The sequence below is a fragment of the Paenibacillus sp. Marseille-Q9583 genome, assembly GCF_976954365.1.
In genome coordinates this window covers 1-57671 of record NZ_CDRJTB010000034.1, presented here as the reverse complement: position 1 = coordinate 57671, position 57671 = coordinate 1, and the positions used below count along the sequence as shown (strand labels likewise).

The 57671-nt window shown below is 43.2% G+C and carries 54 protein-coding genes and 1 tRNA gene (1 of these 55 running past the window's edge); 11 read left to right on the top strand and 44 right to left on the bottom strand.

Features of this window, described 5'->3' with window-relative positions; genetic code table 11:
• The 6 genes from cydD to ACWNM1_RS16745 all read right to left on the bottom strand — a co-directional run.
• Positions 1-1642, bottom strand: the 5' portion of a protein-coding gene (gene cydD, locus ACWNM1_RS16770) for a thiol reductant ABC exporter subunit CydD (protein ID WP_449601803.1). 125 nt of this gene lie to the left of the window's left edge; only the first 1642 of its 1767 coding nucleotides appear in the window; its start codon is at positions 1640-1642; its stop codon lies off the left edge, out of view.
• Positions 1642-2658: a cytochrome d ubiquinol oxidase subunit II gene (cydB, locus tag ACWNM1_RS16765; RefSeq protein WP_076285053.1), complete on the bottom strand. Its 1017-nt coding sequence runs from the start codon at positions 2656-2658 to the stop codon at positions 1642-1644. The genes cydD and cydB overlap by 1 nt, the downstream gene beginning before the upstream one ends.
• The gene (locus ACWNM1_RS16760; protein WP_449601802.1) at positions 2655-4049 is read right to left on the bottom strand and encodes a cytochrome ubiquinol oxidase subunit I; all 1395 of its coding nucleotides are present in this window, start codon (positions 4047-4049) and stop codon (positions 2655-2657) included. The genes cydB and ACWNM1_RS16760 overlap by 4 nt, the downstream gene beginning before the upstream one ends.
• 223 nt (positions 4050-4272) lie before the next feature.
• Positions 4273-4503, bottom strand: a complete 231-nt coding sequence (locus ACWNM1_RS16755) for a cold-shock protein (RefSeq protein WP_042131698.1) — start codon at positions 4501-4503, stop codon at positions 4273-4275.
• Positions 4504-4595: 92 nt separating this feature from the next.
• Complete coding sequence (locus ACWNM1_RS16750) at positions 4596-4796, bottom strand: cold-shock protein (protein WP_019914582.1); 201 nt, start codon at positions 4794-4796, stop codon at positions 4596-4598.
• Positions 4797-5215: 419 nt separating this feature from the next.
• Positions 5216-6460 carry a S1C family serine protease gene (locus ACWNM1_RS16745; protein ID WP_042193026.1) on the bottom strand — a complete coding sequence of 415 codons (1245 nt, stop codon included), beginning with the start codon at positions 6458-6460 and terminating at the stop codon, positions 5216-5218.
• 374 nt (positions 6461-6834) lie between these two features.
• On the opposite strand from ACWNM1_RS16745, the gene ACWNM1_RS16740 reads away from it, so the two are divergent.
• Complete coding sequence (locus ACWNM1_RS16740; RefSeq protein WP_042193027.1) at positions 6835-7044, top strand: hypothetical protein; 210 nt, start codon at positions 6835-6837, stop codon at positions 7042-7044.
• On the opposite strand, the gene ACWNM1_RS16735 is transcribed toward ACWNM1_RS16740, so the two are convergent.
• From ACWNM1_RS16735 to rpsF, 21 genes are all read right to left on the bottom strand, one after another.
• On the bottom strand, positions 7010-7819 hold the full coding sequence (locus ACWNM1_RS16735; RefSeq protein ID WP_449601801.1) for an MBL fold metallo-hydrolase: 810 nt from the start codon (positions 7817-7819) through the stop codon (positions 7010-7012). The two genes, ACWNM1_RS16740 and ACWNM1_RS16735, sit on opposite strands and share 35 nt — an antisense overlap.
• Positions 7820-7833: 14 nt before the next feature.
• Positions 7834-8574: a two-component system regulatory protein YycI gene (yycI, locus tag ACWNM1_RS16730; RefSeq protein WP_449601800.1), complete on the bottom strand. Its 741-nt coding sequence runs from the start codon at positions 8572-8574 to the stop codon at positions 7834-7836.
• Between the two features lie 38 nt (positions 8575-8612).
• Entirely contained in the window at positions 8613-9905 is a 1293-nt protein-coding gene (locus ACWNM1_RS16725; protein WP_042193030.1) for a YycH family regulatory protein, read from the bottom strand.
• A complete protein-coding gene (gene walK / locus ACWNM1_RS16720) occupies positions 9902-11731 on the bottom strand; it encodes a cell wall metabolism sensor histidine kinase WalK (protein WP_042193031.1) in 1830 nt (609 codons plus the stop codon). Before walK ends, ACWNM1_RS16725 begins: the two co-directional genes overlap by 4 nt.
• Positions 11731-12462 carry a response regulator YycF gene (yycF, locus tag ACWNM1_RS16715; RefSeq protein ID WP_042193032.1) on the bottom strand — a complete coding sequence of 244 codons (732 nt, stop codon included), beginning with the start codon at positions 12460-12462 and terminating at the stop codon, positions 11731-11733. The genes walK and yycF overlap by 1 nt, the downstream gene beginning before the upstream one ends.
• A 191-nt stretch (positions 12463-12653) precedes the next feature.
• Complete coding sequence (locus ACWNM1_RS16710; protein WP_449601799.1) at positions 12654-14198, bottom strand: peptidoglycan DD-metalloendopeptidase family protein; 1545 nt, start codon at positions 14196-14198, stop codon at positions 12654-12656.
• Positions 14199-14507: 309 nt separating this feature from the next.
• Positions 14508-15158, bottom strand: coding sequence for a hypothetical protein (locus ACWNM1_RS16705; protein WP_449601798.1), 651 nt, complete (start codon positions 15156-15158; stop codon positions 14508-14510).
• 162 nt (positions 15159-15320) lie between these two features.
• Complete coding sequence (locus ACWNM1_RS16700) at positions 15321-16607, bottom strand: adenylosuccinate synthase (RefSeq protein ID WP_042193035.1); 1287 nt, start codon at positions 16605-16607, stop codon at positions 15321-15323.
• Between the two features lie 209 nt (positions 16608-16816).
• A complete protein-coding gene (gene dnaB / locus ACWNM1_RS16695) occupies positions 16817-18184 on the bottom strand; it encodes a replicative DNA helicase (RefSeq protein ID WP_042131710.1) in 1368 nt (455 codons plus the stop codon).
• A 1-nt stretch (position 18185) separates the two neighbouring features.
• Positions 18186-18632 (bottom strand): 50S ribosomal protein L9, encoded by a 447-nt coding sequence (rplI, locus tag ACWNM1_RS16690; RefSeq protein ID WP_042193036.1) that lies wholly within the window; start codon positions 18630-18632, stop codon positions 18186-18188.
• Complete coding sequence (locus ACWNM1_RS16685; RefSeq protein ID WP_449601797.1) at positions 18629-20635, bottom strand: DHH family phosphoesterase; 2007 nt, start codon at positions 20633-20635, stop codon at positions 18629-18631. Before ACWNM1_RS16685 ends, rplI begins: the two co-directional genes overlap by 4 nt.
• Before the next feature lie 11 nt (positions 20636-20646).
• The gene (locus ACWNM1_RS16680) at positions 20647-21564 is read right to left on the bottom strand and encodes a DUF2232 domain-containing protein (RefSeq protein WP_449601796.1); all 918 of its coding nucleotides are present in this window, start codon (positions 21562-21564) and stop codon (positions 20647-20649) included.
• Positions 21565-21570: 6 nt separating this feature from the next.
• Positions 21571-21873, bottom strand: coding sequence for a MazG-like family protein (locus ACWNM1_RS16675; RefSeq protein ID WP_170880353.1), 303 nt, complete (start codon positions 21871-21873; stop codon positions 21571-21573).
• Positions 21874-22086: 213 nt separating this feature from the next.
• Positions 22087-22512, bottom strand: coding sequence for a CBS domain-containing protein (locus tag ACWNM1_RS16670; RefSeq protein ID WP_042193039.1), 426 nt, complete (start codon positions 22510-22512; stop codon positions 22087-22089).
• A gap of 193 nt (positions 22513-22705) precedes the next feature.
• Positions 22706-23746, bottom strand: a complete 1041-nt coding sequence (locus tag ACWNM1_RS16665; RefSeq protein ID WP_449601795.1) for an LCP family protein — start codon at positions 23744-23746, stop codon at positions 22706-22708.
• A gap of 315 nt (positions 23747-24061) precedes the next feature.
• Entirely contained in the window at positions 24062-25006 is a 945-nt protein-coding gene (locus ACWNM1_RS16660; protein ID WP_449601794.1) for a D-alanyl-D-alanine carboxypeptidase family protein, read from the bottom strand.
• Between the two features lie 74 nt (positions 25007-25080).
• A complete protein-coding gene (gene opp4A / locus ACWNM1_RS16655; protein ID WP_449601793.1) occupies positions 25081-26811 on the bottom strand; it encodes an oligopeptide ABC transporter substrate-binding protein in 1731 nt (576 codons plus the stop codon).
• A gap of 191 nt (positions 26812-27002) precedes the next feature.
• Complete coding sequence (locus tag ACWNM1_RS16650) at positions 27003-28958, bottom strand: endonuclease MutS2 (protein ID WP_449601792.1); 1956 nt, start codon at positions 28956-28958, stop codon at positions 27003-27005.
• Between the two features lie 550 nt (positions 28959-29508).
• Entirely contained in the window at positions 29509-29781 is a 273-nt protein-coding gene (gene rpsR / locus ACWNM1_RS16645) for a 30S ribosomal protein S18 (protein WP_036651767.1), read from the bottom strand.
• Positions 29782-29802: 21 nt separating this feature from the next.
• A complete protein-coding gene (gene ssb / locus ACWNM1_RS16640) occupies positions 29803-30309 on the bottom strand; it encodes a single-stranded DNA-binding protein (protein WP_036677780.1) in 507 nt (168 codons plus the stop codon).
• 48 nt (positions 30310-30357) lie between these two features.
• On the bottom strand, positions 30358-30642 hold the full coding sequence (gene rpsF, locus ACWNM1_RS16635; RefSeq protein ID WP_036677776.1) for a 30S ribosomal protein S6: 285 nt from the start codon (positions 30640-30642) through the stop codon (positions 30358-30360).
• Positions 30643-30857: 215 nt separating this feature from the next.
• Between rpsF and ACWNM1_RS16630 the strand changes: the two genes are divergently transcribed.
• Positions 30858-31055, top strand: a complete 198-nt coding sequence (locus tag ACWNM1_RS16630) for a YjzC family protein (protein ID WP_042131720.1) — start codon at positions 30858-30860, stop codon at positions 31053-31055.
• Positions 31056-31437: 382 nt separating this feature from the next.
• Here ACWNM1_RS16630 and ACWNM1_RS16625 read toward each other — a convergent pair.
• From ACWNM1_RS16625 to ACWNM1_RS16610, 4 genes are all read right to left on the bottom strand, one after another.
• Positions 31438-31528 (bottom strand) — tRNA-Ser (locus ACWNM1_RS16625).
• Positions 31529-31571: 43 nt separating this feature from the next.
• Positions 31572-31784, bottom strand: a complete 213-nt coding sequence (locus ACWNM1_RS16620) for a DUF951 domain-containing protein (protein ID WP_036677772.1) — start codon at positions 31782-31784, stop codon at positions 31572-31574.
• On the bottom strand, positions 31784-32812 hold the full coding sequence (locus ACWNM1_RS16615; RefSeq protein ID WP_449601790.1) for a mechanosensitive ion channel family protein: 1029 nt from the start codon (positions 32810-32812) through the stop codon (positions 31784-31786). The genes ACWNM1_RS16620 and ACWNM1_RS16615 overlap by 1 nt, the downstream gene beginning before the upstream one ends.
• Before the next feature lie 15 nt (positions 32813-32827).
• On the bottom strand, positions 32828-33079 hold the full coding sequence (locus ACWNM1_RS16610; protein ID WP_042193047.1) for a DUF3343 domain-containing protein: 252 nt from the start codon (positions 33077-33079) through the stop codon (positions 32828-32830).
• Between the two features lie 118 nt (positions 33080-33197).
• Between ACWNM1_RS16610 and yyaC the strand changes: the two genes are divergently transcribed.
• Positions 33198-33803 carry a spore protease YyaC gene (yyaC, locus tag ACWNM1_RS16605; RefSeq protein ID WP_042131724.1) on the top strand — a complete coding sequence of 202 codons (606 nt, stop codon included), beginning with the start codon at positions 33198-33200 and terminating at the stop codon, positions 33801-33803.
• Here the strand turns inward: yyaC and ACWNM1_RS16600 are convergent.
• The 12 genes from ACWNM1_RS16600 to rpmH form a co-directional block, all read right to left on the bottom strand.
• Positions 33778-34278 (bottom strand): DUF4446 family protein, encoded by a 501-nt coding sequence (locus ACWNM1_RS16600; protein WP_042193049.1) that lies wholly within the window; start codon positions 34276-34278, stop codon positions 33778-33780. The genes yyaC and ACWNM1_RS16600 overlap by 26 nt on opposite strands.
• Positions 34279-34298: 20 nt before the next feature.
• Positions 34299-35459, bottom strand: a complete 1161-nt coding sequence (locus ACWNM1_RS16595) for an aminotransferase class V-fold PLP-dependent enzyme (protein WP_449601788.1) — start codon at positions 35457-35459, stop codon at positions 34299-34301.
• 111 nt (positions 35460-35570) lie between these two features.
• Positions 35571-36413, bottom strand: coding sequence for a ParB/RepB/Spo0J family partition protein (locus ACWNM1_RS16590; protein ID WP_149644927.1), 843 nt, complete (start codon positions 36411-36413; stop codon positions 35571-35573).
• A complete protein-coding gene (locus ACWNM1_RS16585; protein ID WP_042131728.1) occupies positions 36406-37167 on the bottom strand; it encodes a ParA family protein in 762 nt (253 codons plus the stop codon). The genes ACWNM1_RS16590 and ACWNM1_RS16585 overlap by 8 nt, the downstream gene beginning before the upstream one ends.
• 209 nt (positions 37168-37376) lie before the next feature.
• Positions 37377-38192: a nucleoid occlusion protein gene (gene noc / locus ACWNM1_RS16580; RefSeq protein ID WP_076285062.1), complete on the bottom strand. Its 816-nt coding sequence runs from the start codon at positions 38190-38192 to the stop codon at positions 37377-37379.
• 411 nt (positions 38193-38603) lie between these two features.
• Complete coding sequence (gene rsmG / locus ACWNM1_RS16575; RefSeq protein ID WP_449601786.1) at positions 38604-39329, bottom strand: 16S rRNA (guanine(527)-N(7))-methyltransferase RsmG; 726 nt, start codon at positions 39327-39329, stop codon at positions 38604-38606.
• 3 nt (positions 39330-39332) lie between these two features.
• Positions 39333-41219: a tRNA uridine-5-carboxymethylaminomethyl(34) synthesis enzyme MnmG gene (gene mnmG, locus ACWNM1_RS16570; protein WP_042193060.1), complete on the bottom strand. Its 1887-nt coding sequence runs from the start codon at positions 41217-41219 to the stop codon at positions 39333-39335.
• 38 nt (positions 41220-41257) lie between these two features.
• Positions 41258-42634, bottom strand: coding sequence for a tRNA uridine-5-carboxymethylaminomethyl(34) synthesis GTPase MnmE (gene mnmE / locus ACWNM1_RS16565; RefSeq protein WP_042193063.1), 1377 nt, complete (start codon positions 42632-42634; stop codon positions 41258-41260).
• Positions 42635-42743: 109 nt separating this feature from the next.
• Positions 42744-43478: an RNA-binding cell elongation regulator Jag/EloR gene (gene jag, locus ACWNM1_RS16560; RefSeq protein WP_042193066.1), complete on the bottom strand. Its 735-nt coding sequence runs from the start codon at positions 43476-43478 to the stop codon at positions 42744-42746.
• A complete protein-coding gene (locus tag ACWNM1_RS16555; protein WP_042193068.1) occupies positions 43475-44341 on the bottom strand; it encodes a YidC/Oxa1 family membrane protein insertase in 867 nt (288 codons plus the stop codon). The genes jag and ACWNM1_RS16555 overlap by 4 nt, the downstream gene beginning before the upstream one ends.
• A gap of 86 nt (positions 44342-44427) precedes the next feature.
• Positions 44428-44778: a ribonuclease P protein component gene (gene rnpA / locus ACWNM1_RS16550; protein ID WP_042193070.1), complete on the bottom strand. Its 351-nt coding sequence runs from the start codon at positions 44776-44778 to the stop codon at positions 44428-44430.
• A gap of 290 nt (positions 44779-45068) precedes the next feature.
• Positions 45069-45203, bottom strand: coding sequence for a 50S ribosomal protein L34 (gene rpmH, locus ACWNM1_RS16545; protein ID WP_039295761.1), 135 nt, complete (start codon positions 45201-45203; stop codon positions 45069-45071).
• Positions 45204-45876: 673 nt separating this feature from the next.
• Between rpmH and dnaA the strand changes: the two genes are divergently transcribed.
• The 6 genes from dnaA to gyrB all read left to right on the top strand — a co-directional run bounded on the left by dnaA (position 45877) and on the right by gyrB (position 52204).
• Positions 45877-47223, top strand: a complete 1347-nt coding sequence (gene dnaA, locus ACWNM1_RS16540) for a chromosomal replication initiator protein DnaA (RefSeq protein WP_042183777.1) — start codon at positions 45877-45879, stop codon at positions 47221-47223.
• 197 nt (positions 47224-47420) lie between these two features.
• A complete protein-coding gene (gene dnaN, locus ACWNM1_RS16535) occupies positions 47421-48563 on the top strand; it encodes a DNA polymerase III subunit beta (protein WP_042123045.1) in 1143 nt (380 codons plus the stop codon).
• A gap of 48 nt (positions 48564-48611) precedes the next feature.
• Positions 48612-48842 carry a S4 domain-containing protein YaaA gene (yaaA, locus tag ACWNM1_RS16530; RefSeq protein WP_449601785.1) on the top strand — a complete coding sequence of 77 codons (231 nt, stop codon included), beginning with the start codon at positions 48612-48614 and terminating at the stop codon, positions 48840-48842.
• Positions 48843-48862: 20 nt separating this feature from the next.
• Positions 48863-49981 carry a DNA replication/repair protein RecF gene (gene recF, locus ACWNM1_RS16525; RefSeq protein ID WP_042123050.1) on the top strand — a complete coding sequence of 373 codons (1119 nt, stop codon included), beginning with the start codon at positions 48863-48865 and terminating at the stop codon, positions 49979-49981.
• A 16-nt stretch (positions 49982-49997) separates the two neighbouring features.
• Positions 49998-50246 carry an extracellular matrix regulator RemB gene (remB, locus tag ACWNM1_RS16520; RefSeq protein ID WP_036677731.1) on the top strand — a complete coding sequence of 83 codons (249 nt, stop codon included), beginning with the start codon at positions 49998-50000 and terminating at the stop codon, positions 50244-50246.
• A gap of 47 nt (positions 50247-50293) precedes the next feature.
• Complete coding sequence (gyrB, locus tag ACWNM1_RS16515; protein WP_042183779.1) at positions 50294-52204, top strand: DNA topoisomerase (ATP-hydrolyzing) subunit B; 1911 nt, start codon at positions 50294-50296, stop codon at positions 52202-52204.
• Between the two features lie 139 nt (positions 52205-52343).
• Here gyrB and ACWNM1_RS16510 read toward each other — a convergent pair whose 3' ends face one another.
• A complete protein-coding gene (locus ACWNM1_RS16510; protein ID WP_449601784.1) occupies positions 52344-53219 on the bottom strand; it encodes a YheC/YheD family protein in 876 nt (291 codons plus the stop codon).
• Between the two features lie 354 nt (positions 53220-53573).
• On the opposite strand from ACWNM1_RS16510, the gene gyrA reads away from it, so the two are divergent.
• Positions 53574-56114, top strand: coding sequence for a DNA gyrase subunit A (gene gyrA, locus ACWNM1_RS16505; RefSeq protein WP_042183783.1), 2541 nt, complete (start codon positions 53574-53576; stop codon positions 56112-56114).
• Positions 56115-56382: 268 nt separating this feature from the next.
• Complete coding sequence (locus tag ACWNM1_RS16500) at positions 56383-57480, top strand: HD-GYP domain-containing protein (protein WP_449601783.1); 1098 nt, start codon at positions 56383-56385, stop codon at positions 57478-57480.
• The last annotated feature ends 191 nt before the right edge of the window (positions 57481-57671 follow it).

The window sequence follows — 57671 nt, the reverse complement described above, 5'->3', positions numbered from 1 at the left end:
CAAGCATCCAGTGCAGGCGATGTGTAGCCAGAAAGACCAGCTTTCCTTCAAAAAGAGGCACCATCGTCTCCTTCAGCTCATATTCCGTCTCAATATCCAGATGTGCCGTCGGCTCATCCAATAACATGATCGGACGACTGCTGAGTAAAGCTCGAGCCAGCGCAACCCGCTGCTCCTGCCCGCCACTGAACGAACGACCTCCCCCGCCGATCATCTCATCCAAGCCATTCGGAAGGGTTGCCGCCAGCTCTGATAATCCGGTAGCTTTCACAGCTGCAGCCACAGCTTCTATAGAAGCCTCAGGGTAATAGAAGCGAATATTATCAGCCAATGTACCACTAAAAATATAAGGGCGCTGCGGGATATACGAGGTCTGCTTTCGCCAAGCCTCATCCGTTAATGCGCTAACCGTTGTACCGTTAACCGTGATACTTCCTGAAGTAGGGTGCAAAAAGCCCCCTAGTATATCCACTAACGTAGATTTACCGGCCCCACTCTCTCCGATAATCCCAATTTTGCTTGCTCCTTTAAATTGCAGGTTCACCGCTTCCAGTGAAGAAAGACCAGCTTCCTCGTATTTCACACTGACATCATTTACTGTAAGTACGCTATTTTTATGCCAAGTGAATATCTCTTCTGGTGTTTTCGATGCTGATTTCAATGCTTGGTCACCATTAGAACCTACTACTTCAGCCTTCACTTCATCCTGATCTATAATGCTCTTCATTGCCTCAGCGGCTTCCTTCCCATCGAGAGTAGCATGGAAATCCGAACCTACCAATCGTACAGGCAAAAAATATTCCGGTGCCAAGATCAGAATAGTTAAACCCGTAACAAGGGTCATCTGATCGTTGACCAGACGCAGGCCAAGACTTACCGCTACCGAAGCAACGGATAACATCGTAAAGAAGTCCAGCGCGAACGAAGACAAAAAGGCTACTCGCAGTGTACGCATCGTCGCCGAGCGGTATCGATCGCTGACGGTGGCAATACTCGTGCTATGACTACGACTGCGGCCCAGAAATTTCAGCGTTTCTAGCCCACGGAGGGAGTCTACGAAATGATTAGATAAGGTGCGATAAGATTTCAGCTGACGGTCCATCTGCTTGCGAGCCGTCATCCCGATCAAGATCATAAAAACAATAATAATCGGCATGGTGATCGTTAGAATTATCCCACTCGCGGTATCCATCTTGTAGATATAAATAAGCACCAAAATCGGTGTAATTGACATCCCTACCATTCTAGGGATAATCGCTTCTAAATATGTGCGGAACTTTGTTACGCCTTCCAACACTAGTGTGACAAGATCCCCGGTTCCACGCCCGCCCACCATTCTGGGTCCAAGCTGGAAGAGCTTATCCATCATTTCCCTCCGCATATTGCTGCCCGTTGCTTCCGCAAAGCGGTAAGAGATACGGCTCATCAGCATGGCGCAAGCATGGCGCACTAGAAATGCAAGAAGGAACAATAGCGAAGTAGCCCATTGTTCCTTCAGAGGTTCTCCCGCAAATAGCGCAGAGATGACTTCTGCCAGCCATTTGGCCAGCAGAAGTATGGACATGCTTTGCACCAGGGTAAGGAGGCCAACGATCAGAAAGACCGGCTTAACTCCTTTATACCCAAGCAAATTTTTATCCATTAGTATTCAAGATGCTCCTTCTCATGAACGCGTTTATGAAAGACAAAGTAACTCCAAATTTGATATCCCAATACGAATGGAAGGATGGTCAGTGCCACAATCGTCATTACCTTTAAAGAGTAATGTCCCGAGGCCGCATTGGTGATGGTCAAATTAAAGGCTTGATCGATTGAACTAATCATAACACGTGGGAACAATCCTACAAAGATAGAAGTTACGGACAATGCTATTACCGCTCCTGTCATACCAAAAGCATAGCCATCCTTCTTCTTCGTCATGAAATAACCCGATAATATGAACGCGATAATTCCCAGCGCTACTATAATCATAAGAACTAAACCACGTTGTTCGAAAATATCAGTCATATAATAAGTCATTACCACGAAAGCAAGCAATAAGGCCCCAAGTGGCAAAAGCAATCTTTGCGCCATTTTTCGAGCGCGAGCCTGTAGATCTCCCACTGTACGCAACGTTGTGAACATTAGACCATGTACCAAACAAAGAAGGACAACAGTCACACCAGCTACTACGGTATACACATTTACGATATCTGTAAAACTTGCGTACATTTGCATATCCCCATCAATCGGCAAACCTTTGATGAAGCTGGCGAACACCACAGCAAGGAGGAACGGTGGGAGGAAGCTGCCGAAAAAGATACACACATCCCAAGTTTTTTTCCAAGCTACGGAATCCCGTTTACCTCTAAATTCAAAAGCAACACCACGTGCAATCAAAGCTAATAAAGCAAAGACAAAGGGAATGTAAAATCCACTAAATAATGTTGCATACCACTCAGGGAAAGCCGCAAACATTGCACCCGCGGCTGTGATTAGCCATACCTCATTTCCATCCCAGAAGGGTCCGATCGAGTTAATCAGAATCCGGCGCTCTGTATCATTCTTAGCGAGAATTTGTGTTTCCATCCCTACGCCGAAATCGAAACCCTCCAGGAAGAAGAACCCTATAAACAGAACTGCAATGAGCACAAACCACAATTCATTAAGAGACATCATTGGGCGCCCTCCTCGTTATATGGATCATGCGAATCCCCGTGATCGTTATCCATCGCATAAGGACCTTTTTTAATCACTTTCATAAACAAACCAATTAGAACTAATCCGAGAATGGCGTAAATCGCTGTAAAAGAAATAACAGAGAATAGAACCTGACCACTCGTAATATTAGGCGACACGCTGTCTTCCGTTGTCATCAGTCCGAATACCGTCCATGGCTGACGCCCGAATTCGGTCATAACCCAACCCGCTGTATTCGCGATTGGAGGAAGCAATAGTCCCCATAACATAAACCGCATAAACCAAGTGTTTGGACGGTCCATCTTTTTGCGCCACATTAAATACATTGCGTACATACCCAGTACAATCATCAATGTTCCTGCTAGAACCATGATCCGGAAACTCCAGAATGTCGTACGTACAGGCGGGATATAGTCACCGGGGCCATAGGTTTGCTCATACTCAGCTTGCAGCTCAAGCATACCTTTAACTTCACCGGAAAATTTACTGTATGAAAGGAAGCTCAGCATATACGGAATTTGAAATTCCCCAGTACTTTCTTGCTTCTCAGGATCAATATTTGCCCATACGGTCCAAGGTGCCGGGTCACCACTCTTACCCCACAGTCCTTCGGAAGCCGCCATCTTCATAGGTTGAGTCTCAACCAAATACTGTGCTTGCGCATGGCCTGCCACAGCTACACCAATAGAAGAAATAATACCTACGATTGCTGCAATTTGAAAAGATTTCTTAAAGAAAGATACATCTTGTTTCTTCAATATCTTATACGCACTAATACCCGTTACGAGGAAGGCGCCTGTTGCATACGCAGCAAGAACCGTGTGCGGGAATTCAACCAGCAATTGTCCGTTCGTAATGAGCGCGAAGAAATCATTCATTTCTGCCCGTCCATTACTTATCTCAAATCCTACAGGATGCTGCATAAAAGAGTTCGCTGCTAGAATCCAGAAAGCGGATAACATCGTACCGAAAGCTACCAGCCAGATGGATAACAAGTGCACTCTTTTGGACACTTTGTCCCAGCCGAATATCCAGATGCCAATAAAAGTAGACTCCAGAAAAAAGGCTGCCAATGCTTCAACTGCAAGCGGAGCCCCGAAGACATCACCCACAAAACGTGAATAATCAGACCAGTTCATCCCGAACTGAAATTCCTGCAAAATACCTGTAACTACCCCTACTGCAAAGTTGATGAGAAACAGCTTTCCCCAGAACTGTGCCATTCTTTTGTACTCTTCATTGCCTTTTCTAACGTACATGGTCTCCATGATCGCAATCAAGAGCGCTAGTCCGATTGATACCGGTACAAAGAAATAGTGGAATATTGTCGTCGACGCAAATTGTATACGCGACAGCATTACTGTATCCATATTTTTCCCTTCCTTCTCCCCTTTTCGTTAATTATATTGTGTCAAAAATTTAGACGTCATTTTGTGATAAATGTCACACAAAGGGGTGATTTTAACGGTGAAATTCAAATGATTTGTGACAAAAATCACAATTTACCTTAAAAAAAGCAAAAAAAATAAGACGGTTTGACCGTCTTGAAGTTGTTCACTGCTCTATAACAAGCTTGACTCATAAAGACATTGGTTAGGTAATGGAAATACCCTTCTTCAGCGATTTGAGATCGCCATTCGAATTAAGCAATTGTGGTAGCATCTTCGTGCTGCGAACCATTGGAGAGTCACATAGACGGCAAGAAGGCGCATGTTCAAATGCGAAATTATCCCTCATCCATCCGTTGCATCCATCATTGGTACACGCCCAAATCGCGGTATTTTCTTCCGGTATTTCTTCCAAAGGTTTCTTCCGGTAGTTCATTGCCGTTCCTCCCATCCTGTAAGTCAATAGTGACTAACTAGATATAAAAAGACCGTCCCAACTTTCACAAGCTGGGACGGTTTCTTCTATTATTACAGTTTTACAACGTTTTCGGCTTGTGGTCCACGGTTGCCTTGAACAACGTTGAATTCAACGCGTTGGCCTTCGTCCAAAGTTTTGAAGCCGTCGCCAGTGATTGCGCTGAAGTGAACGAATACGTCGCTTCCGCCTTCAACTTCGATAAATCCGAATCCTTTTTCTGCGTTGAACCATTTAACTGTACCTGTTTGCATGTGTGTTACCTCCACAAATTTAAATTAATATGTTCTTTTTATCTTCAAACAAAGAAAAAATTCACACATTGAAAAAGGTTGTATTACCGAATATAACAGCCCTTTTCAATGCGAAAATTAGGGACTAAATGTATGATTGATATCATATTACCACACCTGATTAGCAAAGGCAAGCTGGCATCCGTATATATCCGTTTCTACCCTAATAAGTATTACCTTCCAATGTAAGGGTTGCCAGTCAGCCCAAAATTGATTAAATCAGCTTATAATTGCCATATTTATCAAAACTTTAGAAGAAATAGATCCCCGATAGCGATACAGAGCATCGCTATTTCAGGAAGCTCTACCTTCTCAACCGAAGGGGTAGTCCGCTCTACTTGTCATTACTGCTATATCATTATATGCCGACTTCCAGCATATTATTCCTCTGGTTTTTCAAGAAGTTTTACTGTGGTCTGATTGACTTTCCCATTTCGATAATAGGTAATCTTCAGATCCTCACCAATCTTCGTCTGATTATATAAATACTTGCGAAGAGAAAGCGTGGATGTAATAGGTTCATCATTAAATTTCGTAATTACATCATTAAACTGTATTCCCGCTTCCTGTGCAGGTCCAACAGCATCCAGAACGACAACCCCATCCTTAACATTGTTCGGTAGGTTCAGTTCCTTGCGTTGGTCCTCTGCGAGAGGAATGTAAGGATTGTTTAAATCTACCGAATATACGCCTAAGTAGGAACGGGCAATCCGCCCTTTCTCAGCCAGTTCATTAGCGGTATCTATCACATGGTTAGCTGGAATAGCAAAACCCAGCCCTTCTACACCTGCATCGGAGATTTTCATCGTGTTAATACCGATGACTTTACCATCCAGATCCACAAGCGCCCCGCCGCTATTGCCTTCATTAATTGCCGCATCGGTCTGAATGACCTCTTGCTCCCAATCATATACGCCGTCCTGATTCAAGGATACGGGAACCTTCCGTTCAGTATAGCTGACAATACCTGAAGTCAATGTGTCACCAAGTCCCAACGGGTTTCCGATGGCAATGACCGTTTCACCTAGACGAAGCTTCGAGGAATCCCCGAGCTCTGCGATTGTATTGATACCCTTGGCATCAATAGAAAGTACCGCAATGTCACTCACTTTATCCGTTCCAACAAGTGTAGCTTTACGTGTCTCGCCATCTACTGTTACGACTTCAAGATTGCTAGAGTCTTCGATGACATGGTTATTAGTAATGATAAATGCTTTATTATCTACCTTTTTATAAATCACTCCAGAGCCTAATGCTGACTCGTCCAGAATGTTCAATTCTTTATTATCTTCTTTATGATTGATAATACTTACTACTGCAGGACGAACCGTAGCAGCGGCTTGAATGATACGGTCAAACGGATCTCTGCTTGGGGCAACCTCCCCAGTTGTTACTACCGACTTCGGGGCAGTTTCGTGACTCATTTGTCCAGTAAGCATACTGAATAAAAACACTGCCACCACAGCACTGATTAAGGAGCAGACGGCGGATATTTGCCAAGTGGATAAGCCCTTGCGCGATCTTCGCACAGAATGCTTGCGGTTAGCAAATGATCCCTTTGATGCTTCATCCCCTCTGGACCGTGATACTTTAGTTGAATAGAAATCGTCATCAAACAATCCCACCGAAAATCTCCCCCTTCTATTGCCAACCGTTCACAGTATCTAAAACCTGAACCTCTAGCAATCACGTGCCAAGCATATACCTCTGCATCCTTTAGACTCCAGCAATCACTAAAAAGTTTCACTTTATCCATTAACCACACAATAGTTTCAGTTAATCGAAAGAATTTTAGAATCTTTCAATATATCTTCTCTACTAGGAATATTTTGTAACTTAAAAGACTACACTAATAGAAAGGTCCCATAAATTTAGAGTTTGCTTATCACGTCTATAATTGTATCACAGGCAACCCTCAATTCGTGATTTTCCGGAGGTAAAAAGCCTGCGAATTTTTTACAACTCCAGTTCTGCTTTTACTACATAAGGAGGTATAATTATGAATTCTTTTTCCACAAGTATGGATCTGGTGGAGTTTATCGGTAAGCTTGGCGATTTGAAGGATGAACACTACCATATGACCCTTGCCTTCAGTGCTATGATCGAATTGATGATCGATAAAGGCCTGATCTCCCGCCAAGAATTAGAACGAAAGACTGCTGAGCTTGATCAGCTTATGACAACTGGCTCAACTTATCCCATGGCGTAGGTTGGTCATAATACGTATCGCAAAGCTTAAACTCACTATCTTTAAAGAAACAGCCCCGATCCTCCATTGCGCAACGTACCGACATTTTAGCCAAATCCATCATATTATGATCCCGGCTTAAATGCGCTAAATAGGTACGTTTAGTCCGTCCTGTGAGTATTTCACTAAGTGCTGCTCCGGCAGCTTCATTAGAAAGATGACCCATATCGCCAAGTATGCGTCGTTTCGTATTCCACGGGTAACGTCCCATCCTCAGCATTTCAATATCATGATTTGCTTCCAGCACCATTACGTCCGCATCTGAAATCGCATCTCTTACCTTGTCGCTAACATACCCCAGGTCTGTAGCTACACACAGCTTTTCTTTTCCATCATAAAAGTTGTAACCCACCGGCTCCGCCGCATCATGAGAAATTGCAAACGATTCTACACGCAGACTACCAAAATCCCTATGCTGTCCCGACTCCATAATGATTCGGTTATAGTCGGGTATTTTTCCAATGCCTTTTTCAATGGCTCCCCAGGTATTGGTGTTAGCATAAATCGGAAGATCGTATTTACGGGCCATTGCCCCGAGTCCTTTAATATGATCGGAATGCTCGTGTGTGACTAGAATCCCGTCAATATCATTACCCGTTAGCTCGCGCATGGCCAACAGCTCATCGATCCGCTTGGCACTTAGTCCCGCGTCAATCATAAGTGTTGTCTCCCCGTTCCGAACCACCGTTACATTTCCGGTAGAACCACTGGACAGTACTGTAAATGAAATCCCCATTTTCCTTACTCCTTCTAATCTGTTGTCTTCGGACTGATGATGTCCGCACTTATAGCATCCACATAATAGGCATTGCCGTTCTCCAGCATGAACCGCCACATTGGCGACGCTACCTGACTTTCGGAGTTGAACAACTCACCATAATAACCAAGCTCAATCTCCTTTACTACGGAGTCTGCCGGAAAATATTTTTCAATCAAACTGCTAAGCGCTTGCGATGCCGGCAGTACCTTCTGTTCCTTATCGCTACTGCTTGCCCCTATCTCAATCTTAGGTGAGCGGAAAGCTACAATCTTCTGATCACTATTAATCAACTCTAACCTAACTCGGAATAGCGACCACTGATTCTGAACTAGCGGGTGAAGCACGAACTTCCCAACTTCACTTTCTTGAGAATCAAAACGATAATTTGCGATATCCGGTATTTGACTCTCAAGCGCCTTGCTAAGGTCAGTGAAGGAAGAATAGATCAGCTTGCTGTCTATAGGAGCATCTAATTTAATCGGTGGTTCATTCTGCTCTTCAGCAGAATATCGATAAGTTATATTAGGAAGCTGCGGGGTAGAAGCCGGAATGGGACACAACACACGAATCCCTTTCTGCTCCATGACCGCCTGGGTTTCTTCGGACAGGGAAGTGAAATCGAGATTGGCACTAACCTGATCGCGCAAATCAATCCACAGCTGATAACATAGCAGCAGATTTAGACCTAAAAAGGCGCAAATTAGTACATTTTTGGCTCTTCCCCAATCCATACCCTTACCTCCTAAATGTTATATGAACAACTTGTACATTAATTTAATGTAAGAACGCTGCCGTCAATAAGCGTAACCTTCCAGACTGGAAGTAGTTGCAGCTTCTCTTCTTTCACTACGGGTACATACGCAGGCGTTAAATCCTTCACTGCCGAAGTTTTGCTAACCGCAGACAATTGATTCTCTAGCTCCACGCCTCCAGATAGCTCTACGATTTTCTTCTCTGCCTTACTCTCATCAATATAGATTAACGAGCGTTCATAAGAGGATACGGTGCCTTGCTGCAATTCCAGATTAATTACACCATACTGCAGCTGCGAGTTACTCATGATCGGATAGGAGCCATATGGATAGGAGCCATAATATTGTTGAAAAGAGACCTTTCTCTCCTGTCTCCCCTCCTCGGTGGCTTCAAGACGATAGGTTCCATTCCATCCACCATGTTGGTTCACAAATTCTACAGCTTCAAGCGCATCCTTGGCAGGTGTACTGTCTCCGGCTGGAAGTGCGGCAGGATCGCTATAGCTCATCCAATTCCGTTCCTTATCGACCTGAAGACTCCTTTTGCTATCCGTATAAATCTCCGAGCCATTTTTCTCGCGAATATATCTAGTGCTTCCAACATCGAAGAAAAGATTGTTCTGCATTTGTTCTATGGTATACATGCCTGAAGGCATCTCAACCTGAACCAGAGAAATTTTGCTGTCTGGCACATAATAATCACCATCTACGGACTTGTAAGGCGTCCAGTTCTTGCCGAAATCCACATGCTGCTGCACGTCTTGCACAGTTAAATCCGCTTTTGCCGCTTCATATATAATGTCGCCTCTCGTACTGAAGAAAATGGCATGCGCTTTGGAGTCATTCTTAATGTTATAGATCCAAATGCGATCAATGCTTTCTCCTTCAAATAGGGAATCTGGTGACAACTGCATAACCCGCTGAAGTAACGTTACCGGAATGCCGGATCCGAACGAAAGCTCAATCCCCGGATTCTCATTTCGAATCTTATCCCAATCATAATCCTGTACCGAGTGCCGCTGGAAGCTTTCAAATCCACGCCCTTTTAACCGATTCATAATCAAGCTATAGAACGTTGAGTCTGGATAAAAAAGCGTATGTTTGTTATCGCCCATATGGATGATCATTTTATCAGGGTACAGCAGGTTCTCAACCTTTTCCTCCGGTCCCATATTGTCTGTCTTCACATATAGATTCTCGGAGAGTACCGCTGAGTCTGCACCAGGCAAGCGATAAATCAAATAGTAACTCTCAACAAGACTTCCCAGCACGAGCAAGGCTAGAATCCATGACTTCAATCTCTCCTTCATGCCTCACTCCCCCTTTGCGCATTCAGAGGTAGCGTAAAGGTTACCTTAGAGCCTTCATTAAGCTCGGATTGCAGGGAAATAGAGCCTCCATGGGCTTTCACAATTTCCCGGGCAATGGAAAGGCCAAGTCCGGTGCCTCCCATATTCCGTGAACGCGCCTTATCCACCCGATAAAAACGTTCAAAGATCCGCTCGATGTCTTTCTTCGGAATACCAATCCCGGAATCCCGTACAGAAATGGAGAGCATTCCATCCTCACTTTTCAAGGCTTCCAATTCAATCGTACCGCCTTCTGGCGTATATTTTAATGCATTGGAGACCAAATTCCCCAAGACCTGATCGATTTGATCACGATCGAGCCATGCTGTGCTTACATCCCTACGGACCCTTGTACTAATGTCGATCCGCTTCTGCCGAATCTGAAAAGAAAAGCGGTCTGCTACATCCTCTAGCATTTCAGTAATATCCGTCTGCTGAATTCTGAGAAGTGCCTCCTTGGAATCCAGACGCGACAGATGCAGTAGATCCGTAACCAGACGAATCATACGCTCGGTTTCGTTACGAATAACCCCAACAAAACGAACCGCTAACTGCGGATCCTCAAGCGCTCCATCATCAAGTGCCTCCACATAGCTTTTAATCGTTGTAAGTGGTGTTCTTAGCTCATGCGAAACGTTCGCGACGAACTCTCGGCGTGATTCCTCCAGGTTCTCTTGCTCAGTTACATCCTGCAGCACGGCAATAGTACCGGCAATGCCGCCTTCACGGCGATGAATCGGAGTAAATGTAACTCTCACGATATTAGAATCTTCTCCACCCATATGTGTCAGATGAAGCATTGCAGACTGGGCATTTCCTTTAGCCAAGGAACCACTCTGCTCATAATCAAGACCTAGCAATTTATCCAGTGGGGCACCTTCCGGCAACGGACCTTCTGTTCCCAGCATAAGTGCTGCTCGAAGGTTCATAAGAATGACTACACCATTCTCATCCGTGGCTACCACACCGTCACTCATATTCGTCAGAATAGAGGTGAGCTTCTCTTTCTCTTCCTCATTCTGAGAGAGCGCCTCACGCAATCTGCCGGTCATATAATTGAATGCCTGACTGAGTTGTCCAATTTCATCGTTGCCGAGTACGGGCATTTTTCGATTGAACCGACCTTCAGCAACAGCTGTTGCATGCCTAGTCATTTCTTTAATCGGCTGCGTAATGGTGTGTGCAAGAATAACACATAGGACAACTGTCAGTCCCAAGGCTAACAGCAAACCAGAGATAAATACACTGTTGATCCTGCCCATAGTCGCATATAAATCTTTCATGTCAGCAGCAATATAGATTGCACCTACTACCTTGTCACCGGAAAGTACCGGCTTGGCCACAACCTTTTTCCGCACATTATCATCGGCAATAATATATTCTTCATTATCGCTGATCCCCTGCAAGGCGCGATTGACTACGGTCTGAGTGTTGCGCTGTCCGACATAGTCATTCTGCGAGGGCACGGAGGTGGTAATGATTTTGCCGCTGGCATCAAGTACCTGAATCTCCGCCCCGTTAATGTAAAGATTATTAACCATACCACGTAGACTTTCTACAGCCGTTTCCTCGTCAACGGTACCAGCCTCACTACCAAATTTATCAGCAGTCAGGATGGATAGCATCTCCGCACGTGCTTTAAGATCCTTCGTGAAGTTATCCGTTAACGAGTTTTTCATCGAGCTGACAAAATAGACTCCAATTAACTGCATAGCTATCAGAATCAGCAGCACATAAATAATAATAAGCTTGGCCTGAATTGTCCGGAAAAAGGACCACCACTTCATCACAGTCCTCCGCTTTTAGGGCTATGCATCAAATAGCCAAGTCCGCGCCGAGTATAAATATATTCCGGCTTGCTGGGATTCTCCTCAATTTTCTCTCTTAGACGACGGATCGTCACGTCTACGGTCCGCACATCGCCGAAATACTCGAATCCCCACACGGCCTGCAGTAAATGCTCCCGGGTCATCACCTTACCCGCATGTTTAATCATATAGTAGAGCAGCTCATATTCACGATGGGTCAAATCAAGCGGCTCCCCACCCTTATATACCAGATACATATCTGTATCAATAAATAGATCAAAATGGTAAATACCCTGTCTGGTCTCTGCAGGTTCATTCGCCATTCCCGGCGGTGACGGTTTGTGCTGTCTCCGCATTTGGGCTTTCACTCTGGCGAGTAGCTCACGTGTACTAAAAGGTTTGGTCACATAATCATCCGCACCAAGCTCTAGACCAAGCACCTTATCAATCTCTCCGTCTTTGGCAGTAAGCATAATGATAGGAATGTCCAAATGTGCAGAACGAACCTCACGACAAACATCCATCCCGTCCTTACCAGGCAGCATAAGATCAAGCAGCATAAGATCAGGTTTTTTGGACAATGCCAATTCTACTGCACTGTTACCATCAAAAGCACAAATAACCTCGTAGCCTTCTTTTTCTAGATTAAACTTCAATATATCAGCAATAGGCTGTTCATCGTCTACTACCAGAATCGTTCCCATCTGCATGTCTCAGCTTCACCTTCCTATCCTTACTTAAAGATCATTCCTTTATTTTAACATACCTGTCTTACCGTCACATCCTACGAAATAAGGAATCGGCTTTCCCAGCAAAAAGAAACAGCTATATCGTCATTCCTATATTTTAAAAAAAATAAAACCGCTCGAGTTTAATCGAGCAGTTGAGGTTAACGTATGAATTATCGCAAATACTTCATTGGATTTACTGCAGTGCCATTCTTCCGAATCTCAAAATGCAGATGTGTTCCCGTCGAGCGTCCAGTATTGCCCATTACGCCAATTTTGGCGCCTTGTTCCAAACGCTGTCCCGTAGAAACGGAGATGCTGTTTAAGTGGCCATAATAGGTTTCGTATCCGTTACGGTGATCCACGATAACCACATTTCCATATCCGCTCTTCACACCAGCAAAGATTACAGTTCCGGCATCAGAGGCTTTAATGCTCCGGTTGCCAGATACCATATCTAGACCCTTATGAGCACGACTCCAGCGCTCACCGAAACTACTAGTAAGGGTTGCTCCGCTTACTGGCCAACTGAACATGCCTGTTCCTTCACCAACTACCTTCGTACCCCGATAAACCACTTCAGGGAGAGAAGATTTAATAACGGTCTGACCCAACCACTCTTCTTGTACGACCATTCCGTTTTTCTTTGTTAACCGATACTGCATTTCTTTAAGGCCCGTTTGTCCTGGACGAACGACCTTACTTTTGCCTGCTGGTAACTGGTCGCTTTTCCGCACGATCACTTCAGGCTCAGTAACCACCTGCTCTGACACTTGCTCTACAGTAACAACTGTAACATCTGGCTGTGGTACCTTCAGCTTCAGTGTATCTCCAATCTTCAAGGTTAGCTCTTTCACATCCGGGTTGTTACTATAGATCTCTTTTTGTGTAATTTCAAACCGTTTGGCAATCCCCGAAATCGTATCGCCCTCTTGAACGGTATAAAGAAGTGGTGCTTCTTTACCCTCGGTAAGAGTTTTGACCGCTTCCTGCACATCCAACACTTTGTTAGGATCTGTCTTCACTGGAACAATAGCAACTTCTTCACTAATTTTGACTGACTCCACTTGGTTAGGAGCTTTTGCTTTCGCAGCACTTGAACTTGAGGCTGCTGTTCTTGTGAGCTTACTAGCCGTTGCTACTTTAATTTGCGGAACATAATGATTCTTTACCCCTTCAAGCACCGCATTTGCGGTCTCTTGATCCTTAACAATACCAACCACCTTGCCATCTACCAATAATTGTACACCTACGGCATAGGCCTTCAGCATTCCATCTAGTTTATTAAGCGTTGCTTCACTATCAACTTCCGGCTTGTACGCTTTCTCCTGTTTAATTGTAATGCCTTCTGTCTGAAGCACCATCGTTGAATCCGGATACTTATCCTGATATTCCTGTTGCTTCTTATCATACAGCTGGTTAAGCTGTGCCTGATCGTTGAGCTTCCCGATCTCCTTACCCTTCACCAACACTTGATAGTAGGTTTCGGTATTAGCTGCTACATACTTTTTCTCTGCACCGATCAACACAGTGGTTAGAAGTACTAGGCCAACAGCTCCCAAAATCCAAGAGCGCCCGAATCTACGAGTCCCTTTTTCTTGATGAAAGTGTGTGGAGTCGTGACCGAAATTGTGGCTCTGCTGAACATCTGCTCCGGATTCTGCTGTGTCACTATCCTGCAGTTTCTCCATCCGGCGCATGAACTTAAATCCCTTCATGAAACTCTCCCTTTCAGTCCGCTCTGTCATCTGATATGAACGGCCAAGCTAGTTGTACGATCTCGATTATATAGATTACGACCATGAATGTTTCTGCTTAGTCTAGTTCTAAATTCCTGCTTCTAATGGACCCTCAAAAAGGTTACAATTGGTTACAAAAAATTAACCCTTTGAGCATCCTTGTCTAATGTACCATAGCTGATCGGAAAATTTCAACTTTGTACACATAAAAAAACCCACGAAATACGCGGGTTTTTTGCGCAAATATGAAAATTTAGCCTTTTTCTTGTGTCTAGAAATTGACAATTACTATGGTTGCTGTAGAGTTTCTGTAGTTGGTGTAAGCATTTTCATTATACTCTCGTATTCATCGGGATCAACATATTTGGCAATGACTTGTTGCAGCTCCTTAACCTCATCCTCCGTTAGACCATCCTCCATCGCCGTGGAGATTTTCTGCATCTCATCCTGCGGTAGTTTGGACATCAAGATATTGAATATATTTACCTTCTCCGCTGAAGGGAGATTATCTTTTAAGTCACCTATTGCCTCAGGTGTCATTACTAATTTCTGATCCTCTGAACTTCCACTCTGGCTTTCGTTAGTAGAAGACTCATTTGAGGCTTGGCCCATAACCGGTAAAGCATCCTCGGGTGCTTTTTCATCCACCGGCTCCCCTTTTTCAGGTGTATCCTTACTGTTATCTTTATCCTTGTTTACCGCGCTGCCTGTTGTCGTTGCTTCTTTATTCACATTATTGGAGTCCGATTGGCTATCCATGCCAATAATGCTCTTGACCATCCCACCTAAGCCTGGGCCTGGACTATCTACTTTAATATCGAAGCTCGCCAGCACCGACTGAATATAAGCATTTACAACCACGCCCGTAGTTAGAATTGAAAGTGTACTTGCGAGTACTACAATTAGACATACTCCCAGTGCACGCTTCACGATCTTCATTTCTTCTCTCCTCTCACCTATGTTCAAGTCTATCCGGTATATTTTTTCCATGTTTTTCTATACTCCCAGTATTGACTAGAACCGGCTTCGGGAAACATACGCATAAAAGTAAACATAAAAAAGAGACCTCTCGCGAGGTCTCTTATAAATGACTAAATTTATTTAGATATAAATTGGCATTACTTGATTCGTCTGCTCACGGTTACGGCCTACTGAGAAGATGGCGATCGGAATCCCTGTAAGCTCAGATACACGTTCAACATATCTGCGTGTATTTGCTGGCAGATCGTCCAATGTTTTTGCGGAAGTAATATCTTCGCTCCAACCTGGAAGCTCCTCATATACCGCTTCACACTCTGCCAGCATCTTAAGGCTAGCTGGGTAATGCGTGATTACTTCACCACGGTATTTGTAGCCTGTGCAGATCTTCACAGTCTCAAGTCCGCTCAGCACATCCAGCGAGTTAAGAGACAAGCCAGTGATTCCACTTACACGACGAGCGTGACTTACAACAACACTGTCAAACCAACCTACACGGCGAGCACGTCCTGTAACTGTGCCATATTCATGACCTGTTTCACGGATATAATCACCAGTGGCATCATTCAGTTCTGTAGGGAACGGGCCATCTCCAACACGAGTAGTGTAGGCTTTAGCAACCCCGATAACCTGTTTAATCTTAGAAGGTCCAACACCAGAACCTATGCATACGCCACCTGCAGAAGGGTTAGAAGAAGTAACAAACGGATACGTACCTTGATCGATATCAAGCATTACCCCTTGTGCACCCTCAAACAATACTTTGCGGTCTGCATCAATAGCTTCATTAAGAATGACCGACGTATCTGTCACATAATTACGTAGTACTTCCGCATATTCCAGGTACTGAGTCAGAATCTCTTCAACATCAAGAGCTTCCGCGCCATATACTTGAGTAATCACTTGGTTCTTCTCTTCCATCAAGTGACGAAGTCTCAATTCGAATTCCTCAGCGTCCATCAGGTCAGCAATACGGATACCGTTACGTGCAGCCTTATCCATGTAACATGGACCGATGCCTTTGCGTGTTGTACCAATCTTATTCGGACCCTTGCGGTCTTCTTCTAGAGCATCCAGTACCATGTGATAAGGCATAATAACATGAGCCCGGTCGCTGATCACTAAGTTTTTAGTGTCAAAGCCGTTCTCATGAATATAATTAATTTCTTGGATCAAGGCAGCTGGATTAATAACCATCCCGTTACCAATTACACAAGTCTTTTCTTTATAAAATACACCAGAAGGGATTAAGCTGAGCTTAAACTTCTCACCGTCAATCAGAATCGTGTGACCGGCATTATTGCCCCCTTGATAACGGGCAACCACATCTGCACTTTCCGCTAGAAAGTCAGTGATTTTCCCTTTACCTTCGTCTCCCCATTGTGTTCCCACGACGACTACCGTTGACATGTTCATTCCTCCGTAGGTGCTAGCAAGCACCATTATTTTTCATAATATGGGCCCTGTACGTCATTCTTATGTACGTAGCCCTCCGGACTCCAAGCGGATTTACCCACTAAAGGACAATACTCAGTGTAACAGCCGTTTTTTTCAAAGTCAAATAAAACGAACGATTACACAAAGAAATGTGCAATCGTTCGGATATCATACATGACAGGTTACCCAGCAAATGGTTCTGCATGTGCTCGCTCGTAGTTAACGAACTTGTTGAAGTTTTTAAGGAAGACAAGCTCTACTGTCCCAACGGGACCATTACGCTGTTTAGCTATAATAATTTCAATAATATTTTTCTTCTCAGTGTCCTGATTGTAATAGTCGTCACGATACAAGAACGCAACAATGTCGGCATCCTGCTCGATAGAACCGGATTCACGCAAGTCACTCATCATCGGTCGTTTATCCTGACGTTGTTCCACACCCCGGCTAAGCTGCGACAGGGCGATAACCGGCACGTCCAATTCACGAGCGATCTGCTTCAGTGTACGGGATATATCCGATACTTCCTGTTGACGGTTTTCCCCGCCTTTACCGCGGCCCTGAATGAGCTGCAAGTAGTCAATGACGATCATCCCCAGGCCCTTTTCCTTCTTGAGCCTACGGCATTTCGCACGAATATCCGTTACAGTAATCCCTGCTGTATCATCGATATAAATCTCCGCCTCCGATAGGGACTGAATGCCCATAGTCAGCTTCGACCAATCATCATCACTCTTGAAGTCACCGGTACGCATAGTATTCGCATCCAGATTAGCTTCGGCACAAATCATCCGCTGTACTAGCTGCGGCGCAGACATTTCCAGACTAAATATGGCAACCGTCTCTTTGGCACGTACGGCCACATTCTGAGCAATATTTAGTGCGAATGCTGTCTTACCTACAGAAGGACGGGCTGCAACAATAATCAAATCATTGCGCTGGAATCCATTAGTCATATGGTCTAAATCCACAAATCCCGTTGGAATACCTGACATGCCGCCCTTATCTTTATTCTGATGGAGGAGTTCAACCTTATCAAATACTTCCATCAAAACATCGCGGATTGCGATAAATCCACTGCCGCTGCGCCGGTTAGAGATTTCAAGAATTCGCCGTTCTGCATCACTCAGCATATCGGCTACATCTTCGCCGCCGGTGTAACCCTCGCTTACGATTTGCGTCGCTGTACGAATCAAACGCCGTAACATAGCCTTTTCTTCAATAATCTGCGCGTAGTATTCTACGTTAGCCGCAGTAGGCACAGCATGCGCCAGCTTAGCTAGGTAGCTAACACCACCAATATCTTCGAGCTCTCCCTTGTCCTGCAGTCTAGAAGTAAGCGTAACAAGATCAATCGGCTGGCTCTCTTCTCCGAGCTGCACCATCGCCTCAAAAATCATTTGATGCGCTTTATCGTAGAAGTCTTCGGTATTCACCCGTTCCATTGCAGTAATGAGCGCTTCATCCTGCAACAGAACAGCACCAATTACCGCTTGCTCCGCCTCAAGATTCTGCGGGGGAACCCGATCGAAAAAGAGATCTCCACCCATGTTACTCCTCCGTTACCTGAACCTTAAGGGTAGCCTTTACTTCAGTGTGTAGTTTTATACTTACTTGAAACACTCCCAAATGACGAATCGGCTCTCCTAGCTCAATCTTGCGCTTATCGATGGAAATGCTTTGAGTGGAAGCTAGCGTTTCAGCAATTTGTTTGCTGGTGATTGCGCCGAATAGGCGGCCGCCTTCACCTGCTTTTGCTTTCATAGTAAGGGTAAGCTCATCTATCTTCTTGCCCAGTTGCTGAGCTTCTTCTTTTTCGTTATCTTTACGACGTTGTTCAGCAGCTGCTTGATTCTCAAGCGTCTTCACGTTGCCTTCCGTTGCCGGACGAACTAATCCACGTGGTAATAGGAAGTTCGAAGCATAACCTTCGGATACCTCTTTAACCTGACCTTTTTTACCTTGACCCTTAACATCTTTTATGAAAATGACCTTCATTCGAATAAACCCTCTTTCGATTCGATTTCAGCCAGCACTTGCAGCAGTCTGGCTTCTGCTTCTTTACATGTTCCTTCTAGCTGTACCGCGGCGTTCGATAGATGCCCACCGCCCCCCATTTTTTCCATCACGACCTGTACATTCATACGCCCAAGTGATCGAGCACTAATGCTTATCAGGCCGTCTGGTCGCTCACTAATGACAAATGAAGCGACTACGTTCGTCATCCCAAGTAATGTATCCGCAGTCTGAGCGATAAGTAGCTGTGGAATCTTCATACCTGGTGCCGTAACGACCAATGCGATTTGATCATAAATCATACGCGCATGTTTGATAATTTCGGCTTTTGAAATATACTCCTGTAAATCCTCCTTCAACATACGCTGAATAAGAACGGTATCCGCACCATTTCGGCGCAGAAACCCTGCAGCTTCAAATGTACGTGACCCTGTATGCAGTGCAAAGTGCTTCGTATCTACAGTAATTCCCGCTAAAAGCATTGTAGCATCCAATGGACTAATCTTTACTTTCTCATGGATATATTGAAGCAACTCTGTCACCAGCTCACAGGTTGATGAAGCATAAGGCTCTAAATAGACAAGTACAGCATCGTTGATGAACTCTTCGCCTCTACGGTGATGATCCACCACCACAATTCTACTCGCATATTGCACAAGCCGCGGTTCCATTGTCATAGATGCCTTATGGGTATCTACAACAATAAGCAGTGTATGCTCCGTCATCACTTGTAAAGACTGCTCCGTTGTGATGAACGACTTATACAATTCATCATCTTTCCGAATCTGCTCCATCATGTTCGTTATGGAAGGATTAGGAGTCTCCATCACAATGCTAGCCTCTACATTATACATCTGTGCGGCTCTCAGAAGGCCAATCGCAGCACCAACAGCATCGATATCTGGTGTGCGGTGGCCGAGGATCAGCACACGGTCGCTCTCCTGCATTAAATCACGCAGCGCATGCGCAATGACTCGTGCCCGCACTCGTGTACGCTTCTCCGCAGCATTACTCTTTCCACCGTAGAAAGACAACCTCTGACCTGCTTTTACAGCAGCCTGATCCCCACCTCGGCCGAGCGCCATATCCAAACTGGATTGTGCTAAAGCACCTAGCTCGCTTGCAGAGTCCGCTCCAAATGCCATACCAATACTCAGTGTCATAGGCACTTTAAGGTCGGCCGTCATCTCCCTAATCTCATCGAGAATAACGAATCGACTTTCTTCCAGTGCTTGCAGACTACGATGATTAAGTAGCATTAAATAACGCTCAGACGACAGACGCCGCAGATAAACATCAAACTGTTTACTCCATTCGGTGATCTCACTCGCTACCTTAGCGATCAGAGAAGTACGCTGTTGATCATCCATTCCTTGAGCAGATTCATCTAGATTATCCATCATCACTATGCCAATCGCCAGCTTCTCATCCTCATAACGTTCACGTAGCACCACAAGCTCAGTGATGTCATACATGTAAAGAATACGTTCACTTGGAATAATGACAGCTTGATAAAATCGTTCATCCACAGTGAGCTCAAGGCGAGTGTCATGCAATACGCCTTCTTTGTGAACATCCCTTTTTCCCGAGACATTCGTCGTAAAAAAAGACTGCATATCCGGCAGCAATTCCAGTAGCGGCTCCCCAACTAAAGACTTGCGCGTAAAAATATCACCAGCATAACGGTTATTCCATTCTACTGTTCGATCTTCGCTAAACAGAATGATTCCGAGGGGCAGCATACTCACTGCTTCTCCCTCCACTCGCTTAATACGAAAAGTTAATCCATTAATATATTCCACCAGATTACGGCGGAACGAAATTTCCGTCTTCAGCATATAGAAGCATAATGTACCTGCCAGAAACAGGCTAACGACCCCAAGAGCCCAGTTATAAATACTAACAATTATAATAAGGGCCAACAGCAGCATGAACGCCCATACGGTATGATAGCCGTGCCAGCGTCTTTGCAGAAATTTAGGCATGAACTCTCACCCTATCGTTTCGATTTCGTCACATACTCCCGCAGTGGGAAAGCAAGATCAATAATACCGATAATGCGTAGCGGCGGCAGCAAAATGACCGGTATTGCTAGCAGAATGGCAACCATCTTGTTCCATTTGCGTTCATGCGCCAGGAAGAAGAAGAATCCAATCGCCTGAATCATAAAGCCAATTCGTAGCAACGGCAGCAGATTGGCAGAAATCATGAGGATGTAATTATTTTCTGATCCTGAGAAGAAGAGCTGAAGAACCACACCAATCAAATAATACCAAATAAACGATCTCGAAAGTCTCCATTCACGAGCAGGCTTCATCTTAGGCACTGCATAATTCATACTGTTCAGAATCGGACGAACAATAGAATGCGTAATGACAGCTATCATAAAAGAGCTTACGATTAGAGTCATTGGGATCATTTGAACCGTCATATGACTTAGCTTGTTTACATCCTCAGTCGTAAATCCAAGATCAGTAAACAGGGGATTAGTAGTACCAAGATCAGACAGAGGCGAGTTAACCATCTGCAGCACATCGTTCACATAGTTAGACAAATCAAAGTTAAATAACGCCGTACCGAGTAATAACAGTAACAGGAATTCTCCAAGAATCGTAACCGTACCTGCAATCACGGTAGATACTGCTGAAGCATGTCTTTTATACCAACGTCCCATAACCAGAGCAGGTATTAAGAAATAAGCCGCGATCAGCACATAAATAGGTGTAATCAGACCAACAATCAGCAACACCGGCAATACGTGTAGAACGAATTGTTTGGTGTTCAGCGTAGTGAATAACACTACTGCCGGAACAATCATAAATAGGGTAGTGATGATGAGCAATGGAGTCGTTAAACTAAGCAGCAAAAGTAAATATACTACGCTCCAAGCCACAGATGACCAGCGAAATTTCAACAGTATTCACCTCTTACGCATATGTTCTTCTAAAGCAGATATATCTTGATACCATTCTTCCAGTTGATGCCCTTCCTGCTTATGCTTTCTGAGCTTCTCGAGTAGCAAGTCATCTAATTGACGATAGGGAATCCCTAGTCTGCGGCCCAAAATATAAGAGCTCATAATCAAACTAGCCAGGCTGTCGCCCACACGGGTAGTACTGCCTTCCCATAACGCTTTAAATAACCGTGAAACTTGGTCAATCACTTCTGTTTTTAACCATTCAATTACCTTGGCGCGTTTAGCGACATCCAGATCCTTCGGCACATTGGACACGTCTCTCTACCTCCGGCAAAAAGCTTTATTCTCCATTATAGCATAAAAAATTCCGTGTCACACAAGGGCGCCCCGCGCACCTTAAGTATGCTTCAACAAGGGATGAACTAGTACTTCTCACATTTTTAAAAAAGACCTGCTTTCCGTTATCGCCGGAAATACAGGCCTTGTTCCGATTGCTTCTATTACCGCGAATAAATTGGGCTATAATGACTCTTGAGATTGTTTTGATACAAATTTCTCACAATATTCTATGACTTGACTCCGGCGAACGATGCCAATAAACCGGTTCATATCATCGACTACAGGAACAAAGTTCTGTACCTTAGCCAAATTAATCAGATCTTCCATATCCGCATCAATCGAGACAGGTCTGTTATTCATCCTCAACGGCAAATCTTTAAGCAAGAATTTTGAAGCGTTCTCGAAAGTAACCTTGCCCTCGGATTCCTTCATATACCAGAGCAGATCACCTTCTGTAACCGTACCAGCGTATTCTCCATTTCGGTTCAGAATAGGGACAGCAGTATAACGGTGATACTCCATCCTCTCCAACGTTTGGCGTAGCGTTGAATCGATCGTTACGCAAGCGACTTCCTGTTTCGGAAGTAAAAAAAATGCAATATTCATCTCTTGATCCTCCTCAAAGAGTTCCGAAGGAATTACGGTTCTTTAACTTCCTTTTACTACCATGCAAAATTATTAATACGTGGCAGCTTAATAATAGTTCCAATACATTATAGCATGAAGACAGTAAGCAGCAGCCATAAGAATGTGAATGGCTGCTGCAATTAATTATATGAGTTTGAACTCCACTTTAGAATTATTGCGTAACTGCTGTTGATTTAGGCTCCAGTGCATTGCTTGCTTTTCCCGGCTCAATTAGTTGATCTACAGGTGTTGCTGCGCTCATCCAGTTGTCGATCATCGCCTTAGCTTCACTCAAATCCTCTTCATCAACGATATCATAGTAAACACCATCCATACGTTTACCTTCACCCATAACTGTGAAGCTTGAGATATCCATGCCTTTTCCGCCCATGAATTTTTTGGCTAGACTAATGATCATCGAAGGCTCTATATCGGTTTTAAAATTATCTCCCATAATATCCAACAGCTTCGGAATGTTGCCAATTTGACTGATCGATAACATTTTATTCGCTACAACATCAATAAAAACCTGTTGACGTTTGGTACGGTTAAAGTCACTATCCTCCCGATAACGCGTATAGTTCAGTGCTTCTTGTCCGTTATAAAGCGACTTTCCAGCTTCAATTGTAAACTTTTCATGGTCCTTACCTTTGTTCACAATGTCTTTCTTAATCGGCAGCGGAACGCCTCCAATAGCATCTACAGCATCCTTGAGTCCTTTAAAATTTATTGTCGCATAGTATTGAATATCATGACCGAGCAGCGCTTCTAGGGAATCCTTGGCCATCTGCTGCCCCCCAAAAGCATAGGCATGTGTAATCTTATCCTTTTTATTATCCTTATGACCTATAATTTCCGTATACGTATCACGCGGAATAGAAATGAGCAGGATCTTATAGTCCTCGGGCCGAACAACAGCGTACATCATGGTATCTGAACGTGCCGTTTCATTATCACGTTGATCGGTACCTAAGAGCATAATTGAGAACGGATCGCTCTTGTATACAACCGGTTCTGGCTTAACCTTATTATCATCCTTAAGCGGCTGGTAAGATTCTTCCTTTAGCTTAGTTTCAACCCGATCAGACAAAAAGAGGTCGAAGGCTAATACAGCCAGGGAATTACGAAACAGAAAGCCTCCCGCTATAATAACAACAAGAACAATGAGGGCGATATATCTTTTCTTTATTTTTTTCATCTTTGATTCCTTCATTTTTGATTCCTTCTTTATTGTAGAATAATTGCTTGCCATATATATAATGCTTCCCGAATCTTTATCAGGCAGTCATGACTTTATTTCTCACGGCGATCAACTGACCTTTATTCCATTATCTTATTGTCCCCCCATTCAAGAAATTCAGGTCATTCAAAATTATAGAAAAAAAGTTTTTGGCGGTTCTAAAATAATGTGGACTAAAACAATATTTCTATTGTAATCACTAAATGGATAAAAAGAAACCACAAATAACGACATGAATAGGGAAAAAGCACCAAACCAAGTAATAAATACTGGTATGGCGCTCCGACTTTAGTTCCTATTTCTGAGCGGATTCATCATATGTTTAACCCGATCTCCGGATTGTAAACCACGGAAAAATCCGTAATCAAATAATTTTGCTGCCCCTTTAAATCGGCTCTCATAAGACTTTGCCCCCATAACGACCGCAATAAGCCTATGCCCATCTCGCTGAGCCGAGCCTGCAATACAGTATCCTGCCCGGTTATTATGTCCAGTCTTTAAACCATCTGTACCCTCATAAGCGTAAATGCCACCCATAGCTGGCAACATGAAATTGCTATTACTTACATATAGCCCCTTATTCTTTAAATGCATTTGTGTACGGCTGGAAATATTGAGAATATCCGGATGATGATAGATTAGTGCGGCAGCCAATTTAGCGGTATCACGAGCTGTCATCATAGTCTCACCGCTGATATGCATATTCGGATCAGTGAAACCAAGGTCCTTACCTGATAGTCCCGTTGCATTAGTAAATATTGTACGAGAAGATAAGCCTAGACTACGTGCCTTATCGTTCATCATGAGCACAAAAGAGGCTTCTGAACCAGCCATATACTCAGCCAATGCAACAGTAGCATCGTTGGCAGAATAAATAGTGACTCCTTCGAATAATTCTCTTATAGTATAGAATTCTCCCCGCTTCAATGAGAGACTTGTGCCGCCCATTTTACTTGCATAGGCACTAATTGGGACTCTATCCTCCCATCTAATCATTCCAGAGGAGATTTGATCCAGCACAATCATTTCTGTCATTAATTTAGATACACTGGCCGGTGGCATGGGTACATCACCATTAATATCCACCCATATATCTCCGGTATCCATATCTAGAAGCACTGCTGATTCCGCGTCAATATTCGGTTTAAAACCAAGCCCAGTTGGCCTCCATACCGCAATTGAGACAACGACTAATACAGCTGCGATTGCCCCCACTACTATCCGTCTCTTCATCGTCGTCATCCTCCATACTATATATGACGAATGAAACTACAATTTGATTTCACTTTTCACAAAAAATTATTATTTTATTTTTCGTCCTCTTCCTTAATCCACCATTTGTAAGGGTCTATAATTGTACTTATAGAATTTACACGAACGCCCTGTAGGCGCTTATTTACTGGAACAATGGCTTTTCGTTCGGCAAGAAAGATCATAGGTACCTCTTCATTAACCAGCTTCTGCCACTCATAATATATTTCTTTACGATAATCCATATCATATGCCTTCATACTTACGCCTTCACGAATCAGCTCTTCATTCCGCTCTGAAGACCAACGGGGATAGTTCCATAGATCATTTTCTCTCCATAGACCTGTTGGATCGGGATCACTCGCTAGCCCCCATACTCCGTAAAATAGTTCGATAGACGGATCATCGGCTTCCACTGCGTCGTAGAAAGCATGGAATTCCTTTAATGCTCCACCGTTTAGCTGTACATCGAGTCCAACATCACGCCAATTTCTTAAAATGGCATTGGTACGTAGCTCTGCTGTTTGACTGCCTAGCATAGAATCAAAATGGATCATCAGCTTCTGGCCCTTTGGGTCTTCTCGTAATCCGTCACCATCTAGATCCAAGAACCCAGCAGCATCCAGCAGTTCCTTGGCCTTGGTAGGATTATACAGATAAGCATTAATCTCAGTATCAGGGATCTTCGCCCAGCTAGTGCTAGATATAGGAGTCTCTACAGGCTCAGCTAGACCGTGGGAATATGCTTTGATGATCCCTTCACGATCTAAAGCATAATACATAGCTTGTCGTAATCTTTTGTCTTCAAATTTAGGATTATCCATTACGATGGTCTCGGTTTCCGTATCCCAATGCCCGAATTTAAAACCTATATATTCATAGCCTAGCTCAGCAGTTTGCAGGATGTTAATATTACTCAGTTTTTTTAGATCATCATAAGCATCCCGAGGGGCTGACTCTATGTCAATCTCTCCTGTTTGAAAGCGTTCAGCCACTTCCTTATCGTCAAATGCCTTATACACTATCCCATCCAATAGCGCTTTGCCCTTGTAATATTGATCAAAACGTTTCATTTCTACCCTCTGGCCAGGCTGAATATGTTCAACCTCAAAAGGGCCAATACCTATAGGAGATTTTCGCATCTGGTCACTTTCAGGCATATCTTTAACAGCAATTCCAGTATAGTATTTTTTATTCATCGGATAGGGCCACAGACTATCGATGGTGTTTACCCGTGCAGCAGTTACAGTTATTTTTAAAGTATAAGGATCTATAACCTTCAATCCGGATATGCCCTTCGCTTCTCCCTCATGATAGGCCTCTGCACCCTGAATCATTTCAACACTATAATAATGCGAGCCCGTATAATCTGGACTAGCAATAGTTTCAATTGCGAATTTCCAATCCTCTACCGTTAATTCATCACCGTTATGCCAACGGATTCCTGGTTTAATTTTAAATGTAAATACTTTATGATCATCAGATTCCTGCCAAGAGGCGATATTAGGAACCGTCACTAGTTCATCATTTACCTGAAACATCGGCTCAGTAATAAATTCCAGCACATGAAAATCATCTTCACCTTCATAAAAAGCAGGCTCAAACAAACCCGTAAATGGTGAGGAGAATCCGTAGGTAACTACTCCACCAGCTTGTGGCTTATCGTCTACTAAATTATGGCGCGAAGATAATGGATTACTGCTAGAAGTTGTTCTACTACATGCTGACAATAGAGTTGCCATCACGAGCAGCATTAACAACAACCTGCATATTTTCTTATTATTCATGTGTTTCTTCCCTTCTCTAGTTGAACGTATATCTACATTTAAGTTATGGAACATAAATATTTTTACTGTAACAAAGTTTTATGGTGGTTACAATTACTTCTAAGCCCTAGGCCTTTACTCCTGCTTGAAATTCACTTATTTCGTTATATCTATAAAAAAAGACCTGTCTCGTGGACAGATCTTGATTGAATCTATTCTTCATCTCTGTGCGTAATCGTTAAACCCTCAACATGCTTACGCTGCATCAACTTGCGCTTTTTACGTGTATCCTTACTCTCAAAAATAATATCAAAGTCATATTCCTCAGGGTATAGCTCTTCTTTTGAAAGATAGGGCTTCAACCGCTTATGGTTAATTTTCATTTTTTGCTTCTGTATCATCACCCCAACCATTCCTAAATGATCTCTCTTCTCATAAACGATCCCTGTGCGGCCGAGTGACGTTACCACAACTGCATCTCCAATTTCAAATTGAATCAGCTTCTCCTTGCTGCGGTCAGATGGAGTAGCCTCTTCTTCTGCATTGCCATGTTCCTCTACTGGAAGTGCAGCATATTCTTGTTCTCCATCTTCTTTGCTGAAAAGACTTCCCCATGCCTCTCCACTGCCTTTCTGTAGCCTTTGTTGCTGCGCCGCTACGATTTCCCATGATCTCTTAATAACGTTATCCTGTATCCCCAGCTTTTTAGCGATCTGCAGAGCGTAACTTTCCCCCGCTTCTCCAATCGTCAATCGATACAACGGCTGTAGCGTTTCTTTATCAAATTCCATTCGCGCATTTTGAAAGCCTGTCGTTGCGGCTGCAAAGGCTTTTAGCTCATTAAAATGTGTAGTAACAATAATATTCGCCCCTTTATGGCTCAGCTCTTCCAGAATCGCGATAGAGAGCGCAATGCCTTCCCCGGGATCCGTACCAGCCGCCAGCTCGTCAATGAGCAGCAGCACCCCTTTAGATGCATCTCTCAGCATTCCCTCAATACTCTTCATTTGCGCCGAGAATGTGCTGAGTGATTGTGCCAGACTTTGTCCATCGCCAATTACACTGATTACATCCGTAAAAATAGTGAATTCGCTACCCTCCTCGACCGGAATCAACAGCCCCGATTGAGCCATGATCGTCAGCAGCCCTAGTGTCTTAAGGACCACAGTTTTACCACCTGTATTTGGGCCTGTAATGATAAGGGATTTATACCCCTTACCAACCTCCAGATTGATCGGAATCATCCCCTTCAGCATGGGATGCCTGCCTCCATTCATCTTTAGAAAGCCTTTCGCATTCAGCGTAACAGAAGATGCCCCCAGTGTTCGTGCATATTTAGCTTTAGCAAAAATAAAATCATACGTGCCCGTAGCCTCAATATTAAGGTGCAGGGCAGCCTGTTCCTGTTCTACCAAGCTAGTCAGCATGCTGAGGATTACAGCTTCTTCTCGCGCTTCTTCACCCAAAAGCAAATCAAGCTCAATTTGGAGAGCAGCGATCTCGTCTGGTTCAATAAATACCGTCTGTCCACTTGTGGATTGATCAAGCACCGATCCTTTTATTTGTTTATGATATTCCCGTTTTACGGGGATAACGTAACGCCCACCTCGTTGACTATAAATATTCTCCTGCAAAATCGATTGATGGCGTGACATAATTCCGTCGATTTTTTTATGAAGACGTTCTTTAGCCACTACAATCCGTTTACGAACTCGCTCTAACCCCTTACTTGCTCCATCATCAATCGCACCAAAACGGATACAGCGATCAATAGCCTCCCTCACGTGATTTAACTCCATTAACGAGGATGCATATGCTGCAATCCGTGGAGCGCTCTGTTCTTTAGAGGCCATATATTTGCGCAGTTGACTACAGCTCTTAAGAAATGTAGCAACCGCAGTGAAATCTTGCTCACTGTACAAATATCCCGTCCCCATTAATGACATGATCCACTCAATGCCTTCTAATGAAGGAATGGGTACACTCGATCCTCGTTCCAGCAGTTCTTTAGCTTCAGAAGTTTCCTCCATTGCTCTTTGAATCGTCGGCAAGTAGGTCATTGGCATAAGCTCTTCTACAGCTTTTTTTCCTACATAAGATACTGCGTGGCGCCCAAGCTCTGTTTTAATGATTTCGTATTCCAGCATGTTTAGACTTTGTAAATTCACAGCAAATCCTCCTTCAAATCTCTATTGGTTTGGCCCTCATTCTCCATAACGCAAAGAAGGGCAAAGAATGCCACTATGGCAGTCCTTGCCCTTCTTTTTATACTGATGCCCTCTATCGTCCTAAGGCCCCAAAATGAGAACAGGTGCCGAAAAACAAAAAAACCGTGCAATAAGAGCACGGTTAATTACAAAGAGAACAACAGCCGTAAAGAGGCCATTTGACGCTTCGTGTGTTCTTAACTAAATCATCCACCCGTAAGGAACAACAGACTGTTGCGTAATACGAACTCAAATAGAGCACGTAATCGCCTCATGACGAGCCTGCTTAAGCCTTCCTAATCAAGTGTTATGAAATTGCTAGTTAAGAACGGTCACCGACATCAAAATTTCCCCTTTAGTTATAGGATAGCTGTAATTTAACATAATAAAGTGCCAACGTCAAACGATTCAACGCCCAAATAATTGGATTTCATGCTTACCCTACTATTAATGCTTCCTTTTCTGCATACAAAAAAAGCAGCCGGTTTCCCGACTGCTTTTATAAAACGTCCTATTCCGTTGTGTAAGGAAGCAACGCGATTTGACGCGAGCGTTTTACAGCAATGGTAAGAGCGCGTTGGTATTTTGCACTTGTACCTGTTACACGACGTGGCAAAATCTTTCCACGTTCGCTGATGAACTTCTTAAGAAGTTCGGTATCTTTATAATCAATGTGAGTAATCTTGTTCACAGTGAAAAAGCAAACTTTTTTACGCTTGTTGCGTCCACCACGACGTGCCGGTCTTTTGTCGTTGTCAGCGCCTTCTCTTGGTTTAAAAGCCATATTCTTTTCAGTCCTTCCTAATTAAAATGGCAAATCATCATCCGATATATCAATCGGTTTACCATCGCCCGAAAAAGGATCTTGAGTATTGTTGTTACGCGAGAAATTATTGTTGTTATTTCCGCGTCCAGCGTTACCACCGCCACCATATGCTGGCTCTTCAGGCATACTACTTGCACCACTTGAAGTATTTCCACCTTCACGGCTCTGTGAAGATTCCAGGAAACGAACATTATCAGCAATAACTTCAGTTACGTATACACGTTTGCCTTCGTTATTCTCATAATTCCGCACTTGGATGCGTCCTTCTACTGCTGTCAGACGACCTTTGCGCAAGTAATTGGCACAGGTTTCTGCTAGCTGTCTCCAGGTTACAACCGGGATGAAGTCTGCCTCACGTTCACCGTTCTGGCCCGTAAAGTTACGATCTACGGCTAGCGTAAATTGCGTTACGGCAACACCAGCGGGAGTATAACGAAGTTCCGGGTCACGGGTCAACCGTCCGATCAAAATGATACGGTTCAACAATTCTGGTCCCCTCCTTTAGAGCGATTCATTACAAAGCTTGTCAAGATCTTAAGCAACGTCGTTCGTAATGAGATAACGAATAACTTCGTCAGAAATCTTCATAAGACGTTCTAATTCAGTAACTACTGCAGGTTCTGCATTGAAGTTAACCAAAACATAAACGCCATCACGGAATTTCTTGATCTCATACGCAAGACGGCGTTTACCTTGCACTTCGTGCTTTGTAATTTCCCCGCCATTGGAGATGATGCCTTGGAATTTATCGACTGCTGCTTGAACGGCTTCTTGTTCAATGTCAGGACGAATAATGTACATCACTTCATATTTGCGCATAATTTTCACCTCCTTATGGTCTGAGGCCCCTAATCACGTCAGGAGCAAGGAACGAGCACAAACATAGACTCGCACCTGATTAATATACCAAAATGAACAGCAGAGTGCAAGCAATATTAATACAGGACAACTCCTCCTCCTCTTTTTACATGAAAAAATCACTACCTGCACACAATAATTACGAATTCATCTACACTAAAAAAGGAGGAATAATAATGGGTGAGAAGACGGAATATGAAGAAGGCGACAAAGCCCCCAATCCAGGCATGTATACAGAGGTAGGCGAAGCGCGAAGCTTCCATACTGAGATTTCGAATCCACAGCACATTAAAATGGAAAAAGGGGATACCTTCCCTGAGACCACCAACAAAAATCGAAAGTGGAAAAAGGTTGAAAAAGCACGGGTCCACTAATTCAAAAATATTTTAAAAATAAATGTGTATAAAAAAACTGACATTACACATACTATACTCAGGCAGTACAAAAGAGAGGTGTGGTTCCGTTGGCCGTCGTAGACGAACACAATCACAGGAGATCTGATTCAGCATCTATTGTAAGCTGGGAAGAGTAGTGGGTTATTGCCTTAAAAAAGCATTAGCCTCAGCAACGCCTAAATCACTTTAGTCGCTATAAACAGAGAAATTCCAAACATCATTGATGTACTGCCTCCTGAAGAAGGACCCGAAAGGGCCCTTCTTTTTGCGTTATATATTATCCTGTGTATCGGCTATTATAGACACAAAAAAACCTCCGTTACAGGAACGAAGGATTCATTAAATGTTATATATGCTGAAGTGGCGGAGAGGGTGGGATTCGAACCCACGCACGCTTTGACACGCCTAACTGATTTCGAGTCAGCCCCCTTGGGCCTCTTGGGTACCTCTCCGCAGCAAAAATAATTGTATCATGCAGACATGCCATTTGCAAGCTTAATTATTGTCTGTATTTCCCTCCGCAGAGCGCAGTACCTTCTTCATATTCTTCTCGAATTTAGCACGGGGAATCAGAACACTATGCTGACAGCCTGTACATTTAATTCGGATATCCATCCCCATGCGAATGATTTCCATCTCATTAGATCCACAAGGATGCTGCTTCTTCATTTGCACTATATCCCCAAGCTGAAAAACTTTACGTTCCACTATTCTTCCCCCTCTTCTCCTTCTTGTGTAGCTGCGATTTGCCGTCTTGACCCAGTGCGTGCCGACCCTGTAACTTCTAGTGCATGTTCTGTTTTTGCAAGATCTATTTCAGCCTTCGCCTCTGCCTCTGCTTCCTTTCGTGCTTCTTCTTCAGCTTGAGCCAGTTCCAGCATACTCTGTTTCTCTAATGCCTGCTTTATGTCGTTCTGAATTTGTCTTTCCGCTGCATCTCTTGCATTAGGAGCACAGCTGGCAGCTATACGAATCACATATTCCGAGGTACTCATGGACTGTATACCGAGCACATTAGGGTAAGCAAGCACATTGGAGTTGCGCTCTTCTATTCCTTTTAGCGCCTCGCCAATTAATCCTAACGTGGCTTCCAAGCTTCGCTCCATTTTAACAGGAACATCAACTACAGCCAATGCATTGGAAAGAGAGTAGTTCGTCACATTTGTAATTAGTCCATTAGGGATAATAAAAACTTCTCCGGTTGTACTTAACAGTCTTGTTGTTCGCAATCCGATTAATTCTACAGTCCCTTTATAAGTACCTGTCTGAATTACATCACCAACCGCAAATTGGTCCTCCAAAATAATAAAGAAACCTGTAATAACATCCTTCACCAGACTTTGTGCTCCAAAACCTACTGCTAGACCAAGCACACCCGCTCCGGCCAACAAGGGTGCTAAATCGAATTGGAACTCTGAAAGAACGAGCATAATCATCACAAAATTACAGATAACCGTTACTACATTTTTCATCAATTCCCCTACCGTAGTAAACCTTCGTGTGTTAGACAGAATTCTGCCGCCGGTTTTACGTTCAAGCGAACGATCAATAATATTAGAAACAATTTTAATAATAACCCTAGTTAAGAGAAAAATAATAAGAATTCGTAGTCCTGAGAATAAGACATTGGCCCACATATCAGCATCGGTAAACCAATTCCACACCTTATCTTTAAAACGCAAGGCATCTTTTACAGCATCACCGGGAGTAGTAGCCTCTAATATCCACCTATTCATATTGTATAGTCCTCCCTACCTCTCAATCAGTATGTAGTTCTCGTTGTGTTTTCCGTAGATACCGCGTATTTCGATATTCTGTTCCGTTACTATCCTTTGTACCTCTTCCAGTGCACTTTGATAAAACTGAATCGATATCGCGCATCCTGCCGTGATCTCTTTCGGGGTTGGAAATATATCAATTTCAATTTCCGCATACTCAAGCAGCATTTCAGCACGAAGCGCCTGCTGGGTAGAGTCAAACGCGATCAACATCTCTTCCTGCATATACGTTACGCCTCCCATAGGTTTATCGTCCTATCTCTTGCCGCTGTAGTATAAAACCCCTCTTCTATCCATATACTAGATACCATCAAATAGAATCAGCTTCAGAAAGGAAGATGGTATGAATTTTTCATCCAAAGCTACATCAGCGCAAGAAACGTCCTGTTTAAAAATATCACATACCGATCCCGATATCTATTCTGCTATTACCCACCGGCTACTGTTTCACTTTGCACGTACACGCCCGGAAACACAGATTGTCGTCATTTGTGTAGGTACGGACCGATCCACAGGAGATTCTCTTGGCCCTCTTGTTGGCACTGCATTGTCACGTTTTCATAGTCCGCTGTTTCATTTATATGGAACTCTTGAGGAGCCTGTCCATGCCGTTAACCTTGAGGAAACTCTATCCCTGATCAACGAAAGATATAGTAACCCCTTTATCATAGGTATAGATGCTTGTTTAGGTCACTCTACTAGTGTGGGATGCATCCAAGTCGTTGAAGGGCCCTTGAGACCAGGTGCTGGCGTAAATAAACAATTGCCGCCGGTAGGTGATATCCATTTGACGGGAATCGTTAATGTCGGCGGCTTTATGGAGTATTTTGTATTACAGAACACGCGTTTAAGTTTAGTTATGCGATTATCTGATATTATAGCTACAAGTCTATATTCTGCCTTAAAGCAATGGAATCTTCATGCTAGGTCCGCTGCAACGCGAGAGTGACTACTTCTTTTTCTTCAGGTGATAAGACATATTGTGATTCGCCATTCTGCATAGGTTTAGAGTAAATGTAAGAATTCTCACGATTATGAAGACTGGTTAATACAATACCACTACTGTTGTCATCCAGTATAGCGACTGAGAAACTCAGATCATTGCCACGTTCACCAAAGGCATTATAACGCTTCAGCGCAATATTGGACTTCATGCCACGCATTCTAGTTTGAGTTGCTTCTAATACGGTTTTTTGCTCACGTTGTTCTTCTTCCAGCATGTCGCTTTGGTTCTTCAGATCAATTAGAAGGCCTTCCAGATCCTCCACACCGCTCCCAGCCATCATGGCCTCATATTTACGCCGCATAGCACGCAGCTTAGCCCCCTGGGCGATTACAGTGATTATCAGCACCAACATAATTACTGTAAAACCAAACACAAACCACTGCAACTGCTCACTAATTAATTGATTTAATTCAGACATGAATGGACCATCCTTTTTATTCATCTGCTGCGGGCATTGCCATATAACTCATCCATAGCAGCCAGCATTCTGCTTATATTATGCTCTGTCGTATCTACACCTACACTCGCCCGAACAGCACCACTCTCTAGCGTGTCAACCGCCTTATGTGCCAAAGGGGTACAATGCATACCCGCTCTGACCGCAATTTTATAATCACGATCTAGACGGTAAGCAATATTCGCCGACTCTTCTCCATCTACTACAAACGATACAATACCGGTTCTTGGCGCCCCTAGTGAGGGCCCTAATAGTCTAATGCCTGGAATGTGGGACAACCCCTCCATTAGTCTTTGGGTTAATGTCCATTCTTTTTCATGAATCATGCTTATCCCTAAAGATTGTACCTTTTGAACACCTGCTAGTAAACCGGCAATCCCTACCGTATTTTGCGTCCCCGCTTCATACCGATCTGGACGAACAGAGGGCTGTTCACTATTTTCAGATTGACTACCTGTCCCTCCATGCATTAAGGGTTCAAGATCCAATTCAGGTGATATATAAAGCCCGCCAGTTCCTTGTGGTCCAAGCAGCCCTTTATGCCCCGGAAATGCTAATAAGTCTATATTCATTTTTTTAACATCAATATCAAGTGAGCCTGCACTTTGAGCTGCATCCACTAGAAACACAGCATCATGCGATTTAACGATATCACCAATATCACCGATAGGGAGTATACTTCCTAGTAAATTAGAGCTGTGATTGCAGATCACCATTTTGGTATTCGGTTGGAAAGCACTTTTTAGTTCTTTTAAATCCAATTGCCCTTCACGATCCACTTTTAGATAATCAACTTTTATCCCTAGTGTCTTACGCAAGTATTCCAGCGGCCGTCTCACAGAATTGTGTTCTGTCATCGTTGAAATCACGTGATCTCCCGCTTTAAGCGTCCCTCTGATCGCCATATTCAAACTCATTGTAGTATTATGGGTAAAAGCTATATCTTGCGCATTAGATACACCGAACAATCCCGCCAGCACATTCCGTGTCCTTACTAACACTCGACCGCTTCCTATCGCTAGCGAGTAATTACCTCTACCAGCATTCGCTCCTGACTGCAAAGCATTCATCATCGCAGCTGCAACCTCTGGTGGTTTAGGCCACGAAGTAGCTGCATGATCCAGATATACGAAGTCTTCCATAACCTCGCTCCTCGCCTATTACCCTTTTTTAATCAACTTATTCAAAAAAAACATACCCCTAATTATCCGATTAAGGATATCTCAGGATATGTTCTTGGCATAGATACCCATTTAGTTACCCAATAATTCCAACAATCTTTCTAAATCCTGAGCACTGTAGTAATTCAGTTCAATCTTCCCTTTTTCCTTGCCCTGTTTTATTTTCACCGTTGTTTTAAAACGTTCACGCAATACTTCCTCTACATTATCAATATAGGGATCACGTTTAATAACTTTGACTTTAACTCCATTAGTAGGTTTTCGGTCCAAGTTCTTCACTGTTTCTTCTAGCTCTCTTACACTCCACTGTTGTTCCACGCATTGTTCGGCTAGTTGTTTAATTACTTCTGGATCCTTTAAAGCAACAATTGCCCGCGCATGCCCCATTGACATTGTTCCACGTGAAACATATTCTTTTACTTCTTCAGGTAAAGAAAGCAATCTCAGGAAATTGGCGATATGTGATCTGGACTTTCCTACCTTAAGCGAGAGTTCTTCCTGCGTGAGTGAAAACTGATCCATTAGGCCTTGGTAAGCCACTGCAATTTCCATTGCATTTAAGTTCTCACGTTGCAAGTTCTCGATTAATGCTATCTCCATGACCTGTTGATCACTAAGGTTTCTAACGACTGCCGGAATTGTAGCTTTGCCACAATATTGCGAGGCACGGAATCTGCGTTCGCCGGCAATGATCTCATACCCCTTCAATACGCTACGAACAATAATCGGCTGAATCACGCCATGTTGTCTGATAGATTCCGCTAGTTCTTGAATGGCCTCTTCATTAAAATCTTTGCGCGGTTGATATGGATTAGCCCGAAGTTGAGCTAAAGGGATCTCAACTACCTTATCATCTTCATTAATAGATAAAGATGGAATCAGCGCATCCAGACCTTTTCCTAAACGTTTACTCATAAGAAATCACTTCCTTTGCCAACTCTAAATACACTTCCGCTCCTTTAGAGCGAGGATCATAAGTGATAATGGATTGTCCATGTGAAGGTGCTTCACTTAACCGGACATTCCGAGGAATAATCGTTCTATATACTTTCTCTTGGAAATACTTCTTAACCTCTTCTATCACTTGAATTCCCAGATTGGTCCGGGCATCAAGCATAGTCAATAATACTCCCTCTATCTTCAGATGGGGGTTGAGATTCTTTTGCACCAGACGAACGGTGTTTAAAAGCTGACTCAAACCCTCAAGCGCATAATATTCACACTGGATCGGGATGATTACCGAATCCGCTGCAGTAAGGGAATTGATTGTTAAAATGCCAAGTGAAGGAGGACAATCGATGATAATATAATCATAATTGTTTTTAACCGCATTCAGCGCCTTTTTTAGCTTTAGCTCTCTGGAAATCGTCGATACTAACTCGATTTCCGCACCCGCTAATTGAATGGTCGCCGGAATGATATGCAGTCCTTCATTTTGAGTTTCCAGTATGGTTTCTAGAGGATTTACCTCATTTATAAGAATGTCATATATACAATTCGCCACGTCCGCCTTGTTGACGCCAACGCCGCTAGTAGTGTTACCTTGAGGATCGATATCAACTAGAAGCACTCTTTTTCCTAATGTAGCCATACCGGCACCTAGGTTCACGGAGGTTGTTGTTTTACCGACACCGCCTTTTTGATTTGCTATGGCAATAATCTTGGACACTTATTTCACCTCGAATAGTTAGGAAGAATCTTCTCGTAGATCGCAAGTACAAATGTTCCTGACGCTGATATAGCGTCACACTTTATGAAGAATATAGACAACTATTATATACTGGAACTTTAAATTACAGGCCTGGCCAACACATCCCGGTTCTAGCCACACCAAAGGCGGCCAATCACCTCAAGGCCGCCTTTAGCTTTTGAAACAATTTATCTTTTGGGGATTTGGATTACAATCTCGTAATGGTCACCACGGTCATTTTCTGACGTTTTGATTTCCATCCCTGAGCCTGACACCATATCAATAGATTGACGAATTGTATTAAGAGCTAGACGAACATCCTTGGTATAGGAGACCCGCTTTGATTTTTTAGTTTGTGAGACTTGTTTATAGAAAGCAATACGAGCTTCTGTTTGTTTAACATTTAAGCCTTTTGAAATGATTTCTGCCAACACTTTCAGTTGCATCTCCACACTATCGAGTGATAATAATGAACGTGCATGTCTTTCAGAAATCTGACGCTCCATTAACGCCGTCTTAACCTCTTCAGGTAAATTAAGTAAGCGAATTTTATTAGCTATGGTAGACTGACTTTTACCTAGTCGTTGTGCTAAGCTTTCTTGCGTCAATTGATGAAGATCAATTAACTTTTGATAAGCAACAGCTTCTTCAATAGAGGTCAAGCCCTCACGCTGTAAGTTTTCTATAAGCGCAATAGATGCGGCCTGTGAATCATTGAATTCACGAACAATGGCTGGAATCGTCTCTAAACCAAGCTTTTTGACCGCACGCCAGCGTCGTTCACCTGCGATGATCTCGTACACGGAATCTCGCATGCGTACAACAATGGGTTGAATGACCCCATGAGTTTTAATCGTCTGGCACAACTCATCGATCTTGTCGTCATCAAATATCGTCCGTGGTTGGTAAGGACTGCTAATGACCTCATGAACTGGTATTTGTTTAATTTCTTCTCCGCTGCTCCGCTCGGTAAATCCAAATAGCTTGGTAAATTGTTCTTTCATTCCGTTCATAACCACCTAATTTCGTTATAGTACGATCTTCTTGACCTTCTTCTCGGAAAGCGTATCGTACAGCAATAAAAAACATTCTGATATTATGAAATGGCCTGCAGCTATCAGGCATCATAATCTCTCCTTCTTTCGAACAAGAGTACAGAGAAGGAGTTATATACAAAATTAAAAGTCTACTATGCTATTCTATCACTTTTCTCTACATAATCATATTCTCCGTAAAGACCTATTTTTCCTGCATTTTCATAATGATAGCCGCTTAATAAACATATCAATTTAGTTTATCTTTTAATTAACGTTCATTTAAGATCATAATCGCAATTCCACTCAAAAAAAGGTCATCCTCTAAAAAGAAGATGACCTTAAATATATTTGCCAATCTATAATGTTTCACGTGAAACATTATTTGATAAGTGGTGTTTTGGCAGGAATCCCCGCTTTTCGTGGGTACTTAGCAGGAGTGGCACCTGTCTTACGAATAATGACAATATGTCGTGCCGACTCTTCCACAGGCAAGCTGAATGACTCTACTTTACCAAGTTGAGCACGAAGCTCTTTTAAGCTGTACTTCGCCTCACTTAATTCTTCTGATGGATCGCTTCCCTTCATAGCAGCGAAAACTCCATCCTTACGTGTGAAAGGAAGACAAAACTCATTCAACAAGGATAATCTTGCCACCGCACGCGCAGTCACCAAATCATAGGCGTCACGATGCTTGAATTGCCGGGCAATATCCTCCGCACGCCCATGAATCAATTGCACATCAGTTAATTTCAACGTAGTACAGACATGCTGCAGAAAAGAGATTCTTTTACTTAATGAATCAATGATCGTAAGTTTTAAATGTGGAAAACAAATCTTAAGTGGAATGCCTGGAAACCCGGCTCCCGAACCGATATCTGCCAAATTGTTTATCTCATTGATATTAAGGAAAAAGGCTAGAGAGATCGAATCATAAAAATGTTTCGTGTAAACCTGCTCACGCTCTGTTATTCCAGTGAGATTCATTTTTTCATTCCACGATACGAGTTCCTTATAGTAAAGATCGAATTGCTCCAATTGTTCTGCTGAAAGTGTAATGCCTCTTTCTTGTAAAAGCTGTATGAATTGAACTTCCGTATTATCCATAGATTATCCTTTCGCCGCAGTTACCCGGTTGTAATGCTCGAGATATACGAGGAGAATAGAAATGTCGGCAGGTGTGACTCCCGCAATCCGAGAGGCCTGCCCGATAGAGATTGGACGGATCTTAGTCAGCTTCTGCCGCGCTTCCATCGCTAATCCATGGATTTCATTATAATTAATGTCATCTGGAATTTTCTTCTTCTCCATCTTTTGCAAGCGCTCCACATGTTGGAGCTGTTTTTCAATATATCCGGCATATTTGATTTGGATTTCCACTTGCTCCTTCATTTCTGCATCCAGCATTTCCGGTGATGGCGAGACTTGATCTACGAAGCTATATACAAGCTCTGGACGCCGCATCAAAACAAGCAAATTACTGCCGTCTACAATAGGTGCCGATTCATATTGCGCTAGTACATGGTTTACCTCGACAGGTTTAACCTTTGTCTCTTGCAGACGAACAATTTCACGCTCCACCCGTTCTTTTTTATCCGTGAAGTTATCGAAACGTTCTTGTGTGATCAAACCAATGTCGTAACCGATAGGTGTAAGTCTTAGATCTGCATTATCATGGCGAAGCAACAAACGATATTCTGCACGTGAAGTAAGCAGACGGTAAGGTTCATTAGTGCCTTTAGTCACCAGATCATCAATGAGTACACCAATGTATCCCTGTGAACGATCTAAGATTACGGGTTCTTTGTCTTGCACTTTGCGCGCTGCATTAATTCCAGCCATTACACCTTGTCCAGCTGCTTCTTCATAACCGGAAGTACCATTGATTTGTCCAGCAGTGAAAAGACCTGGTAGACGTTTAGTTTCAAGAGATGGCCATAGCTGTGTAGGAACCATTGCATCATATTCAATAGCATAGCCGTTACGCATCATCTCTACCTTTTCCATACCAGGGATGGAACGCAGAATCGCCAGCTGTACATCCTCAGGAAGACTAGTCGACAGACCTTGTACATAGTATTCCGATGTATTTTTTCCTTCTGGCTCTAAAAAGATCTGATGCTTAGATTTATCACTAAATCTTACTACTTTATCTTCAATAGATGGGCAATAACGTGGACCTGTTCCTTCAATAATACCTGTAAACATCGGCGCACGATGAAGGTTGTCATTAATAATCTGATGAGTAACCTCAGAGGTATAAGTTAACCAACAAGGAAGCTGCTCATTGTTGGATGATTTCGTTTCAAACGAAAAGAATTTAGGCTCATCGTCGCCGGGTTGAATTTCTGTCTTCGAGAAATCGATCGTATCGCGATGTACACGTGGTGGTGTACCTGTCTTAAAACGCACCAATTCAAAACCAAGCTCCCGCAAATTCTCAGACAGCTTCACTGATGGCTGTTGATTGTTAGGTCCACTCTCATATGTCAGTTCACCCATGATCACTTTACCACGCAGGTAAGTACCTGTAGTCAGGATAACTGTCTTACTATGGTATTCCGTTCCTGTCTTCGTAACTACACCCGCACAACGTCCATCCTCAACGATTAAACGCTCAACCATCCCTTGACGAAGCGTCAAATTAGGCGTTTTCTCCATCGTTTCCTTCATTGTATGTTGGTACAAGAACTTATCAGCTTGTGCACGCAATGCATGCACCGCAGGTCCCTTCCCTGTGTTAAGCATACGAAGCTGAATAAAAGTCTTATCTATATTACGGCCCATTTCTCCGCCTAGCGCATCAATCTCACGCACCACATGTCCTTTGGCAGGTCCGCCTATGGACGGATTGCAGGGCATGAATGCAACCATATCCAGGTTAATTGTGATCATCAACGTGCTGCAGCCCATTCGTGCTGACGCTAGAGCTGCTTCGCAACCGGCATGACCGGCGCCAATGACGATTACGTCATAGTTGCCTCCATCATAACTCATGTCCTGTTTCCCCCTAATGTTATATTAAAATGTAAAACCTATTTTCCTAAACAAAATTGTGAGAATATTTGATCTAACAACGAGTCCGCTGCCGTATCGCCTATAATTTCACCGAGTTGTTCCCATGCTAGCCGTACATCGATTTGAATCATATCAATTGGAATATACTGTTCCGCCGCATCGTATGCATCCTGTAGTGATTTATAGGCTTTTTTAAGCAGTGCAATATGTCTCACATTACTTACATATGTCAAGTCACCCGATTCCAGCTTTCCACCAAAAAAGAGTGTCGAAATGGCATCTTCAAGTTTGTCTAGACCTTCCTCTTCCAGAACGGACATCGGTACGATGTTGGACTCCTCAAAGAATGAGAGCAACTTATCCTTATCCAGTTTGGGTGGTAAGTCCATTTTATTCATGATCACTAGGCATTGTCTACCGTGGATTTGTTCCATCAATGCCAATTCGTCCTCATGCAGCTCTTCGTTGGCATTTAGCACAAGTAGAATCAGATCCGCATCACTAACTGCCGCCTTGGAACGTTCTACGCCAATCTTCTCCACTACATCCATCGTTTCACGAATTCCCGCCGTATCAAGCAGCTTAAGCGGAATGTTGTTTATCGTTATATATTCTTCGATGACATCACGTGTTGTACCAGGAATATCTGTTACAATCGCTTTGTTATCACGTGCTAACGCATTTAATAAAGAAGATTTACCAACATTGGGACGACCAACTATAGCTGTCGTTATCCCCTCACGAAGAATTTTCCCTTCATTAGAAGTCTTAAGAAGCTTTGTGATTCCTTCCATCACTTCACTGCTTTTATCTTTAATAAACTCAGCTGTCATGGATTCTACATCATGCTCTGGATAATCTATATTCACTTCGATATGAGCCAGCATCTCAATAAGTGTATGGCGCAAAGCATGAATTCGATCCGACAAGGATCCACTAACCTGCTTTAAAGCCACAGAAAACGCACGATCCGACTTCGAGCGAATGAGATCAATAACCGCCTCAGCCTGTGATAAATCAATACGTCCACCCAAGAAAGCACGCTTGGTGAACTCACCCGGCTCGGCTAACCTTATCTCCTGCTGAAGAAGTAAATCCATCACCCTTCTTACAGAAATCACACCCCCATGAGCACTGATCTCTACTACATCCTCGGTCGTAAAAGAACGTGGGCCCTTCATTACGGTTACAAGTACTTCTTCCATCTTCTCTCCGTTATCAGGACTAACGATATGCCCATAATGAACGGTATGCGATTCCGCTTCAGTTAACGGAACTCGGCTACGAAACAAAGGCGCCACTTGGGAAATAGCCTGAGGGCCACTTACCCGAATAATAGCAATTCCTCCCTCGCCTAATGCCGTCGATACGGCAGCAATGGTGTCACTAAGCATGCTGTTTTTCACCCCAAAACCTATATTTTTTTGATCATAAACGGTCTTATATTGTTAAAAAAGCAATGACCCCTTACATTGGTCAAGGAGTCATTGCATCATATAGTCTTTACTTCAAAGTTATAACGACGCGGCGATTTGGCTCTTCGCCCTTACTAAGGGTATTCACTTGCCGATGATCCTGTAATCTGGAGTGAATAATTTTCCGCTCCTGAGGTGACATCGGTTCCAGTACTACCTCTTTACGAGTCCGAATGACACGACTAGCTAAACGATCAGCCAGCTCTTCGAGAGTTTTTTTACGCCGCTCACGGAAGTTCTCCGCATCTAGCACAAGCCGTATAAAACTGTCGGAGTAACGATTAGCTACGATATTAGCCAAATACTGCAGAGCATCGAGAGTTTGTCCTCTTCTACCAATCAACAGTCCCAAATCTGGGCCTGATATCTGCAGTATCGTGGATTCCTTGGTGTGGACGATTTCGACTTCCACTTCGAGCCCCATGCTCTTAGCGACATCCACAATGAAATGAACGGCTTCTTGGTAAGCTTCCTCCACCGGTTGTCCGGAATCTTGGCGTGGCACACCGCCGTTAGCCTCCTGTTTGCTCTCTCTTGTTGACTGCTGAGGCAGTGACGGAGCACTCGCCGCTGATGCCGGTGCGGCTTCGGCTATCAAGGTTAACTCAACCTTGGCACCTTTCGCACCGATCAATCCCAGGAATCCTCTTGATGGCTGCTCAAGTACGTTGACCGTTACCCGGTCCTTTTGAACTCCAAGCTGGGTTAGTCCCCGTTCTACAGCTTCTTCAATGGTTTTCCCTGTTGCGACGACTTTGCTCATTTTGACTTTTTGGCTCCCTTCGATGCTTTACTGCCGCCTTTACTCTTCACAGCAGTTGAGTCATCTGTACTTTTCACAGCACTTGCGATTGCCAATTTATGTTTATCGTTGTTGCGATATAAGAAATAGTTCTGAACAATAGTGTAAATGTTACTGTAAACCCAGTATAGCGGCAATGCTGCTGGGAAGTTGTAGGACATAACGAATATCAGAACTGGATAGATCATCATCATGAACTGCATTGGCCCTTGTTGTTGCATCGGGTTCATTTTAGTCATCATTCTTGTTTGTATAAATGTTGTTAATGCTGCAAGCACTGGTAAGATAAACAGATGATCCGGCTTACCTAGCTCCAGCCATAAGAAGGAGTGCTCCCGTAGATGTGGATTATAGTAGATCGAGTTGTAGAGAGCGATAAAGATAGGCATTTGTACGATCAGCGGTAAACAACCCGCCATTGGATTAACCTTATTCTCTTGGAACAAACGCATCGTTTCTTGCTGCACCTTTTCAGGTGTGTCTTTATATTTTTTCTGGATCTTTTGGAGTTCCGGTTGAATGGCTTGCATTGCCCGCGAGCTCTTCACCTGTTTAATCGTAAGCGGAAGAATCAACGTGCGGACAATAATAACCATCACAAGTACGGCTAAACCATATTCTCCGTTAAACCAATCAGCAAACTTGTCCAAGGCAATGGCGAAATAATACACTACATTACTTTGCCAGAAGCCTCCATTCTTTAAATCCTCCGTAGTGTGCGTAACAGCAGCTGACGGAGCGCATCCCGACAGAACAGCTAACGACAACACCATCACTGTGATGAGGAGAAACCATTTTCCCCGTCTAGTCTTCATTAGAGACACTTCAAAACCCCTCTCTTGAACATTCCATTCCACCGTAAATCATACCATAATTATGAATACAAATAAACAAGCCTCTTATGCGTCCTTTATTTGCGGGAAGCCTTGAGTAGCTTGGCTTTGCGCAGTACATGCAGCACGCTTTTTTCGAGCTCTGCGTATTCCATGGAAAGCGCTCCTTTTCTTACGATAAACACCATATCGAGTCCACCTGCAATTTCAGGTTCATGATGACGAACGATTTCCTTGACCAATCTTCTCATTCGGTTACGGACAACCGCGTTTCCAACCTTTTTACTGACCGATACCCCAACTCTAAATCGCTCTACCTCTTTTTTGCTAAACCAATACACTACAAATTGATGATTCGCAAATGACTTCCCATGGCGATATACACGACTGAAGTCGGCACGGTTTCGTAATCGTAACTTTTTGTGCACGGGAATCTCCTTCATAAATCCGGTTAAAAGTATCGTTCCGAATTTTTTTCTTCTAATAGTATAGTCATTTGGATGTCGCCATAAACGACGCGCCTACAACGCTGAAATTTCCCTTCTATATTATAGAAAGAAAAATATTCTCAACTTCTCACAAAATAATTCTGTATATACGTTAAATAGCCCCGCAAAGTGTAGCTAGCGCATTAAGCGAGATCCTAGTCGTTTGCAGAGCAAATAATAATAAAAAGCAGTAAAAAAAGACCACCGGAGTGGTCCCTTAGTGGCCTAACTTACGCACTCAAAACTTTTCTGCCTTTCAAGCGGCGAGCTGCCAGCACTTTACGGCCGTTTTTCGTGCTCATTCTTTTACGGAAACCGTGAACCTTCTTGCGTTTGCTCACATTTGGTCTAAATGTCGGTCTCATAATTGCACCTCCCTTACAGGAACTTAATTACTGTCATATAAGCAGAAACGGTCTAAGCCGTCCTTATAGTAGGGACAGTATCTACATGAATCATCATTTAATTATCGAGACATATCCTTACAGAAAACACCTTTATATATTTAAACATATTTTATGCGCAAAAGTCAACCTACTGCTGGCTCCAGACCCTCCCTCTAATTCAAGCCGCTTATCCACAACTCCCATTAGAAAAAAAGTAATCCACAAGATATGACAGTTATCCACCTGTGATCAAAAAATAAAGTCGACTACTCACAGATGAGCACAACCTGTGTATAAAATTATCGAAGCTTTGGCGTAAAGTGTCGAACCGTAAACAAATTATCAACAATATGTAGTGGTGTTCCTAATAATTGTACACAAGTGCTTGAATTTGTGGATAAAATAGCCCTGCTCATTGAAAAATAAGGGGCGTTTTGCTATGATGGTATTACTTTTGAATGTGAATAGATTTGTTTGTTCTCTTAATTATCAACAAGCTGTGGATAAAGTTGTGAACAAATCAAATTTATCCATATTTTTTTGTCTCTTCATATTGCCTACTGGGGATAAATATCAGCACCAACCTATTTTCTTCGACATTTCCACTTCATGGCTGATGCCACATTTGGAAGATTTAAAGGAGTGACAGTCTGTGGACAGCCATACTTCCGAATTATGGCAGCAAATTTTATCGATTATTCAAACCAAATTAAGCAAGCCGAGCTTTGATACCTGGTTTAAGGCTACTAAAGCGATAACCTTCAACTCCCAGGTTCTCATTATCTCGGCACCTACAACGTTCGCAGTAGAATGGCTGGAAAGTCGCTACACCAAACTAGTAGGAGCAACGGTCTACGAAGTCACTGGGAAACAAGTGGATGTAAAATTCGTGATTGAAGAAAGCAAGCCGCCTGAGCTTGTGGTTCAACAATCCGCTCCCACTCCCGTAGTATCACGAGAAGAAGCGCAAACGCATCTACTCAATCCCAAGTACACTTTTGACACTTTTGTAATCGGCTCCGGCAACCGTTTTGCGCATGCAGCCTCACTGGCAGTAGCCGAAGCGCCGGCCAAAGCATACAATCCCTTGTTTTTATATGGTGGTGTAGGTCTGGGCAAAACCCATTTAATGCATGCCATTGGGCACTATGTTCTAGAACATAACCCGAATAACAAGGTTATTTACATCTCATCAGAGAAATTCACGAATGAATTTATCAATTCAATCCGTGATAACCGCGGTGAAAGTTTCCGCAATAAGTATCGTAACGTTGACATTTTGCTTATTGACGATATTCAATTCCTCGCTGGAAAAGAGTCCACGCAGGAGGAGTTTTTTCATACGTTCAATGCGCTCCACGAAGAACGCAAGCAAATTATCATCTCCAGCGACCGACCGCCAAAGGAAATTCCCACACTGGAAGAACGGCTACGTTCCCGGTTTGAGTGGGGCTTGATTACGGATATTCAACCACCCGATCTAGAAACCCGAATTGCGATTTTGCGCAAAAAGGCGAAGGCAGAGAACCTTGATATCCCTAATGAGGCCATGATGTATATTGCTAACCAGATTGACACCAATATTCGTGAGCTGGAGGGTGCATTAATCCGGGTTGTTGCTTACTCTTCGCTAACTAACCAGGATGTAACCACTCATTTGGCAGCGGAAGCACTCAAAGATATTATTCCTTCCAGCCGGCCTAAGATGATTACCATCGCTGATATTCAGCAAAAAGTCGGTGAATACTACAATTTACGCCTTGAAGACTTCAAAGCGCGAAAACGTACGAAAGCCGTAGCTTTTCCACGTCAAATTGCAATGTATCTCTCCCGTGAACTAACCGATTATTCGCTCCCTAAGATTGGTGAGGCATTCGGAGGACGTGACCATACGACCGTAATTCATGCGCATGATAAAATTACACAGTCATTAAAGGTCGATCAGGAGTTGTACAAAGTGGTAAATAATCTTGCGGAGAAAATTAAAAATCCTTCCTAAGAGGAACAAAGAGCCTATACACAATCTATACACATGTGGGTAGGCTTAATTTTATGCTATTTGATAGGGTTATCCACATATTAGACGCCCCTACTACTAATACTATTAAATAACTATAATAATTCATCATGTAAAGACGCGTAATAAAGAGATACCAATACAACGAAATTCCCAATTTTTCAGCTAGGAGTGAAATCATGAAAATAAGCATTCTTAAAAATGAACTCAACGAATCCATTCAACACGTATCCAAAGCTATCTCCAGTAGAACCACCATCCCTATTCTGACCGGTATTAAACTGGAAGTTAGCCACCAAGGCGTCACATTAACTGCAAGCGACACCGATATTTCGATTCAATCGTTTATTCCAGCAGAGAATGACAGCCATACGATCGTGAAGATAGATCAGCCAGGAAGTGTTGTTCTTCCCGCTAAATTTTTCGTCGAGATTATTAAGAAGCTGCCCTCCAAAGAGATTCACATGGAAGTTAAAGAAGGATTCCAAACGTATATTTCTTCTGGATCCACTGAGATTCAGATCGTAGGTTTAGACCCTGAAGAATTCCCGGTGCTACCGAGTATTGAGGAGAACGATACTATCTCCCTACCAGGTGATTTGCTGAAAAATATGATTAAACAAACGGCTTTTTCTATTTCTACCCAAGAGACAACTCCGATTTTAACAGGTATACTGTGGAATCTGGCTGATAATGAGTTTAAGTTTACAGCGACAGACCGTCACCGCTTAGCTACAAGAGCAGCAAGACTAGAAGGTACGGAGAATGTCCAATTTGCAAATATCGTAATCGCCGGTAAAACCCTTAATGAGCTAAGCAAAATTATTCCTGATCAAAATATGCTCGTTGATATTGTGGTTGCGGACAATCAAGTTCTCTTTAAAATCGACAAAGTACTGTTCTATTCACGGATCCTTGATGGAATTTATCCGGATACTTCTAGAATTATTCCAACAACCTACAAAACAGAACTAACTTTGGACACAAAAAAATTAAGCGAATCGATTGATCGCGCTTATTTGCTGTCCCGCGAAGAAAAAACCAATATTGTGCGCATGCAGACGCTCGAGCAAGGTGGTATTGAAATTTCTTCTAGCTCTTCTGAGCTTGGTAAAGTTCGTGAAGAACTTGAAGTCATTGATTTCAAAGGTGAACCGCTCAAAATATCTTTCAACTCCAAATATATGCTCGATGTCCTAAAAGTTATTGAGAGTGAGCAGCTTGTAATAGCATTTACAGGAATGATGAGCCCGATCATTTTGAAGCCGCTCGATCAAACCAATAGCTTGTATATTATTTTGCCTTACCGTACAACAAATTAATGCCAACATTCATGAACATGTGGATAAGTGGCTGAAAGGATAAAAACCATGAAAAAAATACTTATCCACAGTGGATATATTAAGCTGGATCAATTCCTGAAACTTTCTGATTGTGTATCCACAGGTGGAATGGCTAAAGCTTTGCTGCAAGAAGGACATGTACTTGTTAACGGAGAAATAGAGGAACGGCGCGGAAGAAAACTTTATCCGGGTGATCAAATTGAAGTGCAGGATAACGGCACATTTCAGGTTGAAGACGGAGGAGTCAAAGAGGAGTAGGCTAGGGGAGGAACCATTTCGTGTTTGTTAAAAATATCGGTCTGCAGCATTATCGGAATTACGGGCTGCTGCGTCTGGAGAGCTTGGGCGATGTGAATCTGATTCTGGGTCAGAACGCCCAAGGCAAAACAAACCTCATGGAGGCATTGTTCGTCCTGGCGATGACCAAAAGCCACCGCACCTCGAAGGATCGCGAACTTATCTCATTCGATGCCCCTGGAGACGCTGCTCAGATCATTGCCGAGGTAGAACGTAAGTACGGCGATCTCAAGCTAGAGCTCACCCTATCTGCCAAAGGAAAAAAAGCTAAGATTAACGGTCTAGAACAACGACGTCTTAGTGAGTTTGTGGGATCACTCAATGTGGTCATGTTTGCACCGGAAGATTTAGAGATAGTCAAAGGCACACCTGGCATCAGACGGCGTTTTCTCGATATGGAGATTGGCCAAGTCCAGCCCAGTTATCTATTTCACCTCCAGCAGTATCAAAAGATTCTCTTACAAAGGGGCAATTTGCTGAAGCAGTTGTGGGGGAAAGAGGCAGCGGGAAAAGACCTTTTGGAAATCTGGGATGCTCAACTTGTGGAGCACGGTGTTAAAATCGTAAAAAAAAGGAAACAATTCATAAAGAAGCTGCAAATATGGGCTGAAAGCATACACCGGGGGATTACGAACGGCGGAGAAGAACTGAAATTGCTCTATGTCCCCTCTTTCGGCGATCGGGATGAGGAAGATGAAGCTGTCTTATTAGACAATTTTATGTTAAAGTTATCACAAACGAGAGAACAAGAAATCAGGCGCGGCATGACGCTGACGGGTCCCCATCGGGATGACCTGTCCTTTTTTATCAACGGAAGGGAAGCTCAGGTCTACGGTTCTCAGGGACAGCAGCGTACAACGGCTTTATCGCTCAAGCTGGCGGAAATCGAGCTGATCCATGAAGAAATCGGAGAATATCCTGTGCTGCTTCTTGATGATGTTTTATCCGAGCTTGATCCTTACCGACAGACCCAGCTTATTGAAACCTTTCAAAGCAAGGTACAGACATTCATTACCGCTACCGGGATTGAGGGTCTGAATGCCGATAAATTAAAGGGCGCCAGCCTATATCATGTTCATGATGGAAAAGTGGAGTTATAAAGAGCGGAGGAAGATCATGTATATTCATTTGGGCGGGGAGAAGATTATTCGCTCTTCGGAGTTAATTGCAATATTTGATATTTCGATTGAGAAATCTTCCAAGGTGTCTAAGCAATTCGTCATTCACTCTGAGCAGGACAAGAAGCTTGAGCGGATTGGTGAAGAGGAAGCAAAATCTATTGTCGTAACTAAAAATATCGTGTATTACTCCCCCATTTCCTCCTCCACTCTCAAAAAAAGAGCCAAAATTTTGCTCGAAATATAACTTGCGTTTAGTAACAAAGAGATAATCTGAAAGAAGTAGGTGAAGGCATGTCAATGAATCAACCGACATATGATGAGAGCCAGATTCAGGTACTGGAAGGGCTAGAAGCTGTCCGGAAACGTCCGGGCATGTATATTGGTTCCACTAGTTCTAAAGGTCTCCATCACTTGGTGTGGGAGGTCGTAGATAATAGTATCGATGAAGCCCTAGCAGGTTATTGTGACCGGATTCAAGTGATTATTCATGAGGATAACGGGATTACTGTTATCGATAATGGACGTGGCATACCTGTAGGTGAAAATGAAAAACTTAAAAAGTCGACGCTTGAAGTTGTAATGACAGTACTGCATGCAGGCGGTAAATTCGGCGGCGGCGGATATAAAGTATCAGGCGGCTTACACGGTGTGGGTATCTCCGTAGTAAATGCCTTGTCTGAGAAGGTTGTTGTTAATGTTAAGCGTGATGGGCATATTTATCAGCAGGAATACAGACGTGGTGCACCACAGTATGAGATCAAAGTTGTTGGAGATACGGAAGAGACAGGTACGACTACAACTTTTCATCCGGACCCTGAAATCTTTACTGAAACCACGGTTTTTGAATATGCGACCCTGCTTACTCGTATTCGGGAGCTAGCTTTTCTTAACAAAGGAATTGAGCTTTCACTGCATGATGAGCGGACCGATGTCACCAACGTGTTCAAATATGAGGGTGGTATCGTTGAATATGTGAAATATCTGAATGAGAAAAAAGAAGCGCTGCACGAGGAACCAATCTACGTGGAAGGCTCACGGGATATGATTCAGGTTGAAGTAGCTCTCCAATATAATGATTCGTATACAGAGAACATCTACTCTTTTGCGAATAATATTAATACCCATGAGGGCGGAACGCATGAATCCGGCTTCAAAAGTGCTTTAACACGTATTATCAACGATTACGCCCGTAAAGCGGGTGTGCTGAAGGATGGTAATTCAAATCTGACTGGCGACGACGTGCGTGAAGGATTGACAGCCATTATTTCTGTCAAAATTCCAGAGCCTCAGTTCGAAGGTCAAACGAAGACTAAGCTCGGAAATAGTGAAGTCCGTGGAATAGTAGAATCACTGTTCGGAGAGAAATTGCAGGAATTCCTGGAAGAGAATCCGGCAGTATCACGCCGTGTCCTTGAGAAGTCGCTTTCAGCTTCACGTGCACGAGAAGCCGCTCGGAAAGCTCGTGAGTTAACCCGCCGTAAGAGTGCGCTTGAAGTCAGTGCACTACCTGGTAAACTTGCGGACTGTTCATCCAAGGATGCGTCTATCAGCGAACTGTATATCGTCGAAGGTGACTCTGCGGGTGGATCGGCCAAGCAGGGCCGGGATCGTCATTTCCAAGCGATTCTACCGCTGCGTGGTAAGATTCTAAACGTAGAAAAGGCACGCTTAGACCGTATTTTATCCAACGCCGAGATCCGGGCTATTATTACTGCTCTTGGTACAGGAATCAGTGATGATTTTGACCTATCGAAGGCTCGTTACCATAAAGTCGTTATTATGACGGATGCCGACGTCGATGGAGCTCATATTAGAACTCTGTTGTTAACATTCTTCTACCGTTACATGCGGAAGCTAGTAGATGCAGGTTATATCTATATCGCACAACCGCCATTGTTCAAGATAGAACGCAACAAAGTGATCCGTTATGCAGGTAGTGAGAAGGAACGTGATGAGATTATCGCCTCTTTTGGTGAGAATGTTAAGGTCAATGTTCAGCGCTACAAAGGTTTGGGTGAAATGAATGCTACCCAGCTGTGGGACACGACGATGGATCCTGAGGCTCGTATGATGCTACAAGTAACGATTGAAGATGCGATGCTTGCTGATAGTATCTTTGATACGCTGATGGGCGATAATGTTGAACCAAGACGTGACTTTATCCATGAGCATGCGAAGAGCGTCAGATACCTTGATGTGTAAGAATTACATTTAAGCGAGAAATATAAGACCTAAAGTATGGTGTAAAACTTATACTTTCTTATATTTTAATAAAACCTCCGGCTTCTGTTCCTAACGGAATGAGAATGCTGGAGGTTTTTTTGGTTTCAGAGCTGATTTTTTAGGCTTTAGTATATTGCCTATTGCGGGTAGTATATGGGGATTTTCTAGCTTTTACACGTCCGTATGCTACAGCATAGCGGTGTATTCTACGATAGATAGATTTATCAGGAAATAACTTGAATACAACAATGGATGGAAGCGTGTTGACCTCAAGCAGCCACATATCCATATGTTGATCCATGGCAATATCCAGACCAATTTCTTTAATTCCTGGATAGGTGGTTTCCAATTGGCCTGCAATTTGTACGCCTAAAGATTTTAATTGATTAATCGTGGAGAGTGTTTCAGAAGGGTTCATATGATTTTTTAATAATGTATTTACTGACAGAATACTGCCTCCACTATGATAATTGGTGACGATTTTCTGAGGGGCAGCTACTCTTCCGAGCATTCCTGTTGTTTCCCATGCACCTGATGGAGACTTTTGGGCAAGAACACGAAGGTCGAAGGGACGATCTTGGTGACGCAGGAGATCAATTCCTTTTTGGACGAGGTAGGTACGGTTCTGAATTCGTTTCTGTAAGGCCTCATGCAGCTCTTCGGGGGAGAAGAAAACTTCTGCCATCTTTGCATATCTTAGAATATATAGGACCTGTGCTTCTTGCTGTTCTCTCTCCTCGTTATTGGCGGTGACAGTCCTTTCAGTCTTCTGCTGGCTAGGACTTAAAATCACCGTACGCTGCTCAGCTCTCATTACACCAATACCAAAGCTTCCGCGATCAGGCTTTATATAGACCATAGCATATAACGCAAGCATTTCTTTAAGAACACTTAAATCATATTTACGAGTATCAGGCACATATAGAGATAGAGATTGATTTTGAAGGATAACTTTTGTTTTAGCCCATTTACTTGGGACTCGTTGAATCTTCATTATCTTCCTCCTTAACAATTTTGTGCAGCATTTGCTCTTTTGAATTCCCTTGTACAAAACTTGCTGTGGAAGCATAATCTTTGGCAGCTGAAAATCAGGACAAGCTACCTAAACAATGGTATAATATAAGGATATGGGGTTTGCCTTATGAAACGATACTAGGATAATAAAACCGTGTTTCTTGTCTTTACAGTCTATGTACTAAAGACATTTGCGGAAAGGGCGAATACCCTAATCAGCGCAAAAGAAATCAATATTAGAAGATAAAATGCTATCATGTTTAATTGTGCTACTTTTGTGAAAGTAATATAATTAAGGGTAGCGGTTTTTTAACTGAAGGAGGTCCAGCAACTCATGGCTGAACAAAATAACCCACAAGTCAAAGATCGGGACATTGGCGTGGAAATGCGTGAATCCTTTATGGATTACGCAATGAGCATCATTGTTAGCCGGGCTTTGCCAGATGTGCGGGACGGACTCAAGCCGGTTCACCGACGCATTTTGTTTGCGATGTCGGAACTTGGAATGTCTGCGGATAAGCCTCATAAGAAATCGGCAAGAATCGTCGGTGAGGTTATCGGTAAGTACCACCCTCACGGTGACTCAGCCGTCTATGAAACAATGGTACGGATGGCTCAGGATTTCTCTATGCGCTATATGCTTGTGGACGGTCACGGGAACTTTGGTTCGATTGATGGTGATATGGCTGCAGCGATGCGTTATACAGAAGCCCGTCTTTCCAAGATTGCAGGCGAAATGCTTCGAGATTTGAACAAAGAAACAGTTGATTTCGCACCCAACTATGATGGTGAAGAGAATGAGCCAGTTGTATTACCAGCTCGCTATCCGAACCTGCTCGTTAATGGGGTATCTGGTATAGCTGTAGGTATGGCTACTAATATTCCACCGCATAACCTAGGTGAAGTTATCGATGGTGTGCAGGCGATGATTAAGAATCCTGATATCACCCCTATGGAATTGATGGAGTATATCCAAGGCCCAGATTTCCCAACGGCTGGATATATTTTGGGTCGTGAGGGTATTCGTCAGGCTTATCGTACGGGGCGTGGTTCAGTGACCATGCGTGCAAAGGCAACGATTGAAGAGAATAACGGTAAGGCTCGCATCATTGTACATGAGCTGCCGTATCAGGTAAACAAGGCAAGACTGGTTGAAAAAATCGCAGAATTAGTACGTGAGAAACGGATCGAGGGTATAACGGATCTTCGAGATGAGTCTGACCGTAACGGTATGCGTGTAGTTGTTGAGATGAGACGTGATGTAAATCCAAATGTTGTGTTGAACAATCTATATAAACATACTTCTATGCAATCTACATTTGGTATCAACATGCTGGCCATCGTGAACAACGAGCCGAAAATTCTTAATCTGCGTGATGTGCTCTATCATTATTTGCAGCACCAGATTGAAGTTATTCGTCGTCGTACTATATTTGATCTTAAAAAAGCTGAAGCACGCGCTCATATTTTAGAAGGTCTGCGTATTGCGCTGGATCATCTGGATGAAGTGATTGCGTTAATTCGTGCTTCTCGGACAACGGACATAGCCCGTGAGGGATTAATGAGCACCTTTAGCCTTAGTGTAGAGCAGGCTCAAGCGATCCTCGACATGCGGATGCAGCGTCTGACCGGTCTGGAAAGAGAAAAGATCGAGAATGAATATAACGAATTGCTAGCTAAAATTGCAGAGTACCGTGAAATTTTGGCGAATGAGCATCTTGTACTGGAAATCATCAGTAACGAGCTGCAGGATATTCGTGATAGATATTCTGATGAACGCCGGACAGAGATTACCGTTGGTGAAGAAAGTATCCTGGATGAAGACCTTATTCCGCGTGAAGAGGTTGTTATCACTATTACACATACGGGATACATCAAACGTCTACCTGTCAGCACCTACCGCAGTCAGAAGCGTGGAGGGCGCGGAGTCATGGGGATGGACACCAAGGATCAGGACTTTGTGGAGCATCTCTTCGTGAGTAACTCTCATAACTATCTGATGTTCTTTACCGATAAGGGTAAGGTATACCGGATTAAAGCTTATGAGATCCCAGAGCTGGGACGTACTGCACGTGGGACACCAATCATCAACCTGATTCAAATTGAACAAGGTGAGAAGATTAGTGCCGTAATCCAAGTGGAAGAGACCGATAGTGACAAGTACTTGTTCTTTGCTACCCGCGAAGGTATCGTGAAGAAGACACCACTTGAGGATTACAATAACATCCGCAAAGGCGGACTTATCGCTATTAACCTTCGTGAAGAGGATTCTCTAATTGAGGTTAAGCTGACAGATGGACAGCAAAATCTTATTATCGGTACAGCTCGCGGAATGTCGATTACGTTCTCAGAGAATGATGTTCGTTCTATGGGTCGTAGCGCGACAGGCGTGAAGGGCATTACGCTTGATAGTAATGACCATGTCATCGGTATGGATTGTGTCGATAAGGAGCTTGAGGTTCTGATTGTTACTAGCAAGGGTTATGGTAAACGGACACCAGCCGGTGACTATCGTTCCCAGACTCGTGGTGGTAAAGGAATCAAGACCATTAATCTCACTGAGAAGAATGGTCCTGTAGTTGGTCTAAAAGTCGTTAAGAACGATGAAGACTTAATGATCATTACTACAAGCGGTACCTTAATTCGTACCAGCATGGATGGAATCTCTACTATGGGTCGTTATGCGCAAGGGGTTAAGCTAATTAACATCCGCGAGGATGATGCTGTGGCTACTCTGTGCAGAGCAGATAAGAACGAAGAGGACGAATTGTCTGAAGATATGGAAGGCCTCGAGGAACAAGTAACAGTAGATGAATCTGGTGATATTGATCAACCGGAAACAATCGCTGAGGATCAAGAAGATAACTTAGAGTAGGTTATATTCAATAAAGAGCAAGGGCTTCTATTACAGAGACCCTTGCTCTTTTTGCTGTGATTAATTAATAGCTAGTTATTTAATGAAATTTAATGAGAATTTTTATAAGAATAGTTTTCATTTCACTAGTCGCTTCCTTTTATCCGTACTATAATTAGCCGATAGAGTATAAATCAGTATATAAAGTACTATTTTCTCAGAAATTATCTGTCAGATTAGATTTCGGTAATCCTGAGCTTATTGTTATAGAAATTAAGGGGCTGAGTATATGCCAAGCGTATTGGTTGGAGAAGTTAAAGCGGGCTCAAAGATAACCAAAGATGTAAATACACCTTTGGGGGGGATTTTGTTCACCAAGGGAAAAATACTACTCCCCCGTGATCTAGAAATTTTAGAAGCTTTTTTGGTTGGGCAAGTGGAGATCGAAGGTGTTCAGGGAGAGGGCAACTCTGATGCTGTCAAAAAAAACGCCAAGCAGACAGCACTTAAAGCTGGAGCGATTATAAATGAATCGATGCTGATCAAGAACAATTCCCCACTACATGATGAATATGAAAAAATGATCGCACTTATTAGGACCAGCTATCGTTCGGTAACGGCAGCCTCACTTCCTATTTTTGAGTTGCGGAGTCAATTAGAGTTACTAATTAGTCATTTGAAGGATTATCATGTGTTGAAGTTTTCTCCACGTACGCTAAAAGACGAGGATTACAACTATCACAATGCGGTGCTGTCCGCGTTAACATCATATAAGATCGCTCAGTGGTGCGGGTATCCGCAAAAGGATTGGATGCAGATCGCTTTTGCTGGATTACTACATGACATTGGAAACGCAAAAGTAGATAGTTCTCTTTTACATAAGCCGGAGTCACTTAATAGTGCTGAAATAGAAGAGGTTCGCAGACATACTACATATGGTTATCAATTATTGCGTAATGTCACAGCGATTAATGAAGGGGTAAGACTGACTGCATTGCAGCATCATGAGAAGGTCGACGGGTCTGGTTACCCACTTAAGCTAGAAGGTAGCCAGATTCATTTTTACGCTAAAGTAGTTGCGGTAGCAGATATATTCCATGCTATGACCCTAGAAAGGGCCTATAGAAAAGCACAGTCTCCTTATTTAGTGTTAGAGCAGATAATGACAGAAAGCTTCGGTAAGCTCGACCCAGTCGTTGTACAGACCTTTATACAGAAGAGTACCGATTTGTTTAATGGAACCAGAATACGTCTGAGCGATGGACGTCATGGAGAGATCATATTTACTGACCGTGCTAATCCAACACGTCCTATGATTAAGGTAGAGGGTACGATTGTTAACCTAATGTTGGAGCGAGATTTGTATATTCAGGAGATCATTGCTTAGAGAAGGAAGTATTAAGAGACTCCATAAATGAGACTGTGCTAACAGGTATATACCAATATATAAAGGGTGATTGATAGCACAGTCTCTTATTTCTAGATTATATTAAAAAAAAGTGTTGCAATGAATCTCTATACATGATATATTCTAAGTCCGGCCAAGAAATACACATGCCGAGCTCCAAAAAGAAGTTA

Excerpts from the sequence above, each read along its gene's own strand:
- cydB (WP_076285053.1), bottom strand. The coding sequence starts at position 2,658 with ATGATGTCTCTTAATGAATTGTGGTTTGTGCTCATTGCAGTTCTGTTT.
- ACWNM1_RS16760 (WP_449601802.1), bottom strand. The coding sequence starts at position 4,049 with ATGGATACAGTAATGCTGTCGCGTATACAATTTGCGTCGACGACAATA.
- ACWNM1_RS16755 (WP_042131698.1), bottom strand. The coding sequence starts at position 4,503 with ATGAACTACCGGAAGAAACCTTTGGAAGAAATACCGGAAGAAAATACC.
- ACWNM1_RS16750 (WP_019914582.1), bottom strand. The coding sequence starts at position 4,796 with ATGCAAACAGGTACAGTTAAATGGTTCAACGCAGAAAAAGGATTCGGA.
- ACWNM1_RS16740 (WP_042193027.1), top strand. The coding sequence starts at position 6,835 with ATGAATTCTTTTTCCACAAGTATGGATCTGGTGGAGTTTATCGGTAAG.
- ACWNM1_RS16735 (WP_449601801.1), bottom strand. The coding sequence starts at position 7,819 with ATGGGGATTTCATTTACAGTACTGTCCAGTGGTTCTACCGGAAATGTA.
- yycI (WP_449601800.1), bottom strand. The coding sequence starts at position 8,574 with ATGGATTGGGGAAGAGCCAAAAATGTACTAATTTGCGCCTTTTTAGGT.
- ACWNM1_RS16725 (WP_042193030.1), bottom strand. The coding sequence starts at position 9,905 with ATGAAGGAGAGATTGAAGTCATGGATTCTAGCCTTGCTCGTGCTGGGA.
- walK (WP_042193031.1), bottom strand. The coding sequence starts at position 11,731 with ATGAAGTGGTGGTCCTTTTTCCGGACAATTCAGGCCAAGCTTATTATT.
- yycF (WP_042193032.1), bottom strand. The coding sequence starts at position 12,462 with ATGCAGATGGGAACGATTCTGGTAGTAGACGATGAACAGCCTATTGCT.
- ACWNM1_RS16710 (WP_449601799.1), bottom strand. The coding sequence starts at position 14,198 with ATGAAGGGATTTAAGTTCATGCGCCGGATGGAGAAACTGCAGGATAGT.
- ACWNM1_RS16705 (WP_449601798.1), bottom strand. The coding sequence starts at position 15,158 with ATGAAGATCGTGAAGCGTGCACTGGGAGTATGTCTAATTGTAGTACTC.
- ACWNM1_RS16700 (WP_042193035.1), bottom strand. The coding sequence starts at position 16,607 with ATGTCAACGGTAGTCGTCGTGGGAACACAATGGGGAGACGAAGGTAAA.
- dnaB (WP_042131710.1), bottom strand. The coding sequence starts at position 18,184 with ATGGGTGGAGATCTCTTTTTCGATCGGGTTCCCCCGCAGAATCTTGAG.
- rplI (WP_042193036.1), bottom strand. The coding sequence starts at position 18,632 with ATGAAGGTCATTTTCATAAAAGATGTTAAGGGTCAAGGTAAAAAAGGT.
- ACWNM1_RS16685 (WP_449601797.1), bottom strand. The coding sequence starts at position 20,635 with ATGCCTAAATTTCTGCAAAGACGCTGGCACGGCTATCATACCGTATGG.
- ACWNM1_RS16670 (WP_042193039.1), bottom strand. The coding sequence starts at position 22,512 with ATGAATATTGCATTTTTTTTACTTCCGAAACAGGAAGTCGCTTGCGTA.
- ACWNM1_RS16665 (WP_449601795.1), bottom strand. The coding sequence starts at position 23,746 with ATGAAGGAATCAAAGATGAAAAAAATAAAGAAAAGATATATCGCCCTC.
- ACWNM1_RS16660 (WP_449601794.1), bottom strand. The coding sequence starts at position 25,006 with ATGAAGAGACGGATAGTAGTGGGGGCAATCGCAGCTGTATTAGTCGTT.
- opp4A (WP_449601793.1), bottom strand. The coding sequence starts at position 26,811 with ATGAATAATAAGAAAATATGCAGGTTGTTGTTAATGCTGCTCGTGATG.
- rpsR (WP_036651767.1), bottom strand. The coding sequence starts at position 29,781 with ATGGCTTTTAAACCAAGAGAAGGCGCTGACAACGACAAAAGACCGGCA.
- rpsF (WP_036677776.1), bottom strand. The coding sequence starts at position 30,642 with ATGCGCAAATATGAAGTGATGTACATTATTCGTCCTGACATTGAACAA.
- ACWNM1_RS16630 (WP_042131720.1), top strand. The coding sequence starts at position 30,858 with ATGGGTGAGAAGACGGAATATGAAGAAGGCGACAAAGCCCCCAATCCA.
- ACWNM1_RS16615 (WP_449601790.1), bottom strand. The coding sequence starts at position 32,812 with ATGAATAGGTGGATATTAGAGGCTACTACTCCCGGTGATGCTGTAAAA.
- ACWNM1_RS16610 (WP_042193047.1), bottom strand. The coding sequence starts at position 33,079 with ATGCAGGAAGAGATGTTGATCGCGTTTGACTCTACCCAGCAGGCGCTT.
- yyaC (WP_042131724.1), top strand. The coding sequence starts at position 33,198 with ATGAATTTTTCATCCAAAGCTACATCAGCGCAAGAAACGTCCTGTTTA.
- ACWNM1_RS16600 (WP_042193049.1), bottom strand. The coding sequence starts at position 34,278 with ATGTCTGAATTAAATCAATTAATTAGTGAGCAGTTGCAGTGGTTTGTG.
- ACWNM1_RS16595 (WP_449601788.1), bottom strand. The coding sequence starts at position 35,459 with ATGGAAGACTTCGTATATCTGGATCATGCAGCTACTTCGTGGCCTAAA.
- ACWNM1_RS16590 (WP_149644927.1), bottom strand. The coding sequence starts at position 36,413 with ATGAGTAAACGTTTAGGAAAAGGTCTGGATGCGCTGATTCCATCTTTA.
- noc (WP_076285062.1), bottom strand. The coding sequence starts at position 38,192 with ATGAAAGAACAATTTACCAAGCTATTTGGATTTACCGAGCGGAGCAGC.
- rsmG (WP_449601786.1), bottom strand. The coding sequence starts at position 39,329 with ATGGATAATACGGAAGTTCAATTCATACAGCTTTTACAAGAAAGAGGC.
- mnmG (WP_042193060.1), bottom strand. The coding sequence starts at position 41,219 with ATGAGTTATGATGGAGGCAACTATGACGTAATCGTCATTGGCGCCGGT.
- mnmE (WP_042193063.1), bottom strand. The coding sequence starts at position 42,634 with ATGCTTAGTGACACCATTGCTGCCGTATCGACGGCATTAGGCGAGGGA.
- jag (WP_042193066.1), bottom strand. The coding sequence starts at position 43,478 with ATGAGCAAAGTCGTCGCAACAGGGAAAACCATTGAAGAAGCTGTAGAA.
- rpmH (WP_039295761.1), bottom strand. The coding sequence starts at position 45,203 with ATGAGACCGACATTTAGACCAAATGTGAGCAAACGCAAGAAGGTTCAC.
- dnaN (WP_042123045.1), top strand. The coding sequence starts at position 47,421 with ATGAAAATAAGCATTCTTAAAAATGAACTCAACGAATCCATTCAACAC.
- yaaA (WP_449601785.1), top strand. The coding sequence starts at position 48,612 with ATGAAAAAAATACTTATCCACAGTGGATATATTAAGCTGGATCAATTC.
- remB (WP_036677731.1), top strand. The coding sequence starts at position 49,998 with ATGTATATTCATTTGGGCGGGGAGAAGATTATTCGCTCTTCGGAGTTA.
- gyrB (WP_042183779.1), top strand. The coding sequence starts at position 50,294 with ATGTCAATGAATCAACCGACATATGATGAGAGCCAGATTCAGGTACTG.
- ACWNM1_RS16510 (WP_449601784.1), bottom strand. The coding sequence starts at position 53,219 with ATGAAGATTCAACGAGTCCCAAGTAAATGGGCTAAAACAAAAGTTATC.
- gyrA (WP_042183783.1), top strand. The coding sequence starts at position 53,574 with ATGGCTGAACAAAATAACCCACAAGTCAAAGATCGGGACATTGGCGTG.
- ACWNM1_RS16500 (WP_449601783.1), top strand. The coding sequence starts at position 56,383 with ATGCCAAGCGTATTGGTTGGAGAAGTTAAAGCGGGCTCAAAGATAACC.